The organism is Micromonospora sp. LH3U1 (assembly GCF_028475105.1).
Classification (GTDB): domain Bacteria; phylum Actinomycetota; class Actinomycetes; order Mycobacteriales; family Micromonosporaceae; genus Micromonospora.
Genome location: NZ_CP116936.1, coordinates 57,672 through 112,907 on the forward strand (window position 1 = coordinate 57,672; position 55,236 = coordinate 112,907).

56 protein-coding genes, 2 tRNA genes, 1 pseudogene and 1 riboswitch (2 of these 60 running past the window's edge) are annotated in these 55,236 nt (G+C 70.4%); of the genes and pseudogenes, 36 read left to right on the forward strand and 23 right to left on the reverse strand.

The window, feature by feature from the left end:
- Positions 1–64, forward strand: the 3' portion of a protein-coding gene (locus PCA76_RS00265) for an ATP-binding protein (RefSeq protein WP_272614443.1). Its footprint begins 2,630 nt before the window's first position; 64 of the gene's 2,694 nt are visible here — the last part of the coding sequence; its start codon lies off the left edge, out of view; its stop codon occupies positions 62–64.
- 246 nt (positions 65–310) lie between these two features.
- Here PCA76_RS00265 and PCA76_RS00270 read toward each other — a convergent pair whose 3' ends face one another.
- Positions 311–829, reverse strand: coding sequence for a MarR family winged helix-turn-helix transcriptional regulator (locus tag PCA76_RS00270; RefSeq protein ID WP_272614444.1), 519 nt, complete (start codon positions 827–829; stop codon positions 311–313).
- Between the two features lie 100 nt (positions 830–929).
- Here PCA76_RS00270 and PCA76_RS00275 point away from each other — a divergent pair, with 100 nt between their 5' ends.
- Positions 930–1,511 (forward strand): YceI family protein, encoded by a 582-nt coding sequence (locus tag PCA76_RS00275; protein WP_272614446.1) that lies wholly within the window; start codon positions 930–932, stop codon positions 1,509–1,511.
- A gap of 294 nt (positions 1,512–1,805) precedes the next feature.
- Complete coding sequence (locus PCA76_RS00280) at positions 1,806–3,284, forward strand: glutamate--cysteine ligase (RefSeq protein WP_272614448.1); 1,479 nt, start codon at positions 1,806–1,808, stop codon at positions 3,282–3,284.
- Between the two features lie 126 nt (positions 3,285–3,410).
- Here the strand turns inward: PCA76_RS00280 and PCA76_RS00285 are convergent, their stop codons facing one another.
- Positions 3,411–4,844 (reverse strand): hypothetical protein, encoded by a 1,434-nt coding sequence (locus PCA76_RS00285; protein ID WP_272614450.1) that lies wholly within the window; start codon positions 4,842–4,844, stop codon positions 3,411–3,413.
- A 122-nt stretch (positions 4,845–4,966) separates the two neighbouring features.
- On the opposite strand from PCA76_RS00285, the gene PCA76_RS00290 reads away from it, so the two are divergent.
- Both PCA76_RS00290 and PCA76_RS00295 read left to right on the forward strand, forming a co-directional pair.
- The gene (locus PCA76_RS00290; RefSeq protein WP_272614452.1) at positions 4,967–5,665 is read left to right on the forward strand and encodes a PASTA domain-containing protein; all 699 of its coding nucleotides are present in this window, start codon (positions 4,967–4,969) and stop codon (positions 5,663–5,665) included.
- A gap of 79 nt (positions 5,666–5,744) precedes the next feature.
- Positions 5,745–6,620 carry a PASTA domain-containing protein gene (locus PCA76_RS00295; RefSeq protein ID WP_272614453.1) on the forward strand — a complete coding sequence of 292 codons (876 nt, stop codon included), beginning with the start codon at positions 5,745–5,747 and terminating at the stop codon, positions 6,618–6,620.
- A gap of 7 nt (positions 6,621–6,627) precedes the next feature.
- On the opposite strand, the gene PCA76_RS00300 is transcribed toward PCA76_RS00295, so the two are convergent.
- A complete protein-coding gene (locus PCA76_RS00300) occupies positions 6,628–7,092 on the reverse strand; it encodes a hypothetical protein (protein WP_336298037.1) in 465 nt (154 codons plus the stop codon).
- A gap of 98 nt (positions 7,093–7,190) precedes the next feature.
- Positions 7,191–7,475, reverse strand: coding sequence for a hypothetical protein (locus tag PCA76_RS00305; protein ID WP_272614456.1), 285 nt, complete (start codon positions 7,473–7,475; stop codon positions 7,191–7,193).
- A 625-nt stretch (positions 7,476–8,100) separates the two neighbouring features.
- Between PCA76_RS00305 and PCA76_RS00310 the strand changes: the two genes are divergently transcribed.
- From PCA76_RS00310 to PCA76_RS00320, 3 genes are all read left to right on the forward strand, one after another.
- Positions 8,101–8,982: a helix-turn-helix domain-containing protein gene (locus PCA76_RS00310; RefSeq protein ID WP_030487606.1), complete on the forward strand. Its 882-nt coding sequence runs from the start codon at positions 8,101–8,103 to the stop codon at positions 8,980–8,982.
- Entirely contained in the window at positions 8,952–9,173 is a 222-nt protein-coding gene (locus tag PCA76_RS00315; protein WP_272614458.1) for a DUF397 domain-containing protein, read from the forward strand. Before PCA76_RS00310 ends, PCA76_RS00315 begins: the two co-directional genes overlap by 31 nt.
- 214 nt (positions 9,174–9,387) lie before the next feature.
- Positions 9,388–9,786 (forward strand): hypothetical protein, encoded by a 399-nt coding sequence (locus PCA76_RS00320; protein WP_272614459.1) that lies wholly within the window; start codon positions 9,388–9,390, stop codon positions 9,784–9,786.
- Here the strand turns inward: PCA76_RS00320 and PCA76_RS00325 are convergent.
- Entirely contained in the window at positions 9,754–10,353 is a 600-nt protein-coding gene (locus PCA76_RS00325) for a hypothetical protein (RefSeq protein ID WP_272614461.1), read from the reverse strand. The two genes, PCA76_RS00320 and PCA76_RS00325, sit on opposite strands and share 33 nt — an antisense overlap.
- Before the next feature lie 216 nt (positions 10,354–10,569).
- On the opposite strand from PCA76_RS00325, the gene PCA76_RS00330 reads away from it, so the two are divergent.
- Positions 10,570–12,126 (forward strand): S8 family peptidase, encoded by a 1,557-nt coding sequence (locus PCA76_RS00330; protein ID WP_272614462.1) that lies wholly within the window; start codon positions 10,570–10,572, stop codon positions 12,124–12,126.
- A 67-nt stretch (positions 12,127–12,193) separates the two neighbouring features.
- Here the strand turns inward: PCA76_RS00330 and PCA76_RS00335 are convergent, their stop codons facing one another.
- From PCA76_RS00335 to PCA76_RS00345, 3 genes are all read right to left on the reverse strand, one after another.
- Positions 12,194–13,000, reverse strand: coding sequence for a WecB/TagA/CpsF family glycosyltransferase (locus tag PCA76_RS00335; protein WP_272614463.1), 807 nt, complete (start codon positions 12,998–13,000; stop codon positions 12,194–12,196).
- A complete protein-coding gene (locus PCA76_RS00340; protein WP_272614465.1) occupies positions 12,997–14,112 on the reverse strand; it encodes an NAD-dependent epimerase/dehydratase family protein in 1,116 nt (371 codons plus the stop codon). Before PCA76_RS00340 ends, PCA76_RS00335 begins: the two co-directional genes overlap by 4 nt.
- Before the next feature lie 64 nt (positions 14,113–14,176).
- A tRNA-Leu gene (locus tag PCA76_RS00345) sits at positions 14,177–14,262 on the reverse strand.
- A 206-nt stretch (positions 14,263–14,468) separates the two neighbouring features.
- On the opposite strand from PCA76_RS00345, the gene PCA76_RS00350 reads away from it, so the two are divergent.
- From PCA76_RS00350 to PCA76_RS00385, 8 genes are all read left to right on the forward strand, one after another.
- The gene (locus PCA76_RS00350; protein WP_007454122.1) at positions 14,469–15,257 is read left to right on the forward strand and encodes an FhaA domain-containing protein; all 789 of its coding nucleotides are present in this window, start codon (positions 14,469–14,471) and stop codon (positions 15,255–15,257) included.
- Between the two features lie 6 nt (positions 15,258–15,263).
- Positions 15,264–15,749, forward strand: coding sequence for an FHA domain-containing protein FhaB/FipA (locus PCA76_RS00355; RefSeq protein WP_272614466.1), 486 nt, complete (start codon positions 15,264–15,266; stop codon positions 15,747–15,749).
- On the forward strand, positions 15,746–17,221 hold the full coding sequence (locus PCA76_RS00360) for a PP2C family protein-serine/threonine phosphatase (RefSeq protein ID WP_272614467.1): 1,476 nt from the start codon (positions 15,746–15,748) through the stop codon (positions 17,219–17,221). Before PCA76_RS00355 ends, PCA76_RS00360 begins: the two co-directional genes overlap by 4 nt.
- Before the next feature lie 30 nt (positions 17,222–17,251).
- Positions 17,252–18,742: an FtsW/RodA/SpoVE family cell cycle protein gene (locus PCA76_RS00365; RefSeq protein WP_442930186.1), complete on the forward strand. Its 1,491-nt coding sequence runs from the start codon at positions 17,252–17,254 to the stop codon at positions 18,740–18,742.
- Positions 18,739–20,244, forward strand: a complete 1,506-nt coding sequence (locus PCA76_RS00370; RefSeq protein ID WP_272614468.1) for a peptidoglycan D,D-transpeptidase FtsI family protein — start codon at positions 18,739–18,741, stop codon at positions 20,242–20,244. Before PCA76_RS00365 ends, PCA76_RS00370 begins: the two co-directional genes overlap by 4 nt.
- A 1-nt stretch (position 20,245) precedes the next feature.
- On the forward strand, positions 20,246–21,652 hold the full coding sequence (locus PCA76_RS00375; protein ID WP_272614469.1) for a serine/threonine-protein kinase: 1,407 nt from the start codon (positions 20,246–20,248) through the stop codon (positions 21,650–21,652).
- Positions 21,649–23,469 carry a Stk1 family PASTA domain-containing Ser/Thr kinase gene (gene pknB / locus PCA76_RS00380; protein ID WP_272614471.1) on the forward strand — a complete coding sequence of 607 codons (1,821 nt, stop codon included), beginning with the start codon at positions 21,649–21,651 and terminating at the stop codon, positions 23,467–23,469. The genes PCA76_RS00375 and pknB overlap by 4 nt, the downstream gene beginning before the upstream one ends.
- Before the next feature lie 84 nt (positions 23,470–23,553).
- Positions 23,554–24,186, forward strand: coding sequence for a SanA/YdcF family protein (locus PCA76_RS00385; RefSeq protein ID WP_272614473.1), 633 nt, complete (start codon positions 23,554–23,556; stop codon positions 24,184–24,186).
- 46 nt (positions 24,187–24,232) lie between these two features.
- Here PCA76_RS00385 and PCA76_RS00390 read toward each other — a convergent pair whose 3' ends face one another.
- From PCA76_RS00390 to PCA76_RS00405, 4 genes and pseudogenes are all read right to left on the reverse strand, one after another.
- Positions 24,233–24,883: an aminodeoxychorismate/anthranilate synthase component II gene (locus tag PCA76_RS00390; protein WP_272614475.1), complete on the reverse strand. Its 651-nt coding sequence runs from the start codon at positions 24,881–24,883 to the stop codon at positions 24,233–24,235.
- Positions 24,884–24,885: 2 nt separating this feature from the next.
- Entirely contained in the window at positions 24,886–25,164 is a 279-nt protein-coding gene (locus tag PCA76_RS00395; protein WP_272614476.1) for a hypothetical protein, read from the reverse strand.
- Positions 25,165–25,168: 4 nt separating this feature from the next.
- A pseudogene (locus tag PCA76_RS00400) lies at positions 25,169–26,296 on the reverse strand (class E sortase); the annotation flags it as partial.
- A 783-nt stretch (positions 26,297–27,079) separates the two neighbouring features.
- The gene (locus PCA76_RS00405; protein ID WP_272614478.1) at positions 27,080–27,880 is read right to left on the reverse strand and encodes a DUF881 domain-containing protein; all 801 of its coding nucleotides are present in this window, start codon (positions 27,878–27,880) and stop codon (positions 27,080–27,082) included.
- Positions 27,881–28,101: 221 nt separating this feature from the next.
- Here PCA76_RS00405 and PCA76_RS00410 point away from each other — a divergent pair, with 221 nt between their 5' ends.
- The 5 genes from PCA76_RS00410 (at position 28,102) to PCA76_RS00430 (ending at position 34,374) form a co-directional block, all read left to right on the forward strand.
- On the forward strand, positions 28,102–28,365 hold the full coding sequence (locus PCA76_RS00410) for a cell division protein CrgA (RefSeq protein WP_272614479.1): 264 nt from the start codon (positions 28,102–28,104) through the stop codon (positions 28,363–28,365).
- Between the two features lie 206 nt (positions 28,366–28,571).
- Positions 28,572–30,770 carry a (Fe-S)-binding protein gene (locus PCA76_RS00415; protein WP_272619813.1) on the forward strand — a complete coding sequence of 733 codons (2,199 nt, stop codon included), beginning with the start codon at positions 28,572–28,574 and terminating at the stop codon, positions 30,768–30,770.
- A gap of 103 nt (positions 30,771–30,873) precedes the next feature.
- A complete protein-coding gene (locus PCA76_RS00420; protein WP_272614480.1) occupies positions 30,874–32,199 on the forward strand; it encodes a hemolysin family protein in 1,326 nt (441 codons plus the stop codon).
- Entirely contained in the window at positions 32,192–33,193 is a 1,002-nt protein-coding gene (locus PCA76_RS00425; protein WP_272614481.1) for a hemolysin family protein, read from the forward strand. The genes PCA76_RS00420 and PCA76_RS00425 overlap by 8 nt, the downstream gene beginning before the upstream one ends.
- 167 nt (positions 33,194–33,360) lie before the next feature.
- Complete coding sequence (locus tag PCA76_RS00430) at positions 33,361–34,374, forward strand: C40 family peptidase (protein WP_442930187.1); 1,014 nt, start codon at positions 33,361–33,363, stop codon at positions 34,372–34,374.
- Positions 34,375–34,430: 56 nt separating this feature from the next.
- Here the strand turns inward: PCA76_RS00430 and PCA76_RS00435 are convergent, their stop codons facing one another.
- On the reverse strand, positions 34,431–36,413 hold the full coding sequence (locus tag PCA76_RS00435; RefSeq protein ID WP_272614484.1) for an N-acetylmuramoyl-L-alanine amidase: 1,983 nt from the start codon (positions 36,411–36,413) through the stop codon (positions 34,431–34,433).
- 234 nt (positions 36,414–36,647) lie between these two features.
- Positions 36,648–36,783: riboswitch (cyclic di-AMP (ydaO/yuaA leader) on the forward strand.
- 12 nt (positions 36,784–36,795) lie between these two features.
- Here PCA76_RS00435 and PCA76_RS00440 point away from each other — a divergent pair.
- Positions 36,796–37,836, forward strand: coding sequence for a C40 family peptidase (locus PCA76_RS00440; RefSeq protein ID WP_272614486.1), 1,041 nt, complete (start codon positions 36,796–36,798; stop codon positions 37,834–37,836).
- 68 nt (positions 37,837–37,904) lie between these two features.
- On the opposite strand, the gene dcd is transcribed toward PCA76_RS00440, so the two are convergent.
- Entirely contained in the window at positions 37,905–38,483 is a 579-nt protein-coding gene (gene dcd / locus PCA76_RS00445) for a dCTP deaminase (protein WP_089018323.1), read from the reverse strand.
- Between the two features lie 100 nt (positions 38,484–38,583).
- Here dcd and PCA76_RS00450 point away from each other — a divergent pair, with 100 nt between their 5' ends.
- Both PCA76_RS00450 and PCA76_RS00455 read left to right on the forward strand, forming a co-directional pair.
- Positions 38,584–39,141: a pyridoxamine 5'-phosphate oxidase family protein gene (locus PCA76_RS00450; RefSeq protein WP_272614488.1), complete on the forward strand. Its 558-nt coding sequence runs from the start codon at positions 38,584–38,586 to the stop codon at positions 39,139–39,141.
- 200 nt (positions 39,142–39,341) lie between these two features.
- Positions 39,342–39,415 (forward strand) — tRNA-Gly (locus PCA76_RS00455).
- Positions 39,416–39,473: 58 nt separating this feature from the next.
- On the opposite strand, the gene PCA76_RS00460 is transcribed toward PCA76_RS00455, so the two are convergent.
- Positions 39,474–39,989: a DUF6886 family protein gene (locus PCA76_RS00460; protein WP_272614490.1), complete on the reverse strand. Its 516-nt coding sequence runs from the start codon at positions 39,987–39,989 to the stop codon at positions 39,474–39,476.
- A 113-nt stretch (positions 39,990–40,102) separates the two neighbouring features.
- Here PCA76_RS00460 and PCA76_RS00465 point away from each other — a divergent pair, with 113 nt between their 5' ends.
- Positions 40,103–40,471 carry a VOC family protein gene (locus PCA76_RS00465; protein ID WP_272614491.1) on the forward strand — a complete coding sequence of 123 codons (369 nt, stop codon included), beginning with the start codon at positions 40,103–40,105 and terminating at the stop codon, positions 40,469–40,471.
- 643 nt (positions 40,472–41,114) lie between these two features.
- On the opposite strand, the gene PCA76_RS00470 is transcribed toward PCA76_RS00465, so the two are convergent.
- From PCA76_RS00470 to PCA76_RS00480, 3 genes are all read right to left on the reverse strand, one after another.
- Entirely contained in the window at positions 41,115–41,819 is a 705-nt protein-coding gene (locus PCA76_RS00470; protein ID WP_272614493.1) for a dihydrofolate reductase family protein, read from the reverse strand.
- Positions 41,820–41,896: 77 nt separating this feature from the next.
- Entirely contained in the window at positions 41,897–42,316 is a 420-nt protein-coding gene (locus PCA76_RS00475) for a hypothetical protein (RefSeq protein WP_272614495.1), read from the reverse strand.
- 34 nt (positions 42,317–42,350) lie between these two features.
- On the reverse strand, positions 42,351–42,545 hold the full coding sequence (locus tag PCA76_RS00480) for a hypothetical protein (RefSeq protein ID WP_272614496.1): 195 nt from the start codon (positions 42,543–42,545) through the stop codon (positions 42,351–42,353).
- Positions 42,546–42,978: 433 nt separating this feature from the next.
- Here PCA76_RS00480 and PCA76_RS00485 point away from each other — a divergent pair, with 433 nt between their 5' ends.
- Together PCA76_RS00485 and PCA76_RS00490 are read left to right on the forward strand one after the other, a co-directional pair.
- The gene (locus PCA76_RS00485; protein WP_272614498.1) at positions 42,979–43,419 is read left to right on the forward strand and encodes a peptidoglycan-binding domain-containing protein; all 441 of its coding nucleotides are present in this window, start codon (positions 42,979–42,981) and stop codon (positions 43,417–43,419) included.
- Positions 43,420–43,552: 133 nt separating this feature from the next.
- The gene (locus PCA76_RS00490) at positions 43,553–44,434 is read left to right on the forward strand and encodes an LLM class flavin-dependent oxidoreductase (RefSeq protein WP_272614500.1); all 882 of its coding nucleotides are present in this window, start codon (positions 43,553–43,555) and stop codon (positions 44,432–44,434) included.
- Between the two features lie 28 nt (positions 44,435–44,462).
- Here PCA76_RS00490 and PCA76_RS00495 read toward each other — a convergent pair whose 3' ends face one another.
- The 3 genes from PCA76_RS00495 to PCA76_RS00505 are packed head-to-tail and all read right to left on the reverse strand — an operon-like array spanning position 44,463 to position 46,595.
- On the reverse strand, positions 44,463–44,894 hold the full coding sequence (locus PCA76_RS00495; RefSeq protein ID WP_272614502.1) for an ASCH domain-containing protein: 432 nt from the start codon (positions 44,892–44,894) through the stop codon (positions 44,463–44,465).
- Positions 44,895–44,951: 57 nt separating this feature from the next.
- Complete coding sequence (locus tag PCA76_RS00500) at positions 44,952–46,010, reverse strand: questin oxidase family protein (protein ID WP_272614504.1); 1,059 nt, start codon at positions 46,008–46,010, stop codon at positions 44,952–44,954.
- 33 nt (positions 46,011–46,043) lie between these two features.
- Positions 46,044–46,595 carry a phosphoribosyltransferase family protein gene (locus PCA76_RS00505; protein WP_272614506.1) on the reverse strand — a complete coding sequence of 184 codons (552 nt, stop codon included), beginning with the start codon at positions 46,593–46,595 and terminating at the stop codon, positions 46,044–46,046.
- 187 nt (positions 46,596–46,782) lie between these two features.
- Between PCA76_RS00505 and PCA76_RS00510 the strand changes: the two genes are divergently transcribed.
- The 4 genes from PCA76_RS00510 (at position 46,783) to PCA76_RS00525 (ending at position 51,146) form a co-directional block, all read left to right on the forward strand.
- Positions 46,783–47,415: a septal ring lytic transglycosylase RlpA family protein gene (locus PCA76_RS00510; RefSeq protein ID WP_272614508.1), complete on the forward strand. Its 633-nt coding sequence runs from the start codon at positions 46,783–46,785 to the stop codon at positions 47,413–47,415.
- 104 nt (positions 47,416–47,519) lie between these two features.
- Complete coding sequence (locus PCA76_RS00515; protein ID WP_272619095.1) at positions 47,520–48,644, forward strand: PP2C family protein-serine/threonine phosphatase; 1,125 nt, start codon at positions 47,520–47,522, stop codon at positions 48,642–48,644.
- Between the two features lie 128 nt (positions 48,645–48,772).
- A complete protein-coding gene (locus PCA76_RS00520) occupies positions 48,773–50,629 on the forward strand; it encodes an acyl-CoA dehydrogenase (protein ID WP_272614509.1) in 1,857 nt (618 codons plus the stop codon).
- Positions 50,630–50,876: 247 nt separating this feature from the next.
- The gene (locus PCA76_RS00525; RefSeq protein ID WP_030487564.1) at positions 50,877–51,146 is read left to right on the forward strand and encodes a DUF6458 family protein; all 270 of its coding nucleotides are present in this window, start codon (positions 50,877–50,879) and stop codon (positions 51,144–51,146) included.
- A 54-nt stretch (positions 51,147–51,200) separates the two neighbouring features.
- On the opposite strand, the gene PCA76_RS00530 is transcribed toward PCA76_RS00525, so the two are convergent.
- Complete coding sequence (locus PCA76_RS00530; protein WP_272614511.1) at positions 51,201–51,740, reverse strand: SixA phosphatase family protein; 540 nt, start codon at positions 51,738–51,740, stop codon at positions 51,201–51,203.
- 112 nt (positions 51,741–51,852) lie between these two features.
- Between PCA76_RS00530 and PCA76_RS00535 the strand changes: the two genes are divergently transcribed.
- Positions 51,853–52,140 (forward strand): DUF6458 family protein, encoded by a 288-nt coding sequence (locus PCA76_RS00535; RefSeq protein ID WP_272614512.1) that lies wholly within the window; start codon positions 51,853–51,855, stop codon positions 52,138–52,140.
- Positions 52,141–52,290: 150 nt separating this feature from the next.
- On the opposite strand, the gene trhA is transcribed toward PCA76_RS00535, so the two are convergent.
- Entirely contained in the window at positions 52,291–52,968 is a 678-nt protein-coding gene (trhA, locus tag PCA76_RS00540; protein ID WP_272614513.1) for a PAQR family membrane homeostasis protein TrhA, read from the reverse strand.
- A 127-nt stretch (positions 52,969–53,095) separates the two neighbouring features.
- Here trhA and PCA76_RS00545 point away from each other — a divergent pair, with 127 nt between their 5' ends.
- The 3 genes in view from PCA76_RS00545 to PCA76_RS00555 are tightly spaced (each overlapping or abutting the next) and all read left to right on the forward strand, a layout consistent with a single transcriptional unit that may run on beyond the window.
- Positions 53,096–53,791 (forward strand): 5-oxoprolinase subunit B family protein, encoded by a 696-nt coding sequence (locus PCA76_RS00545; protein ID WP_272614515.1) that lies wholly within the window; start codon positions 53,096–53,098, stop codon positions 53,789–53,791.
- Positions 53,788–54,651, forward strand: a complete 864-nt coding sequence (locus tag PCA76_RS00550) for a biotin-dependent carboxyltransferase family protein (RefSeq protein ID WP_272614516.1) — start codon at positions 53,788–53,790, stop codon at positions 54,649–54,651. Before PCA76_RS00545 ends, PCA76_RS00550 begins: the two co-directional genes overlap by 4 nt.
- Positions 54,635–55,236, forward strand: the 5' portion of a protein-coding gene (locus PCA76_RS00555; RefSeq protein WP_272614517.1) for a LamB/YcsF family protein. It continues 148 nt past the right edge of the window; only the first 602 of its 750 coding nucleotides appear in the window; it begins with the start codon at positions 54,635–54,637; its stop codon lies beyond the right edge, outside the window. Before PCA76_RS00550 ends, PCA76_RS00555 begins: the two co-directional genes overlap by 17 nt.

Below are 55,236 nucleotides of genomic sequence, written 5' to 3' on the forward strand. Positions count from 1 at the left end.
GCCGCAGGAGTCGGGACTGCTCTACGCACTGACCGCCGCTCGGGGCGGGCCGGCAGCTCAGTAGTCGCGACGGACCAGAGGCCCTGGGCGGGGCTGGGGCGGCCCGGGCGGGAGAGTGGCGCGGACGGAAAGCCCCCTTGGTGCTGCCCCTCGCTGTCCGCCCGCGCCGTCACCCCCCGGTGATCCCCGGTGCACGAAGCCTGCCACCGCTACGGGGGTAGAAAGTCGGTTTAGACCGAGTCATCCGGCTTGGCTGGGTCAGTTCTGCCGGTCTTTCTGCCGGTGCTGCCAGCCCGTCAGCGCGCGGTGCTCAGGGCTGGGTGACGCTGTTGTTGCCGGCGATCTGCTGCTCCGTGCTGACGCCGTCGCTGCCGGCGGTGGCGCAGGGATGTGCGGCGTCGCGGACCCGGCGCAGCCCGTCGAGAAGAGCCGCCAGTGCCTCGGAGTCGAGTTGGCCGGTGAACCATTGCTCGATCATCTGCAGGTGCCCGGGTAGCGTCTCGTTCAGTCGGTCCATCCCGGCGGCGGTGACCACCGCGTACGAGCTGCGCCGGTCGCTCGGACATGCCCGCCGGGTGAGTAACCCGTCACGTTCCATCCGGTCCACCACGCGCGTCACGCCGCTGGTCGACAGGGAGGTCTGCGCAGCGAGGTCGGTCATGCGCAGTTGATTGCCCGGTGAGCGGGCCAGGCGGGTGATGACCTCGAACTCGACCGCGGAGAGGCCGTGCTCCTCGAGTTGGGCGTTGAACCGGGTTGACAGCCCGGCGTGTGCCTCGAAGAGCAGGCCGACGGCGGTGATCCGGGGATCGTCGAAGACGTTGGTCACGCGTTCATACTAGCAGTACTTGACACGGGGAATGTTGTTGCGGTTATATTTGCTCAAGCAGTCGTTGGGCTACTAAACAATTCTCCTGGAGGACAGCAGCATGACCAGCAGCATCGATGCGGTTACCCGCGACTGGGACGGCCTCACCATCCCGACGGCCGGCACCTACGCGCTCGACGTGGCGCACAAGCGGGTGGGCTTCGTGGCCCGGCACATGATGGTGAGCAAGGTCCGCGGCGAGTTCAACGAGGCGACCGCCACCATCACCGTCGCCGAGGACCCGCTGCAGTCGTCGGTCGCCGCGACCATCCAGGCGGCCAGCATCGACACCACCCAGGCCGACCGGGACGCGCACCTGCGCAGCCCCGAGTTCCTGGACTCGGAGAAGTTCCCGACGCTCGAGTTCCGCAGCACCGGGGTCAAGTCCCGTCGTGGCAACGAGTTCGTGCTCACCGGTGAGCTGAGCATCAAGGACGTCACCCGGCCGGTCGAGCTGGAGGTGGAGTTCGAGGGTGTCGGTCGTAGCCCGTTCGGCCAGGACATCTTCGGCTTCTCCGCGAGCACCGAGATCGACCGCGAGGAGTTCGGCCTGACCTGGAACGTCGCCCTGGAGACCGGGGGCGTGCTGGTCAGCCGCAAGATCAAGATCGAGATCGAGGGCGAGGCCGTCCGCCAGGCCTGATCCGCCCGGATCATCGGTACGCAGGGCCCGCGCCGCACGTCGGCGCGGGCCCTGCGCCGTCTCCCCGCCCGACGCGGACGTCGTGGAAATTGTCACGAGATGTTCGCACCGCCACCGGGTCCGGTCGGACGCCGACGGGGTACAGATGCCGCCACGAGCGCACCCGCCCGGGTCGACGTCGGATCACCGCCGTTGGCCTCTGGCCCCGGTCAGGTGGGCGCTCCTAACGTGGATGGTTCACAATGCGCTTCCGGGACGGCAGGATCCCGATCGCGCCGGCCGTCGGGAGGACACATGGGCAGGGACGTCTCGGAAGGCGCCTTCACCCGGGATGATCGCGTCCGTTATCGGCAGAAGGTGCGGCGGTGCCTGGACGTCTTCGCCCTGATGCTGGACGACTTCGGGTTCGACGCCGACCGGCCGATGACCGGGCTGGAGATCGAGCTCAACCTGGTCGACTCGGCGGCCGAGCCGGCGATGCGCAACGAGGAGATCCTCGCCGACATCGCCGACCCGCTCTTCCAGACCGAACTGGGGCAGTTCAACCTGGAACTCAACGCCGAGCCCCGACTGATCGAGGGCACCGGCTTCGCCGACTACGAAAATGACCTGCGCGGCAGCCTCGCCCGGGCCGACGAGCGCGCGGCCAAGTCCGACGCGAAGATCGTCTTGGTCGGCATCCTGCCCACCCTCACCGAGGGGCACCTGGTCGAGGACAATCTCTCCACCAACGAGCGCTACCGGGTGCTCAACGACCAGATCGTCGGCGCCCGGGGTGAGGACATCGAGCTGGACATCCGCGGCGTCGAGCAGTTGCGGACGCATACCGACTCGATCGCCCCCGAGGCCGCTTGCACCAGCCTCCAGTTCCACCTCCAGGTGGCACCGGACAGCTTCGCCGACTACTGGAACGCGTCCCAGGCCATCGCCGGTGTGCAGGTCGCAATCGGGGCCAACAGCCCCTTCCTGTACGGCCGCCAACTGTGGGCCGAGACGCGGATCGCCCTCTTCCAGCAGGCCACCGACACCCGTCCGGACGAGCTCAAGGCACAGGGCGTACGGCCCCGGGTGTGGTTCGGCGAGCGGTGGATCACGTCGATCTTCGACTTGTTCGAGGAGAACGTCCGGTACTTCCCACCGCTGCTGCCGATCTGCGAGGACGAGGACCCGGTGGAGGTGCTGCACGCCGGCGGTGTGCCGCAGCTCGGGGAACTGCGACTGCACAACGGCACGGTCTACCGGTGGAACCGCCCGGTCTACGACATCATGAACGGCCGCCCGCACCTGCGGGTGGAGAACCGGGTGCTGCCGGCCGGCCCCACGGTGGTGGACATGCTGGCCAACGCGGCCTTCTACTTCGGGCTGGCCCGCGGGCTGGCCGAGGCGGATCGTCCGATCTGGAGTCGGCTCACCTTCAGCTCCGCTGAGGAGAACTTCCACGCCGCCGCCCGACGTGGCCTCAACGCCGTGCTGCACTGGCCCGGGCTCGGCGACGTGCCGGTCACCAGGCTGGTGCTGGAGCAGTTGCTGCCCACCGCCGCGGCCGGCCTGGACGGGTTCGGTGTCGCCCCGGCGGAGCGGGATCGACTGCTCGGCATCATCGAGCAGCGCTGCCGAACCGGCCGCAACGGTGCCGTCTGGCAGACCGAGGCGGTCTGGGCTGCCGAACGACGTCACGGCATGGACCGTGCGGCCGCGCTGCACCACATGGTCCAGCGCTACGCGGAACTCCAGCGCACCAACGAGCCCGTCCACACCTGGCCAGTCGACTGACCCCGCCCCAGGCCGCGCCCCCCCGGACGGCCGCGTCGATCATGAAGTTGTTGCCACGACACGCCGCGCGGGCTGGCAACAACTTCATGATCAACGGAGTGGGTGGGTCAGGCCCGGAGGGCCGGGTTAGTCGGTGGTGGGGCGGTTGGAGCGGCGAGTGGGGCGGGCGCTTCGGCTGGTTGGCGTTGGAGCCTCCGCCGTTTCCGCGTCGGCAGGATGGGCCGGACCGGAGAGGTCCGGGCCGGTACGTGGCGCGGGCACCCGGGGCGCGGCTGTGGCCTCGCCTGGCAGGGAGCCCGTCCTGGGCGCCTGCGGTCGGGCGTCGGACCTGCTGCGCCGAGCGGGGATTCTGGCCGTCGACGGCACCGAATCGGCCTTGGCGCCCGACGGTGGGTTGGCCAGAGCGTTCGGGATCGATCCGCTGACGGTGGCCGGCGTCGGGTCGGCTTTCGTGTCCGGGTCAGCCGCACTCTGCTCGTCCGCCCGACGCCGGTGTCCGGCCCGACTCCGTTCGACTGCCCGACTCCGGTCGGCCCGCTCGGCGAGGACGGCGGCCAGCACCGAGCCGCCGACACCGGCGATCACCGCGTACGGGGCGATCAGTTGGGTGGACAACTGCGCGGGGCCCAGCGTCGACCAGTGCGGCAGGGTGGTGAGGTAGGCGAGCGCGACGAGCATCGGGCCGGCCGCGCCGGAAGCCGCCGCGCCGACGCGGTGCCCGATCGACCTGGCGGCCCGTCGGGCGGCCAGCACGCCGATCAGCAGTGCGGGCACGAGTGCCAGCAGCGCACCGGGCCAGTAGAGCTGGTCCCCGATCCAGTACCGCGAGTGGTCCGGGTCGAGCTGCCAGGTGCCGAGCTGAGCGCCGGTCAGCCCTCGTCCGACGCGTACCCCGTCGATCACCGAGACCACCGCGAGCAGCCAGAGCCAGGCGGCAGTCACGGTCACGTTGACCGCGGCGGCCCGGGAGCGAAGCGCCCAGATCGCGACGAGCACGCCGATCAGGATGCCCAGCACCGCCTGTACGGCGGCCGTCCGTTGTGGTGCGCCGGTGTCGGCGCCGGTCGCGACCCGCGCCGGTACGGCGATCAGCAGCACCGTGACCAGCCCGCCGAGGCCGGCGCCGAGCGCAACGGTCACCCGCCGCAGCAGGCCGTCACGGTCGTTGGGCGGGGTCTCGGAGACCTGCCCGCCTGTCGCCTCCGGGGCGACGGCTTCGGCGGCAGGTGGACGCTCGGTGCCAAGGGTCGCCTCCTCCGGCGTGGTCGTGGCGTCCGAAGCGTCCGTCGCCTTCGAGCCGGTCACCTGCGGCTCGGCCGTCGTCGGTGCGTTGCGGTGGTGTAGCCGCTGCGCGCAGACCGCACCGAGGACCGTCGAGCTGGCGGCGAGCCAGGTGGCCCAGGCGAGGCCATCCGCCCAGGCTGTGTCGGTGGCCCCGGCATCGCTGGGCGTCCAGGTGATGACGCCCAGCCCGTATCCGAAGCCCAGTTGCGCGGCACCCGCTCCGGCAGCGACCCCGATCGCCGTGGCGATCGACATTCCCCAGCCCTGTCTGGCCATGCCGGGCAGCGTAACGTCCCGTCGTCAACGCGGCGAGTCGCAACGACCCGCCGGCATGGACCGCCGATGCGGCGGATTGGGCGGCGGACGGTACGGTCGCCGGTAATGAGGCGGTGGGCGGTATGACGGACACGAACACAGGTCGGCAGGATGCCGCCGGTGGCCGGGACGGCGGCGGGGCGGGGCGGGCCAGCGTAATGCTGGGTGGTGGGTTGGCTGCTGTGCTGCTCGCCGTGGTCGGCGCGACCGGCGGCTGGCTGCTGGCCGGCGAGGACGACACACCTTCGGGGGATCCGCTGGCCGTCGCGACCACGACCGGTCCGCCGACCGGCCGGGCCACCGCGCCCCGCCCGAGCGTCGATCGCACCACGCCGTCGGCCGTCCGGACCTCCGCCACCCCGACCAAGGGGGCGGGCCTGACCGTGCCACCGGTGATCGGCACCGACTTCGTGGAGGCCCGGGACATGCTGCGCAAGCAGCGGCTGGGCTGGCGGCTGGTCTTCGGCGGTGGCACCGGTCGTACGGTCGAGAGCACCTCACCGGACGTGGGCACCGAGGTTGCCCGGGGTACGACGGTGCAACTGCAGGTGGCTGGGCCAGCGCCAGCCGCTGAGGTGCCGGACGTGGTCGGAAAGGACTGCGCCAAGGCCGTCGACGAGTTGGTCGACGAGGGCCTCTACCCGCGTTACGTCAGCGGCCGCAGCGGAAAGGTCGTCCGGCAGGAGCCGGCCGAGGACGGCCCGGCGCGTTGGAACGACGAGGTCAGCATCTGGTGTGGGGCGGGCCCCCTCCAACCGCCGACCACGAAACCCGCTCCCTGATCCCCACCGACGACGGTGTCGGCGACTAGGTTGACGGTCGAGGGCCATGACGCCCGTCCGGTTCGGGAAAGGACGTGCGATGAGCGACGACCGCCAGGAGCCGCCCGCCGGCGAGCACGACGACGACCGGACCCGCCCTCTGCCAGCCGCCGGCGACCGGCCGGAGCAACCGCAACCGGCACGACCCGCCGCCGAGCCGGATCAGACGGCTCCGATCAAGCGGCCCGCATCGCCAGACGAGACGGCTCCGATCGACCGGGCTGTCCCGGCTGGTCCCGCCGCGTCCCCCGACCAGACCATGCCGATCGATCGTTCCGCTGGCACGCAGCCGGGCCCGCCGGCCGACCGGACGGCGCGGATACCCGCGGAGCGCCCGACCTCGCCGTCGTGGTCCGGGCGGGCGGAGGTTCGGTCGCCCCAGCCGGCTGACCCCTCCGGGGAGTGGTACGTCGAGGAACAGGGTGGCCGGCGATGGTGGCTGCCGATCCTCTGGGGTGTGCTCGCGCTGCTGCTCGCCGGCCTGCTGGGTGGAGGGCTCTGGCTGGTGCTCTCCCAGCAGGATGACGACCGGGATGATCCGGGGTCCACCCCGTCACTCCCGCCCGCCAGTGCCACCAGCGCCGCACCGACCAGCGCATCTCCCACCTCGGCGGCGCCGACCAGCGAGACGCCGAGCAGCCCGGCGACCACCACCGAGTCGGCCCAGGTGCCGGTGCCACCGCTCACCGGCCTGCCGCAGGCCACCGCCGAGGGGTTGCTGGACCGGCTCGGCCTGTCCTACCGGGTGGTGTTCCGCCCGTCGGAGCTGCCGCCCGGCACTGTGGTGGGCACCGAGCCGGGGGCGGGCACGCGGGTGTCGACAGACGACCAGGTGTTGTTGGTCATCTCCCAGACCCAGCCCTCCACCACACCGAGCCCGACCACACCGAGCCCCACGGTGACGAGCACGCCCTGACCGGCGGTCACCACATCCGACGGCGAGCGCCGACCAGGCCCAGGCCGGCCAGCGAGATGGTGAGGCCGAAGATCCCGGACCAGAACAGCGAGCGGCGGATGTCCGTCGCGGTGTGCCCGGCCGGAGCTGCTTCGGTGAGGTCGTCCTGACGGCCGTCGGACTGGCCGCCGGCGCCAAGGCCGGACACCGGCCCGGTCGGGTCGGCAGCTCCGGCGTGGTTGCCCGGGGCGCCGGCGCCGATCCAGCCGGGTTCCTCGCGCACCGACGGACCGTCGTCCGTCGGCGGGTCGGCGTCGACCACGGTGATCTCCGGTGCGGGCACCGGTGCGGTCAGCCGGGTGGACGACATCGCCGGGTCGCGGACGAGGACCAGGAGTGTGGCCATCGCCCCCAGGAGGGCGAGCAGTCCAAATGCATAGGCGATACGGGAGCGGTGGTGCCGCCGCAGGGCGGGCTGATTGACCATGACCATCCCAGGGTCAGGGTCCTGGACGCGCGGGTGGAACGGTGCCGGGGTGGGCGTACCAATTCTATGGCGACGGCACGCCCACCGGCGGCGGATCGGGTCGGTCAGCCCACCCGAAGCGGGGTACGGGCGACCGGCCGCCGGGCCCGTACGGTGTGCGGGCGGGGCTCGGGGGCGGCCTGCAGCTGCTGCAGCCCTTCCCGCTGGACGAAGATCGAACGTCGGTTCACCGCGTCGCCCGCGGCGTTCAACTCGTAGCCGTCGAGCCAGAGCCAGCCGTCATAGGTAGGCCAGTCGAGCACCCGGATCACCCGGAACTTGATGGGCCTGAGGAACTGGACACTCGCCGCGCGAGTCACGTGCAGTACGTCACCGGTGCGGGGAAGCACATGGGCTCCTGGGGAGGATCGGCCGGCGGTCGTGCCGGCGGTGCCTGAACTGGGGACGTCTCGGCCGGCGACGGGGTCGTGCCTCGTGAACCGGTGGTGCGGATGGTGGTGGTCGGGCCGTACCCCGCTGGTGGCGTGCCGCCACCCGACCATCACCCGGCTGCTTCCGGGAACCGCGCCCGCCGCCGCAGCTTGCCGGCTTGCAGCGGCGGGGTCTTCACCCCGGAGCAGGTCTCGGTGTCGTCGGCCGGGCCCGCGTCGTGCCCAGCTTCCCCGGATCGGTGGGGTCACCACTCCGAGGGAGCAGACGGAGACGCTGAGTGATCCGAGCCATACGGACAGAGTGCATCAGGGACGTGCTTCATGCAAGTTGCACGTCGACTTTTGCCGATACGTGAGCGAGTCGCGCGAAAGGCCTATTGAAGCCGTCCGCGTCCGGACGGCACACTGAGAGCGGTTTCGCCCGTCGCGGCCGGCCGAGGACCGGCACCACCCCCTTCGTCGCGAACGCTCGCCGGTCGACGGTCGCGCCCCCGGCGGGTGTCACCCAGTGGCGCGTCGACGGAGGTAGCCCGAGTGGGGTCGAGCAGCCAGCGGCGGGGACCAGTGACTCACGGGTTGCGCGATGAGTGAGCGGCGCAGTCCCACCATCAGACGGCGGCGGCTCGGTGCCGAGCTGCGCCGCCAGCGGGAGTCCGCCGGAATCACGATCGAGGTGGTCGCCGAGCAGTTGGAGTGCTCGGCGTCGAAGGTCTCCCGCATCGAAACCGGGCACACCACGGCCACCCCTCGCGACGTGCGGGACATGCTGCGGATCTACGGCGTGGTCGGTGCCGAGAGCGACGAGCTCGTGCAGATCGCGCGGGAGGCCCGACAGAAGGGCTGGTGGCACCCGTACAGCACGGTGCTCGTCGGCGCATACGTCGGGCTGGAGGCGGCCGCGAGTTCGATCCGGGCGTACGAACAGCAGGTCGTGCCGGGCCTTCTGGAGACCGAGGAGTACGCCGGGGCGATGATCCGTGCCGCCCGGCCGGACTTCACCGCGGATCAGGTTCACCAAAGGGTGCGTGTCCGTCTGGGCCGTCAGTCGTTATTGACCCAGGACGATCCGGTCGATCTGTGGGTGGTGCTCGATGAGGCGGTGGTAAGTCGGCCGGTGGGCGGGGACGAGGTGATGCGCGGCCAACTCAAGCGGTTGGTCGAGGTGGCCGAGTTGCCGAACGTGACGCTGCAGATCCTGCCCTTCGAGGTGGGTGCGCACGCCGGCATGGACGGCACTTTCACGATCCTCAGCTTCCCTGAGCCCGGTGATCCGGATGTTGTGTACGCGGAGAACGCCACGGGTGGGCTCTTCCTCGAGAAGAGCGACGAACTACAGAAGTACAGCTTCATCTTCGATCACATCCGCGCTGCGGCCATACGTCCGGAGGAGTCCGTCGCACACATCGCAAAACTGGCAGAGGAGCCGTTGTGGAAATGGCGACCAAGGGGTTCCCCGTGGACCTGACGCAGGCAGCATGGTTCAAGAGCTCGAAGAGCGGGCCGAACTGTGACAACTGCGTGGAGGTGGCGTACGTGACGGGGGCGGTCGGAGTGCGGGACTCGAAGGACAAGGCCGGCCCGGCCTTGGTCTTCGCTCAACATGACTGGCACGCCTTCGTCGCCGGCACCAGAGGCGGCGCGTTCGTTTCGGCCTGAAAGTGGTCACGTGAGGTTCCGTCCGGTTTCGACCGGACGGGACCTTCCCGTATCCGGGGACCGGCGGCGCAGGTCGCCGCGTTGCCGTCAGGCTCGGCGAGGTTCCGCCGGGAATCCCGTCGCCACAGCGGGTCCGTCTCGTTGAACCGGTCGGTACGGCGCTGGTCGACGACCCGCCGCACCGACCCGCAACCGAGCGAGGTAGGCGAGACGGATGACAACGATCGGTTCAGACAACCTCACCAACGGTCCGGCCAAGCCGGAACGATTCGGTGGCAAGTACCGCGGGGCCCGTCGGGACACCGTTCTGACCGAGGTGGTCTCGACCGACCAGGAGTTGAGCGGGCGGGAGGGGTCCTCCGAGGCGACGGATCCTCCGTTCTCGCTGCCCTCGCTGGACCCGAACCCGCTGGTCGAGCCGTCGTTCCCGCCGGCCGGATGGCCGATGGAGCCCAGCGAGTCCCTGGCTGAGCACCCGTTGCTGCGTGGCCTGCTCATGGAGTTGCCACCCAAGGGCAGCGTGCCGTCGCAGGACTGGCTCGACCGCTGGTTCGAGGCGACACGCTCGATCCTGGAGTTGCTATATGTGCAGGGGGTCGGTCGCTCGCGCTGACCGAGGTGTGTGCGGTTGGACCTGCTCGGCGAACCGGCTGTGCCGTAGCGCGTGCCGGACCCCGATGGCCACCACCGCGAGCGCGCCCACGGTGATCGCCGGCCCGGTGACACTGGGGTCGGCTCCGAGGTCGGTGCCGACCGCCGCTATCACCGCCGGCACCGTGGCCAGAGCGGTCGCCTGTAGTGGCAGCCCGACGAGCGGGTGGGCCGCGGCGGCGCGCAGCCCGTGTGGCGCAGGCGTGGCAGGGGCACTGGCGAATGCGCCGGCCCCGGCCCGCAGCCGGCGGATCCGCCGTACGGAGCAGACCGTCGCCACGAGCGCCGGGCCGGCGACCAGGGTGAGCCCGGCGGCGGCCTGGTCGACCGGTGCGGTGCCGGCACTGAGCAGGCCGGCGCCGAGCACGGCCGTGGTGAGCGCCACGCCGGTGAGGGCCAGCACCAGCAACCATCCGGTACGCCGGTGCAGCATGTGGGTGTTGCGCAGCCGGGGAAGCCCGTCGGCAACGACGCCGGCGGCCAGCCAGACGGCGGCGACCGGGAGCAGGATGGTGAGCTGACTCTCCATGCACGAGAGTCTTTCCCGGATCGAGGCGGGCCGAATCCGGGCCGGTCCCCCGTTCATCCCGGACGCCAGGCCCGTAGGGGGCATCCTCCGGAAGTTATGGACGTTTCGACATGTCCAACTGTCCGGTCACTGACCTACCCTCAGCTAGATCGGCGATTGTCGATTGATGTTGGGACCGGTGGTCGCGTTCCGCCACCGGTCGGAGGGAGGTAGGAAATGGGTCTTCCACGCAGGTCCGTACTGGTCGGGGTGGCCACGGCGACCGTGCTGGCCGTCGGCACCCCAGCCCTGGCCGCCGAACCCGTTGGCGTGGTTCAGGCCGCCGGCGGAGCCACCGCCGTGCCGGACAGCTACATCGTCGTTCTCAAGGACAGCGCGGTGGCCCGGGACCGGGTCGGCGACACCGCGAAGCGGCTCTCCGGCCGTCACGGCGGCACGGTGGCCCGCACCTACGGCGCGGCGCTGCGCGGCTTCGAGGTCACGGTGAGCGCCAACGCCGCGGCGCGGATCGCGGCCGACCCGGCGGTGGCGTACGTCGAGCAGAACCACACCGTGTCGATCTCCGGGACGCAGGCCAACCCGCCCTCCTGGGGCCTGGACCGGATCGACCAGCGCAACCTGCCGCTGGACAGCTCCTACACCTACCCGAACACGGCGAGCAACGTGCACGCCTACATCATCGACACCGGCATCCGGTTCTCCCACAACGACTTCGGTGGCCGGGCCACCTCCGGCTACGACGCGGTGGACGGCGGGTCGGCCGACGACTGCAACGGGCACGGTACACACGTGGCCGGCACCGTCGGCGGGTCCGCGTACGGGGTGGCCAAGGGCGTCCAGCTGGTCGGCGTACGGGTGCTGAACTGCTCCGGCAGTGGCACCAACGCCGGCGTGATCGGCGGCGTCGACTGGGTGACCCAGAACGCGATCAAGCCGGCTGTGGCGAACATGAGCCTCGGCGGCGGCGCGAACAGCTCCCTGGACACCGCGGTCCGCAACTCGGTCGCGTCCGGTGTGACGTACGGCCTCGCGGCCGGAAACGACAGTGGCGCGAACGCCTGCAACACCTCGCCGGCGCGCACCACGGAGGCCATCACGGTCGGCTCGACGACCAACACCGACGCCCGTTCGTCGTTCTCCAACATCGGCACCTGCCTGGACATCTTCGCCCCCGGGTCGTCGATCACGTCGGCCTGGTACAGCAGCAACACCGCGACCAACACGATCAGCGGCACCTCGATGGCCACGCCCCACGTGGTCGGAGCGGCTGCCCTGGTGGCCAGCGCCAACCCGAGCTGGACCCCGCAGCAGGTTCGCAACCAGCTGGTGGCCAACGCGACCCCCAACGTGGTGACCAACCCCGGCTCGGGCTCGCCGAACCTGTTGCTCTACGTGGGCACCGGCACCACCCCGCCGCCGCCCACCGGCTGCACCGGCACCAACGGCACGGACGTGTCGATCCCGGACGCCGGCGCGGCGGTGACCAGCCCGATCACCATCTCCGGCTGCGGTCGCAACGCCTCGTCGGCCTCCACGGTGGCGGTGAACATCGTGCACACCTACCGCGGTGACCTGGTCATCGACCTGCTCGCCCCGGACGGCAGCGCATACCGTCTGAAGAACAGCAGCACCTCGGACAGCGCCGACAACGTGAACACCACCTACACGGCCAACGTGTCCGGTGAGGCCGCCGACGGCACCTGGCGGCTCCAGGTGCGGGACACCTACTCGGCCGACACCGGCTACATCAACACCTGGACCCTGACCGTCTGACCGTCTCCCACGACCGAGGCCCCACCCTGGGCACGCCGGGTGGGGCCTCGTGTCGTACGGATCGGGATCAGACCGAGAAGGTTGCCGGCCGCTCGGTGGCCGGTGCCGGCGGGCGGGCCTTCCACAGGCCGGTCTTCTGTGCGGCGAGCCGGGTCAGGTAGGCCGGGTTGAGGATCACGTAGCGGCGCCACAGCCTCTTCGGCTCCAGGCCGAGACGCCAGAACCACTCCAGGCCGGCGCGCTGCATCCACGGCGGGGGCTGGCGCAGCAGCCCGGCGTGGTAGTCGAAGGCCGCGCCGACCGCCATCAGCGGCATGTCGAGCAGCGGTCGCATGGCGTACGTGAAGACCTCCTGGCGCGGGCAGCCGAGCCCGACCAGAACCAGCCGGGCACCACTGGACCGGATCCGGTCCGCGATCTCGGCATCCTCGCCCGGCTGGACGGCACGGAACTTGGACGGCTCCACCCCGGCGATCTTCAGCGCGGGGAACATCCGCTCCAGCGCCGGGATCAACCTGGCGAGGGTCTCCTCGGTCGACCCGTACAGGTAGACCGGCAGCCCTTCGTCGGCGAAGCGCGACAGCACGTGCAGAGTCAGCGTGGGCCCGTAGACCCGGTCGGTGAGCCCGGCGTGGTGCAGCAGGTTGAGTGCCCAGCGCACCGGCTGCCCGTCCGGCGTGACCAGGTCGAAGGAGTTGAGCCGCGCGTTGTGCGCCGGGTCCAGCACCCCGGTCATCACACCGTGCACGGCCAACGCGGTGAGCGCGAGCGGGCGCCGCTCGTGCGCCGCGGTCACCACCGCGTCGGTCGCCGTGGCGTAGTCGGTGGCGTCGACCAGGACGCCGAGCACGTTGCGCTTGGTCCGCGTGGTCATGCTTCGGGCACCCACTTGTCCACGTTGGCCTCGTAGATTTCCCGCAGGATCATCGGGACGTCATAAGTGATCTTCCAGTCCGGGTACTGCGCCTCGAACCGGGCCATGCTGCTGACGTACCACTGGTGGTCGCCGGTGCGGTTCTGCTCGACGTAGTTGATCTGCGCCTCACGGCCGGTGATCTCTTCCGCGATCCGGAACGCCTCGATGTGGGAGGTGTTGGAGTGCCGGCCGCCGCCGAGGTTGTAGACCTCCCCGGATCGCGGGGCCCGGAAGAACGCCTCGAACGCGGTCAGCACGTCGCGCGAGTGGATCGCGTCCCGCACCATCTTGCCCTTGTAGCCGAACAGGTTGTATGTCCGACCTTCCATGACGCAGCGCATCAGGTAGGCCAGGAACCCGTGCAGCTCGGCGGCGGAGTGCGCCGGCCCGGTCAGCGTGCCGCCCCGGAAGCAGGCGGTCTTCATGTCGAAGTAGCGCCCGTACTCCTGAACCATCACGTCCGCCGCGACCTTGGAGGCCCCGAAGACCGAGTGCAGTGAGTGGTCGATCGACATCTCTTCGGTGATGCCCTGGTACCAGCGGTGGTCCTCGGGCAGCTCGTACCGTGTCTCCAACTCGATCAGCGGCAGGCTGTTGGGCCGGTCGCCATAGACCTTGTTGGTCGAGCAGTGGATGAACGGGGCGTCGATCGCGTGCCGGCGGGTGTTTTCCAGGATGTTGAGCGTGCCGCCGGCGTTCACGTCGAAGTCCGTGTACGGCTCCTTGGCTGCCCAGTCGTGGCTCGGCTGCGCAGCGCTGTGGATCACCACGGCGATGTCCGAGCCGTACTTCTTGAACACCTGCTCCAGGCCGTCCCGGTCCCGGATGTCCACCGCGAAATGGGTGTACGCGTTACCCAGGTCACGGCCGAGCCGCTCAAGGCTCCACGAGGTGGAGCCGTCCTCGCCGAAGAAGTACCGGCGCATGTCGTTGTCGATGCCGACGACGTCCAGACCGAGGCCGGCGAAGTGCCGGACCGCCTCGGAGCCGATCAGGCCACCCGACCCTGTCACCAACGCGACACTCACACGCCACTCCTGGTCCATCGGAGGCAGAATCCATCGGAGCATAGCGTGACGCCCGGCACGCCCTGATATGACGGAAGGGCCCCGCATCAAGCGGAGCCCTCGTCGGTGGTGGGGATGGGGGGAGTTGAACCCCCACGCCCTTTCGGGCACACGGACCTGAACCGTGCGCGTCTGCCATTCCGCCACATCCCCGTGGCACAACCCGGAACACTCTAGCCGCCCCGTCCCGCTGTCTCCAGTGGGCCTCGGGAATACTACGCTGTCCCAGTCGCTCGCCTCGAACGATTACCGTTCGTGGCGGTCGAAAGATTAGCACGGCAATCCCGACCCTTCCGAACGGGTCGAGACCAGGCGGCCGAGCGGCGTGTGAGCTGCGCGCGCGCCGGCCGGATACCATCATGTCCTCGGGACCCGAGGAGGAGCCGGTGAGCGTGCTGCAACGCTTCGAGAAGCGTCTGGAAGGCCTGGTCGAAGGGGCCTTCGCCAAGGTCTTCAAAGGGGTGGTCCACCCCGTGGAGATCCTCAACGCCATGCAGCGGGAGGCCGAGGCGCACAAGGCGATCCTGGCCGGTGGGCGCACGTTGGTGCCCAACCGCTACGTGATCGATCTCTCGCCGTTCGACCACAGTCGGCTGGCGCCGTACGCCGCTGCGCTGGCCCAGGAGTTGGCCCAGTCGCAGGCGGAGTTCATCGGCGAGCAGGCCTGGACGGTCTACGGCGACGTGATCGTCGAGATCGAGCGAGGCGAGGGCCTGGACACGGGCATGTTCCGCGTCACGGCCGAGGTCTACACCGGTGGCGAGGTCGCCCCGGTGTCGGCACCCGGCTACGACGCCGGTCCGCCCGCCTACCCCGCGTACGACCAGGGCGGTGGCTACGGCCCGCCGCCCGGGCACGGCGGCGGTCGCAACGTGCGGCTGGTCTCCGGCGACGGTCGCACCTACCCCCTTCAGATGGGGTCGACGGTGATCGGTCGCGGCGACCAGGCCAACCTGCGTCTGCCCGACGTCGGCATCTCCCGGCGACACGCCCGGTTGGATTTCGATGGCGGCCAGGTCGTGCTGACTGATCTGGGGTCGACCAACGGCACCATGGTCAACGGGCAGCGGGTCTCCGCCGTCGCACTCAATCCAGGTGACATGGTCCAGCTCGGGACGACGACGCTGACCTTCCGCGTGGACGGCTGACCCGCCTTGCCGGAACTGGTCATCACCGTTGCCCGGTTCGGATTCCTGATCCTGCTGTGGATCTTCGTGTTCACGGTGGTCGGTGTCATTCGCCGAGACCTCTTCGCGGGCGCCCGGTCCGGTCGCCTGGTGGCCGCGCCACGCGCGGTGGGCGCCTCGACGGGGCAGGCGGCGAAGCCGGCGAAGGTGAAGCGGGGCAGGGCAGCGCACCAGCTGGTGGTGACAGCCGGTCAGCTGGCCGGCACGAGAATCACTCTCGGTGAAGCGCAGATCACCATCGGTCGAGCCGAGGACTCCACCCTGGTCATCACCGACGACTATGCCTCCGCGCGACACGCCCGGCTCATGCCGCGCGACGGGCAGTGGTTCGTCGAGGACCTCGGCTCGACTAACGGCACGTACCTAGATCGCGCTAAGGTCACCGGACCAACCCCCGTCCCCCTCGGCGTGCCGATCCGGATCGGCCGCACTTCCCTCGAATTACGGCCATGACTCTGACCCTGCGCTATGCGGCCCACAGCGACCGCGGTCTGATCCGAGACGGCAATCAAGACTCCGTCTACGCCGGGCCGCGGCTACTCGCCGTTGCCGACGGCATGGGCGGCATGGCCGCCGGTGACGTCGCCAGCAACATCGTCATCGGTGCCATGGCGCCGCTCGATGAGGACGTCCCAGGGGACGCCCTCGTCGACGCGTTGCGTTCGGCCGTGGGCACCGCCAACCAACAACTCCGCGACACGGTGGACGCCAACCCACAGCTGGAGGGGATGGGCACCACGCTGACGGCGACCCTCTTCACCGGCAGCAAGCTGGGAATGGTCCACATCGGCGACTCGCGGGCCTATCTACTGCGCAACGGCGACTTCGCGCAGATCACCAAGGACGACACGTACGTCCAGATGCTCGTCGACGAAGGCCGGATCAGCGCCGAGGAGGCGAGCAGCCACCCGCAGCGGTCGCTGCTCACCCGGGCACTGGACGGCCGGGACATCGACCCGGAGTACTCGGTGCGCCAGGTTCTGCCCGGCGACCGGTACCTGATCTGCAGCGACGGCCTCTCGGGTGTGGTCAGCGCCGAAACCATCGGCGAGACCCTGCGGGAGTACGCCGACCCGCAGCAGTGCGTCGAGCGGCTGGTGCAGCTCGCGCTGCGCGGCGGTGGGCCGGACAACATCACGGTGATCATCGCCGATGCCACTGATCAGGACATCGTCGAGGCGACCCCGATCGTGGGCGGCGCTGCCGCCCGGGACCGGGGAATGGCGACCTCGGCCGACGACTCGACCCCGGCCGCCCGTGCCTCGGCGCTCTCCGCGCCGCGCCCGGCCGTGCCGGAGGAGCCGGCGGCCTCCGACGACGAGTCGGACCGGCCGAAACGCCGCCCGATGCGTACCGTCGCCATGGCGCTGGCCCTGCTGATCATCATCGGCGGAGGGGCCTTCGCCGGCTGGACGTACACCCAGCGGCAGTACTACGTGGGAGCCACCGACGAGGGGCAGGTCGCCGTCTTCCGCGGCGTCCAAGGTCAGATCGCCGGGATGGACCTCTCCGCCGTGCACCGCCGCAGCGGCACCCGACTGGACGACCTCACGGTCGCCGCTCAGGACACCGTGAAGGTCGGCATCCGGGCCAAGAGTGAGCCGGACGCCGAGCGCCAGCTCGCCGAGCTGACCAGCGACACCCCGAGCAACCCCAACCTGAAGCCGCTCTGCCCGCTCGACCCGAACGCCACGGTGGGCGGCACGCCGTCGCCCACGCCGACCGCGGTCGGTACGACGCCGACCCCGAACGGCAGCCCGAGCGCCAACGTGTCGACGACCCCCAACGGGGTTGTCAGCGCGAGCCCGACCATCGGTGCCACCACCGCTGTCGGTACGAGCAGCCCGACCAACACACCCGACGTCACGCCCTCCGACTCGGCCACGCCGGCGCTCGACCCGGCCGGCTGCCGGTCTCCTGAGTGAGCGTCGGCTGAGATCCCGAGGATTCCACCCGTGACCGTAGCGGCCACACCGGCACCCTCGCCCGCCATCGCGGGCGAGCAGTCCGGCGTACGCCTGGCGCGGTCGCGCCGCAACGCCGAGCTGTCCCTGCTGCTGCTCGCGATGGTGCTGGTGGCCGCGTACGGGGCGACCGTCGAGGCGAACCTGCTGGACACGGTCACCCCGGACTTCTGGATGCCCGCCGCCGCGCTCGGTGCGGTGTTCCTCGGGCTGCACCTGGTCATCAGGTTCCTCGCCCCGTTCGCCGACCCGGCCCTGCTGCCGGCGGTGGCCCTGCTCAACGGGCTCGGGGTGGGCTTCCTGCGCCGGTTCGACCTGGGCGAGGCACCCGTGGACGACCGGGAGAGTCTGGCCATCTTCGCCGGTGTCGGCGGCAGGCAGTTGGCCTGGACGCTCGGCGCGGTGATCCTCGCCGCCGCCCTGCTCGCCATCATGCGTGACCACCGCTCGGTCTCCCGGTACGCGTACACCCTGGGGTTGGGTGGCATCGTGCTGGTGATGCTCCCGGCGGTGCTGCCGGCGAGCATCTCCGAGCGCAACGGCGCCAAGCTGTGGATCCAGGTCGGCAGCATCTCCATCCAGCCGGGTGAGTTCGCCAAGCTGGCGCTGCTGGTCTTCTTCGCCTACTACCTGGTGCGCAAGCGTGAGGTGCTTTCGCTGGCGAGCCGACGCTTCCTCGGCGTCGACTTCCCGCGCGGGCGTGACCTCGGCCCGGTGGTCGTGGTCTGGCTGATCAGCCTCCTGGTGCTCGTGTTCGAGAAGGACCTGGGCACCTCGCTGCTCTACTTCGGCATGTTCGTGGTGACGCTCTACATCGCCACCGAACGGGTCAGCTGGCTGCTGATCGGCCTGGTTCTCTTCTTCGGCGGTGCGTACCTCGCCTACTTCCTCGGCTCGACCATCGGTGGGCCGTTCGCCAACTTCTACGTGCGGGCGGAGATCTGGCTGGATCCGTTCGCCGATCCGACCGACAAGGGCTACCAACTCGTGCAGGGGCTGCTCGCCCTGGGCACGGGCGGGCTCTTCGGGGCCGGGCCGGGCGGCGGTCAGCCGGAGATCCTCCCCGAGGTCGAGAACGACTTCATCTTCGCCGGCATCGGTGAGGAGATCGGTCTCTTCGGGCTCTCTGCACTGCTCGTCGTCTACCTGCTCATCGTGGAGCGAGGGCTGCGCGCCGCCCTCGCGGTACGCGACTCGTTCGGCAAGTTGCTCGCCGGTGGTCTCGCGTTCACCCTCGGCCTCCAGGTCTTCGTGATCGTCGGCGGGATCAGCGGGCTCATCCCGCTGACCGGTCAGACCACCCCGTTCCTGTCCGCCGGTGGCTCGTCGCTGATGGCCAACTGGTTGCTCATCGCGGTGCTGCTGCGGGTCTCCGACGGAGCACGCCGGCCGGTGACCGGGAGCGGCGGCAAGGCCGCCCGGCCCAGCGGTGGCCCGCCCGAGCAGTTGCACGGTGCTCCCACGGAGGTGATCAAGCCGTGAACGCACCACTGCGCCGCGTTGGCGTCGTCGTCATGGTCCTGTTCGGTCTGCTCTTCGCCAACCTCAACTGGATCCAGGCCTACAAGGCCGACGAATACCGCACCAGCGACTACAACGGCCGGGTCCAGGTTGCCGAGTACGACCACAAGCGCGGCAACATCGAGGCTGGCGGCACGGCACTGGCCACCAGCAAGGCGACCAACGGCACGCTGAAGTTCCTGCGCACCTACCCGGGCGGCGCCAAGTACGCCCATGTGCTCGGCTACAAGCCGGTCAACCTCGCGGACCAGGGCATCGAGCGGGTGGAGAACGACTTCCTGGCCGGCACCAGCGACACGTTGATCGGCGACCGGTTGAAGGACATGTTCACCGGCGACGACACCGGCGGTGGCAACGTGCTGCTGACGCTCTCCAAGCGGGCGCAGGACGTGGCGTACGACCAGCTGCGCAACAACCAGGTGGGGGCGAAGCGGGGCGCCGCGATCGCCATCGACCCGAGTACCGGTGCGGTACAGGCGCTGGTCTCCATGCCCAGCTTCGACCCGAGCCCGCTGGCCAGCCACAACGGCAACGAGGCGGCTGCGGCGTTCAACAAGCTCGAACAGGACCCGGACGGTCCGCTGAAGAACCGCGCGCTCTCCGAGACGCTGCCGCCGGGCTCCACCTTCAAGATCGTGGTTGCCGCGGCGGCGCTGGAGAACGGCATCGGCAAGACCACCCAGATCCCGGCCGGTCCCAGCTGGACCCCGCCCACCTCGGGCAGCCCGATCCGCAACGCCGACCCGTCGATCTGCCCGAATCCGCAGGTCAGCCTGCTGGACGCGGTGACCTACTCGTGTAACACCGGCTTCGCTCAGCTCGGCGTGCAGCTTGGCGCCGACACCCTCAAGGAGAAGGCCCGGCAGTTCGGTTTCGAGCAGGACGACCTCACCGTCGGTCAGCTCGGCGAGGACGGTCTGCCGACGGCGGCCAGCCGGACCGGGGACATGCAGAACCCGGACGGCAGCACCGACCCGGCCGCACTGGCCCAGTCCTCGATCGGCCAGAACAACGTCCGGATGACCCCGCTCCAAGGCGCTCTGATCGCCGCCGCAGTCGCCAACGACGGCAAGCAGCAGCGGCCGTACCTGGTGCGGCAGCTGCTCGCTCCGGACCGCACCACCAGCTACTACACCGCCAAGTCGCGGGAGCTGCGCCAACCGGTCAGCCCGCAGGTCGCGGCCGACCTGCGCGAGATGATGGTCGGCGTGGTCCAGAAGGGCACCGGGCGGAAGGCCGCGATCAGCGGTTACACGGTCGGCGGCAAGACCGGCACCGCCCAGTCCGCCCCGGACCGGCCCGACCACGGCTGGTTCGTCGGCTTCGCGCTGGACAAGAACGGCAAGCCGGTCTCCGCGGTCTGCGTGATGCTCGAGCAGGCCGGCTCCGGTGGCAGCGCCGAGGCGGCCCGGATCGGCGGCCAGATCATGCGGGCCGCCATCGCCGACCCCGGGGGTCGCTGACATGCTCAGCCCCGGCGTCCAGCTCGGCAACCGCTACCGCCTCGACGAGCGGATCGCCAGCGGCGGCATGGGCGACGTCTGGCGCGGCACCGACCAGGTGCTCGGCCGGACGGTCGCGGTGAAGAGCCTGCTCCCCGCGCTGCTGGACGACCCGGACTTCGGCGAGCGGTTCCGCGGCGAGGCCCGCACCATGGCCACCATCAACCACCCTGGCGTGGTGGACGTCTACGACTTCGGCAACGACCAGCAGATCGCGTTCCTGGTCATGGAGTACGTCGAGGGCGACGCCCTGTCGTCCACGCTGAGCCGGGTCGGCCGGCTGACCCCCGCCCGGACGATGGCACTTGTCGCGCAGGCTGCGGACGCGTTGCACGCCGCGCACGAGAAGGGCATCGTGCACCGCGACGTGAAGCCGGGCAACCTGCTGGTCCGGCCGAACGGCACGCTGGTGCTGACCGACTTCGGCATCGCCCGCTCCGACATGGTCGGCCAGCTCACCGCCGCAGGTTCGGTGCTCGGCACCGCCTCGTACATCTCGCCGGAGCAGGCCACCGGCGGCGTGGCCACCCCGGCGTCGGACGTCTATGCGCTCGGTGTGGTCGCCTACCAGTGCCTGGCCGGTCGGCGGCCGTTCGAGGGCGACAATCCCCTCGACATCGCGATGCGACACGTCCGGGAGACACCCCGGCCACTGCCCGCCGACATTCCCCCGCAGGTGCGCGCGCTGGTGGAGCGTGCGTTGGCCAAGGACCCGGCCGCCCGCTGGCCCAGCGCGGCCGCCCTCGCCGGGGTCGCCCGTCAGCTCAAGGCCGTGCTCTCCCAGCAGGCCAGGGCCGGTGGCAACTCCAGCCCTATCTCCGCGGCGCCAGCTTCGCCCGCCGCGCCCGGCCGGGCACAGGTGCCGCAGGCCCACCAACTGCGCCAGCAGCCCGCCCGCCCGCCGGTCGCCAGGCCGACCGCGATCGCACCGGCCCAGCAGCCACGCCCCACCGCTGTCGCGCCGGCCGTCCAGCCCGGCCGGCAGCCGGTCGCACCGACCGGCTACCCGCGCGGTGCCGCAGCGGTGCCGTCGGCGCCGCAGCCCAGGCAGGAACACCCGCCGGCGTACGCCCGGCAGGCCGGCCCGGCGTCGCCGTCACCCGAGCCTCGCCGGTCCCGACCCGGAATGGTGCTTCTCGCCATCCTGCTGGCCATGCTGGTCCTGCTCTGCTCCGGCGTGATTTCCTACAACCTGCGGAAGCAGTCGCAGGCCGGTGAACCCACCGGGCTTGCTGCGCGCACCGTGACGTCCGGCGCGCTACGGCTCGACGAGCGCGACGATCCGACCCGGACGTCGTACCGTCGAGAGGTACGACTCCAGCCGGGCGACGGCGGGACGACGACGAGCGAAGGACGACAGACGCGATGACAGCGCAGGCCCGCCTGCTCGGTGGCAGGTACCAGGTCGGCGAGCTGCTCGGCTACGGCGGCATGGCCGAGGTGCACCGCGGTCGCGATCTCCGGCTCGGTCGGGACGTCGCGATCAAGATGCTCCGCACCGACCTGGCCCGAGACGCGACGTTCCAGATGCGATTCCGTCGGGAGGCGCAGAACGCCGCCTCGCTCAACCACCCGGCGATCGTTGCGGTCTACGACACCGGCGAGGAAACCGCGCCGACCGGCGAGACGCTGCCGTTCATCGTGATGGAGTTCGTCAACGGGCGGACCTTGAAGGAGGTCCTCGGCGCGGAGGGTCGGCTGCAGCCGCGCCGGGCACTGGAGATCTGCGCCGACATGTGCGCGGCACTGGAGTTCAGCCACCGGCACGGCATCATCCACCGGGACATCAAGCCCGGCAACGTGATGCTCACCCAGACCGGCCAGGTCAAGGTGATGGACTTCGGCATCGCCCGCGCGCTGGCCAGCGGCGCGACCACCATGACGCAGACCAGCGCGGTGATCGGCACGGCACAGTACCTGTCCCCGGAGCAGGCGCGCGGCGAGGCCGTCGACGCGCGCTCCGATGTGTACGCCGGCGGCTGCGTGCTCTTCGAACTGGTCTGCGGGCACCCGCCGTTCGTCGGAGACAGCCCCGTCAGCGTCGCCTACCAGCACGTACGGGAGACGCCGCCGACGCCGAGCGACATCAACCCGGATGTCACCCCGGCTATCGACGCGATCGTGTTGAAGGCACTGTCGAAGAACCCGCTCAACCGCTACCAGAGCGCCGGCGAAATGCGTGCCGACCTGCTCCGCGCCGCCGCCGGCCGACCCGTGTTGGCCACTCCGGTGCTGCGCGAGGCGGAGACGGTGGCGATGGCCCCGGCCGGTGGCGGGGGCGGCTACCCAGCTTCTGCCGGTGGACAGCAGACCCGGCAGATCCCGGCCCGGGTGGGCGACCCGCGCCAACGCAAGGCGTCCTCCTTGCTGATCGCGATGTTCAGCGCGGTCGGTGTGCTGGCGGTGATCGCCCTGGTCGCCGCCCTGCTCTGGAGCCAGCAGCAGGGCAAGGCCCAGAAGACGGTGCCCAACCTCACCGGCAAGAGCAGGGACGTTGCGGTCGCCGAGATCCGCAACGCCGGTCTCGCGCCGCAGGTGGGTGATCCGGTGCTGGCAAGCGACTGCACGCCGGGCAACGTCGTCAACCAGAGTCCGGCGCCGACCACCCAGCTGAAGCAGAACAGCACGGTCACCATTCAGGTCTGTGGCGGGAAGCCCGAGATTGCTGTCCCCGCCGGGCTCAAGGGCAGCAAGCGGGAGAGCGCCATCGCCCGGCTCACCGAGGCGAAGCTCACCTACGACATCAAGACGGTGGATGGCGAGGCGAGCCAGGACGAGGTCCTCAGCGTCAACCCGCCGGAGGGGCAGCGCGTCCCCGAGGGCACGAAGGTGACGCTCACGGTCTCAAACGGCAAGGTCCGCGAGGTGCCGGACGTCGTCGGGCTGAGCCAGGAAGAGGCCACCCGCGTCCTCCGGAACGCCGACTTCACGGTTGCCGTGCAGAACGGGCCGGAGGTGCCTGCCGCCGAGGCGGGGAAGGTCACCGATCAGAGCCCGAACGGCAAGGAGAAGAAGCCGAGCGGCACGAAGGTGATCATCAAGGTGAGTCAGCCCGAGCCGGAGACCGACCCGACGCCCACGGTGACGCCGACGGTCACGCCGACGACCACGCCAACCACCCCCGGCAGCGGGGGCGGCGTCGGTCTGCCGTTCCCGCCCCCGCCGACCCGGCTGCCCCAGGATTAGGCCCGCACCGCAGGCAACGGTATGACCGACATGCAGGTGCCTCCTGCCGGGCCGGGGCGGCGATGGTCTCGACGCCTCCGACGCGTGGCCGCCCTGGGCATCGTCGTGCTGCTGCTCGTCAGTCTTCCGTGGCTGTGGACGACGCTCACCGCACGCGGCCACGTGTACTCCGAGGCCGATGCGCCGACCGCCGACGTGGTGATCGTCCTCGGCACCGCCGTGCAGGCCGATCGGCAGCGGCCAGGAAACCGGCTGGCCGGCCGCTTGGAGACCGCCGCCGAGTTGGTGACCAGCGGGCGGGCCAGGGTCGTCCTCGTGTCGGGCGACGGTGGTGGCACGTCGGGTGACGAGCCGGCGGTGATGACGTCGTACCTTTCCGAGCTCGGTGTCGATCCGCGTCGCGTGGTGGCCGACCCGTTCGGCCTGGACACCTACGACAGCTGCGCGCGAGCACGCGAGGTGTACGGCGTCGAGCGAGCCCTGATCGTGACCCAGTCCTATCACCTGTCCCGGGCGGTGACGCTCTGCCGGCATCTCGGCCTCGACGTCGACGGGGTGACCGCCCGCTGCGACGGTTGCGGACCCGTCCTGCTCGCCGAGAAGTCGGTCCGGGACTACTTCGCCAGTGGCAAGGCGGCGTGGGACGCGGTCCGGAACCGCGCGTCAGCGGTCCGCTCGCCCGCGGATCCGGCGATCCAGAACGCACTGCGGGGCTGACCCAGTCGGCACGGATTCCCGGACCCGGTGACCGAGTTGCGGGGCCTCAGGTGGTGGCGAAGGCGGCCCGGCGGCGGGCGTCGACCTCGGCGGCAAGCGCGGGTGCGCGTTCCAGCGCCTCCTGGTGACCGCAACTGGCCAGCCAGTTGGCCAACATCAGGTGGCCGCCCTCGGTGAGCACCGACTCCGGGTGGAACTGAACACCCTCGATGGGCAGCGTCCGGTGCCGCATCGCCATCACCACGCCGGAGCCGGTCCAGCCGGTGACCTCCAGCTCGTCGGGGAGCGTCTCGGGCAGCACGGCGAGTGAGTGGTAGCGGGTGGCGGTGAACGGGTCGGGCAGGCCGGCGAGTACGCCGACCGAGTGGTGCCGTACCTCGGAGGTCTTGCCGTGCAGCAGCTCGGGGGCGCGCGTCACGGTCGCCCCGAACGCCTCGCCGATCGCCTGGTGGCCGAGGCAGACACCGAAGATTGGCAGCTCGCCCGCGTACTTTCGGATGACGTCCAGGCAGATGCCGGCACGGTCGGGACTGCCCGGCCCGGGTGAGAGCAGGATGCCGGCGGCGCCCACCTTGCCCACCTCGGCGACGTCGATCTCGTCGTTGCGGCGGACTTCGCAGTCGACGCCGAGCTGGCCGAGATATTGCACGAGGTTGAAGACGAACGAGTCGTAGTTGTCGATCACCAGGACGCGCATGGTCACCTGCTCGGGGAGGGCGGCGCGGGGTTGTTCTGGTCGGTGTCGTACGGCAGTTCGTGCTCTTCGCCGGCCGGGGTTTCCTCGGTCACCGGGCCGCCGTTGCCCGATTCTGCGGGGACGCCGGACTCGACCTGCACGTCGTCGAAGGGCAGAAGAGGTTCCGCCCACGGAAAGGCGACATACCAGAGCAGGGCCACCGTGGCGACCACGAGCAGCATCGAGCCGGCCAGCTTTCCGGCCAGGCCGAACGGCAGCTTGCGCCAGATGAACGCGTACATCAGGTCAGCCTCCCAGCTCCGCTGGACGGCCTGCCGACTTGGGTTGGGTGCGGTCCAGTTCGGCGTGAATGATCAGGCGCTGGTAGTTGTCGAACTTCGGGTTGCACGTGGTCAGGGTGAGCATCCGCTTGGACGGCTTCTTGTCCGGCTCGCCGGGCACCGGCGCCACCACTTCGACCTGGGTCGGCTTGACGATCCGTGACTGCGACACCAGGTAGACGTACCAGTCGGTCTTGCTTTCGACCACGATCGCGTCGCCCTCGCTGAGCTCGTCCAGCCGCCAGAAGGTGGCCCGGTTGCGGTGGCCGGCGACGGAGAAGTTGCCCACCTGGCCGGGCAGCGCGCTGGTCGGGTAGTGGCCCGGGGCGTAGCGGATGTCGGCCTGGGTGACGCCCTCGACCACGACCCAGTTCTTGTCGAGCTTGGGGATGTAGAGGCCCGCGAGCGGCTTGCCGTGTACCGGTGGGGACGGCTTGACGCTCGGCCCGGCCGATGGGGCGACCGTCGGGTCGTCGGCCGGACCCCACTCCCGAGCCAACTCGTTGGTGAGGTCGTTCTGGTGGGCGTCGACGATGGCCGACTTGCCCCAGACCTCGTAGCCGGCGAAGAGCAAGACCACCAGGCCGAAAGTGATCAGAACCTCGCCGGTGATGCGAACGCCGGTGCGCAGTCGCGAGCCGAGCGACGGGCGGGTGAGCTCGGAGTAGACGCTCTTGTAGCCCTCGCCGGTCTGGTGCGGCCGGAGTTGGACCACCCGCTCGCCCCGGCGAGGTTGGGGAGGTTCGGTGGGGTTGTCGCCGCCACCGGTCGGCTCGTCGGGGACCGCCGTGCGGGGGACGGCACCCATCAGCGCTGTCATGTCCGCAGTTGGCGGCCTGCTGGCGGGTGTCGCGGGCACGGCGGGAATCAACGCGGTCGCCGCAGGGTCGGCGGAGCGATCCGCTCCAGCGGGAGAGACACGGCCCGGCCCGGCCAGAGAGGAACGGTCCTGCCCGGCCGGCGCGGCGCGGTCGGGGGCGGCCGGTGAGACCGGGGCGGCTGGGGATCCGGCCGGGCGCGGAGGCCTGGCGGCGAGCTGGGGTATGAACGCGGTCGGCGAGTCGACCACCGGCGGAGTCGAGGGCCCGGACGGGACCGGCCGACTGGGCGTCCCGGAGGTCGTGGGCCGGGTCGGCATCTCACCTGGCATGCCCGGCCGGGTCGGCATCTCACCTGGCGCGGCGGGGCGGCTCGGCATCCCGCCGGGCGTGCCCAGGCCGGTCGGTGCCCCACCGGGCGTGCCCGGGCGGGTTGGGGTGGCACCCGGCGCGCCGGGTGCCGGCGGTGGGGTGGGCGCGGCCCCAGGCGCGGCCGGTCGGGTGGACGACGCACTGGGCGCGGGGGCCGGGTCGGGGCGTTGCCGGGGGCAGCGGGCCGAACCGGACCCTGGTTGTTCGCGGTCGGCCGGCCGTGGGCGGCCGCAGGGGAGGGCCGGACCTTCCGGCCGGGCCCTGGCCGGGAGCGGCAGTGCCGGGCCAGGGCGGCGGGGCTTCGACACTCGGAGGGCCCGAGGTGTGGGTCGGGTCGGGTCGGCCGGCGCTCGGCCGCGCCGGGTGTTCGGGCCGCGCAGGGTGCTCGGTGCGGCCCGGCGGCGGCACGGTCGCCCGGTCGTTCTGAAGCGGCTCAGGGGTGCGGAGAGGACCAGGGCCGCGGAGAGGACCAGCGGTGTGCGGAGGCTCGGCCGCGCGGGGAGGGCCCGGGGTCGCCGCCGGCGGGCGCGACACACCAGGCCGGGCGGGCAGCACCGGCTCGGGCCAGTTGCCGGCTTGGGTCGGTCGCGCGGGTGTCGGCTCGGGGCGGTCGACCTTGGGCAGGAAGGCGGTGGGCTCGTCGGTCTGATCCCGGTGTCGCCCGTCGCGATGCTCGTCCGGCCCGCTCATTCAGGCACCGTAGCCGAGCGCAGGGCGGTCGAGTCCTCGAATGCTGGGACTCGCACCGTAGAGGTCGTCTCCTTGTAGCCGAGCTGGTAGTCGTCGACCGCGTCCTTGAACCACTGGACTCCCTCAGAGCTGGCGAGGGCCTGCTGGAGGGCAGCGGGATCGCCGATCGCTACGATCTTGAACGGTGGGGAGTACACCCGGCCATGGAGCAGCAGGGTGTTACCGACGCAGCGTACCGCGCTGGTCGCGAGCACACGGACGTTCATGATTGACATGGCCTCCGCTCCGCCGGCCCAGAGGGCATTGACCACGGCCTGCACGTCACCCTGATGCACCACCAGGTCGTCGTTGCTGGCGTCCGACTGGGTCTGGTCGAGTTGTGGCGCGTCGTTCAGCTCGACCGTGACCCCGGGGCCGGTGAGCGCAGTGAACCCGGCGGTCTGGAGGCTGCCCTGGGCGCGATTCTGCTGATCCTTGATCGGGGCGTCCGAGTCGGCCAGCGTGTTGGTCCGGTCCTCGACCTCACCGCGCAGTGTGGCGGCACGTCGTTCGCTCGCCGCCACCTGCTCGCGACGGTCCTCGATGAGCTGGTTGAGCTGGGGCCGCCGGTCCTCGCGCAGAGCGGTGCCGTCGGCGGTGGTCGCGGTGGTGGTGAAGAGCAGTCCCGCCGCGGCGGCGATCAGGGGCACCCCGATCGACCAGCCCGGTCGGCGTTGACGCGGTCGCCGGGGCAGCAGCCCGGCGGCGGCCCGTCGGAGGACCTTCTGCCAGGAGGTTGCGCCGGATGTGTACTCCACCGAGCGTTCCTTCCGCGTATCGGGGATCGTTCCGCCCCGGCCGGGCCGGTGATGCGAACAGTCCCACCTATTTCGGTCACTCCGTGCACCGGCCTGACCCCATTCGTGGTCCGGGCGGGCAATCGGGACTACGCTAGCTGTCGAGCATTATTGGCCATGGACCGTCGTCTCCGCGCCCGGTTGTCAGGCCGGACGAGGTCGTCACCCCTCTGGAGAGCGTCGTGCCCAAGTCTCAGGTTCGTAAGAAGAAGGTGTACACCCCGCCGACGGATGTCCGTCCGACGACGGCGTCGTCGACGCGCAAGCCTAGCCCGGTGTGGTTGCCGATCACCGCGGTCGCCTTGATCGTCGCTGGGATCGGCTGGCTGGTGCTCTACTACCTGTCCGAGCAGCAGTACCCGGTCATGGCGTGGGGTTACTGGAACCTCGCGGTCGGCTTCGGAGCGATGGTCGCTTCGCTGGCGTTGCTCTCCCGCTGGCGCTGAGCCTGCTCGGCCGTCGCATCGGCGGTTCCGCGTCACCTCACCGAGCCCCTGCCCGGCAGGATCGGGCGGGGCACCCTATGGTGTCCGCAGGCAGCGTGGCCTACTGCGAGATGACTCACGTTACTGCTGGGTAACCTTCGCGTAGGCTGCACTGCATGACCGAGCAGGGCGAGGTCATCAGGCAGCAGACCGGGGAGGCCAACTCGATGGGCAGCGTCCAGATCGTCACCACGATCCTCGCGGCCGCCATCACCGCTGTGGCGGTGTGGCTTGCGGTGCGTGCGGTCCTGAAGATGGTGGCAGTCATCCGGCTCGGGCAGCCCGCGCCGGAGCGGTTCGCCGACAAGGTCACTCGCGCCAGGACCATGCTGGTGGAGACTGCCGGCCACACCCGGATGCTCAAGTGGGGCGTGGTGGGTGCCGCGCACTGGTTCGTGATGGTCGGCTTCGTCGTGCTGTCGCTGCTGGTGCTCGAGGCGTACTTCGAGGTGGTCACCACGGGCGGTGGCCTGCCGATCATCGGGCACTGGACGATCTTCGGCCTGGTTACCGAGATCATCGGGGTGCTGGGTCTGGTGGGAATCCTGGTGCTGATGGCGATCCGGCTCCGCAACCGGCCGTCCCGGCCGGGTGGGCGGTCCCGGTTCACCGGCTCGACCATGTGGCAGGGCTACTTCGTCGAGTGGATCGTGCTGCTGGTCCTGATCTTCGGGTTCGTGATCCGGGGCTTCAAGGTCGCCACCGACCACTTCGAGTTCCCGTTCTGGGCCACTCCGGTCAGTCACGCCGTCGGTGCGGTGCTGCCGGCCTGGGAGGACGGGGTCAGCGTCGCCGCGGCCATCAAGATCGTCATCTCGATGACCTGGCTGATCGTCATCTCCCTGAACGTCACCATGGGCGTCGCCTGGCACCGCTTCCTGGCGTTCCCCAACATCTTCTTCAAGCGCGAGCCGGCCCGGCCCGCCGGCTCCGGCCTCGGCGCGCTGCGCCCGATGACGAGTCAGGGCAAGCCGCTCGACTTCGAGGAGGCCGACCCGGAGAAGGACCAGTTCGGCGTCGCCCACGTCGAGCAGTTCAGCTGGAAGGGCCTCCTGGATTTCAGCACCTGCACCGAGTGCGGTCGCTGCCAGTCGCAGTGCCCCGCCTGGAACACCGGCAAGCCGTTGTCGCCCAAGCTGCTCGTGCTGAGCCTGCGGGACCACGCGTACGCCAAGGCGCCCTACCTGCTGGCCGGCGGCGGCAAGGACCTGACCGGCGAGGAGAAGGCCACCCAGGCTCAGCTCGCCCACCTGGACGTCCTGGCCCTGGCCGAGGCCGACAAGCCGTTGATCGGCACCGCCGAGGAGGGCGGTGTCATCGACCCCGACGTGCTCTGGTCCTGCACCACCTGCGGCGCCTGTGTCGAGCAGTGCCCGGTGGACATCGAGCACGTGGACCACATCGTCGACATGCGCCGCTACCAGGTGCTGATCGAGTCGAGCTTCCCCTCCGAGGCCGGCGTGATGCTGCGCAACCTGGAGAACAAGGGCAACCCGTGGGGTGCCCCGCCGAACACCCGCGAAGACTGGACCAAGGGCCTGGACTTCGAGGTGCCCCGGGTCGGCGAGGTGGACGACTTCGAGTACCTGTTCTGGGTCGGCTGCGCCGGTGCGTTCGAGGACCGGGCCAAGAAGACCACCCGCGCGGTGGCCACGCTGCTCAACGAGGCGGGCGTGAAGTTCGCGATCCTGGGCGAGGGCGAGACCTGCTCCGGCGACCCGGCGCGGCGGATCGGCAACGAGTTCGTCTTCCAGATGCTCGCCCAGCAGAACGTGGAGACGCTGAACGAGGCGTTCGAGGGCCGGGACAAGGCCAAGCGCAAGATCGTCGCGACCTGCCCGCACTGCTTCAACACCCTGGGCAACGAGTACGGCGAACTCGGCGGCGATTTCGAGGTCGTCCACCACACCCAGCTGCTGGCCCACCTGGTCGCCACCGGCAAGCTCACCCCGGTGCAGCCGGTCGACGGTGGCGTCACCTACCACGACCCCTGCTACCTGGGTCGGCACAACCGGGTCTTCGCGGCTCCCCGTGAGGTCCTTGGTGACGCCATCGAGGGCGAGCTCACCGAGATGCCACGTAACAGCGAGCGCTCCTTCTGCTGTGGCGCCGGCGGTGCCCGGATGTGGATGGAAGAGAAGATCGGCAAGCGGATCAACGTGGACCGGGTCGAGGAGGCCATGGCCACCGGGGCGAAGACGGTCGCCGTCGGTTGCCCGTTCTGCTCGACGATGCTCAGCGACGGGGTCAACGGCAAGGGGGCCGGGGAGCAGGTCGAGGTCATCGACGTGGCCACGGTGCTGCTCCGCTCGGTCAAGCCGGAGCAGCCGCAGGCCGGCAAGGAGACCGCGCCGATCGGCGGCTGAGCCGCGTACACCTGGGATCTGAACATCGACGGCGGCGGCCCCCAAGGGCCGCCGCCGTCGTGCAAGAATCTCGCCGAGGTGAGGCGACATCGACGGCCTACTCTTGACGACGTTGTTGCCCCTGGTCGGCTTCGTTGCGCTGACCGCGGGCAACGCGTTCTTCGTCGCGGCCGAGTTCGCCCTGGTCACGGTCGACCGCGCGGAGATCGACCGGCGGGCCGCCGCGGGCGACCAGGCCGCCCTGACGGTACGCACAGCGCTGCGCGAACTCTCCTTCCAGCTCTCCGGGGCGCAGCTCGGCATCACCATCACCGCGCTGCTCACCGGCTACCTGGCCGAGCCGGCCCTGGCCCGGATCTTCGCCCCGCTGCTGCGCCCGATGGTCGGGGACAGCACCGAGCGGTTCACCCCGTTCCTCGCGTTGGCCCTGGCCACACTGATCTCCATGCTCTTCGGTGAGTTGGTGCCGAAGAACGCGGCGTTGGCCCGGCCCATGCCGGCGGCGCTCGCCACGGCCGGCCCGATGCACACCTTCTCCCGGACGTTCGGCTGGGTGATCCGGGGCTTGAACGGCTCGGCGAACCGGCTGGTCCGGGCGCTCGGCGTGGAGCCGCAGGAGGAACTGGCCAGTGCCCGCTCCCCGGAGGAGCTGGGCCTACTGGCGGCCATCTCGGCCCGGGCCGGCGCGTTGCCGACGGACACCGCGATGCTGCTGCGCCGCACCATCCGGTTCGGCGACAAGCGAGCCGCTGAGGCGATGACCCCCCGGGTGGACGTGGTCGCGCTGCGCGTCACGGCCACCGTGGCCGAGCTGCTCGAGGCGTCCCGGCAGACCGGGCGGACCCGCTTTCCGGTGTACGAGGAGACCCTGGACCTGGTGACCGGCGTGGCCGGTGTGCCCGACGCGCTGGGCGTGCCGCTGGCCGACCGGGCGTCCACAATGGTCGGCTCGGTGGCCCGCGAACCGGTGTACGTGCCGGAGAGCTTGAACCTGGACGGCGTGCTGGCCGCGTTGAAGGCGGCTGGCGCGGACCTGGCCATCGTGGTCGACGAGTACGGCGGCACGGACGGGGTCGTGACGATCGAGGACCTCGTCGAGGAGTTGGTCGGGGAGATCGCCGACGAGTTCGACCCGGCGAGCGTGGACGACGCCGGTCCGGCCGAGCTGACCGTGCCCGGCGGCGAGCGCACCGTGCTGGTCGACGGGGTGCTGCGCTCCGACGAGTTGGCCGAGCAGACCGGTTTCCGGCTGCCTGAGGGGCCGTACGAGACGTTGGCCGGGTTCCTGATGGCCCGGCTCGGGCACATCCCGCTGGCCGGCGAGACAGTCGAGGCGGGCGGCTGGGAGTTCACCGTGGTGGAGGTGGAGCGGCACCGGATCGAGCAGGTCCGGGTGTTGCGCCCGGCGGAGCCGGACCACGATGACTGAGCTGCTGGTGACCGTGCTGCTGCTGCTCGGCAACGGGTTCTTCGTGGGCAGCGAGTTCGCGCTCATCGCGTCGCGCCGGACGGTGATCGAGCCGCTGGCCGCCGGATCGAAGCGTGCCCGGTGGGCGTTGTCGGCGATGAACCAGATCCCGTTGATGATCGCTGGCGCGCAGCTCGGCATCACGGTCTGTTCGCTGGGTCTAGGCGCGATTGCCGAGCCGGCGCTGGCCCATCTGCTGGAGCCGCCGTTCCACGCGGCCGGCCTGCCCGAGCGGGCGGTGCACCCGGTGGCGTTCGTGCTGGCACTGGGCGTGGTGGTCTTTCTGCACACGGTCGTCGGCGAGATGGTGCCGAAGAACATCACGCTGGCCGGTCCGGAGGTCTCCGCACTCTGGCTCGGCCCGGCGATGCTGGCGTTCTGTGTGGCCACCAAGCCACTGCTCATCGCGATGAAGTGGGCAGCCCGCCGGGTGCTCGCGTTGTGGCGGATCGAGGCGTCCGAGTCGGTGAAGACGGTGTTCACCGCCGAGGAGTTGGCCGGGCTTGTCTCCCAGGCGCGTACCGAGGGTCTGCTCGACGAGGAGCAGCACGTTCGGATCACCGGTGCCCTGGCCCTGCACACCCGCACGGCGGCGGACGCGCTGCAACCGTGGTCGACGGTGGTGACGGTGGCCGAGGACGTCTCGCCGGCGTCGCTGGAGGTGTTGGCGACCCGCACCGGCCGGTCCCGGTTTCCGGTGGTGCAGCGGTCGACTCGTCGGGTGCTCGGGTTCGTGCACGTCAAGGACGTTCTCGGGTACGCCGGACAGGGTCGCCGCGCGCCGGTGCCGGCCCGGGTCTACCGGCCGCTGGCGGTGGTGCCGCCGGAGCGTACGCTCGCCGATCTGCTGCTGGCCATGCGCCGCGAACGGCGGCACATGGTGCTGGTCAGCGACGGCCGGCGCCCTCTCGGTGTGGTCACACTCGATGACGTATTGACCGCAATCGTTGGGTGATGGACCAATACCCTTGGTGTGCAAGCAGTTGCACGACAGTGATGGTTGTTCTGCTCACCTTGATTACCGCCCCGACCTTCCCTAATGTGAGGCACCGACCGCTGTGGGTCGTCTGCCTCGGCCCTTCCCTCACGCGAGGCGCCCGGCGGTCGGTTGCAAAGGAGTCGGTGCCGGTGGCAATCATGCCCCCTCATCGTCACGACCTGAACTCGTCTGCTCGGTCGGGTGGGCTGCGCCGCGTCGCCCATCGTCTACTCGTCCTGGTCGCCGCCGCGACGGTCGGTGCCGGTCTGCTGGCCGCGCCGGCACACGCCGAACCCACGGTCGACGAGATCGAGGCGCAGATCGACAAGAAGTGGGAGCAGTTGGAGCCCACCATCGAGCAGTACAACAAGGTCCGGGCGCAGTTGAAGGTCAACCGGAAGAAGTCGACGGACCTGCAGAAGAAGATCGAGCCGCTGGCGCTGCAGAGCGAGCTGGCGCTCAACCGGGTCGGCGACCTCGCCTCCCGCTACTACATCTCGGGTCCGTCGCACGACATCGGCGCACTGCTCGTCAGCGCCAAGCCGGACACGCTCACCGAGCAGCTCACCCTCCTCGACCGCCTGGCCGCGCAGGAGCGCAAGGAGGTCGCGGGCGTCCTGGCCGTACGGGACAAGTACGACGGCGAGAAGCAGAAGCTGGACGCGCTGATCGTCACCCAGACCAAGCAGCAGAACGAGCTGGCGGCCAAGAAGAAGCAGATCGACGTCGAGATCAAGCAGCTCGAGGCGTCGATGCCCAAGACCACGGTCGTGACCGCGGCCTGCCCGACCATCAACGGGGTGGTGAGCGCGGCCGCCCGTACCGCGATCAGGACCGCCTGCGGGAAGGTCGGAAAGCCGTACGTCTGGGGTGCCACCGGCCCGAACTCGTTCGACTGCTCGGGGTTGACCCAGTACGCCTACAAGGCGGCCGGCATCAGCCTCACCCACCACACCGGTGACCAGTGGAACGAGGGCAAGGCCGTCTCACGAGCCGACGCCCGCCCCGGTGACCTGGTCTTCTTCTTCTCCGGCCTGAGTCATGTCGGGCTGTATCTGGGCAACAACCAGATGGTGCACGCCCCCCGGGCTGGCAAACCGGTGCAGGTGTCCAGCATCAACACCATGCCGATCGCCGGTTTCCGCAGACCTGGCTGATCCCCACAGGCACGACGAAGGCCCCCGGTCATCCGACCGGGGGCCTTCGTGGTCTCTCAGCGGGGCGCGCCCACCGGGGACGGCAGTAACTGCACGTCGGCCAGGTCGACGTACATGATGCGGTGGCCGAACTGGATCTGCGCGTACCGGTTCTTGCCGCGGATCACCGTCCAGTCGCCGGGTGAGGAGCCGTCGAACGTGCTGGCCCGGTAGTACTCACCGGCCAGCACCGCGCCGACGCTGTACCGCTGCCCGGCGGCCAGGGTGTACTGCAGGGGCGAGATCGCCTGGTAGGGCACCCCGGCCGGGTAGGCCGCCTGCTCCGGGTACGCCCGCCCGTACACCGGGATCGTGGCCCGTCCGGGCTTCGGGGTGGCCACCACGCCGACGGTCCAACTGGCGGTCGGCGCGGACGCCGGGTTGTGGAACCACGCCTGTTGCCCCAGGTACCAGATGGACGTCCAGTCACCCTGCCGGCCGGCCAGCGCGTACGTCTGGCCGGCGGAGGCCCGGGCGCCGTGATCCGACACCTCCATGGTGTTCGGGGTGCCGTCGGGGCGGAGCGCGATGTCGTTCACCAGTGGCGCGTCCGCGGACGGTGCGGAGTGCAGCACCACCGACGAGGATCCGCGCGGCGTGCACGGCACGGCAGGGGTGACGCATCCGATGAACGCCGGCTGGTTGGTGGCGTAGTCCGGGTCGATCCGGACCAGCCCGGTGGCCGGGGTGCCGGTGTCCAGTCGCGGCGCGTGCAGCAGGTCGAAGTAGTGCGTCCAGTCCCAGTACGGTCCCGGGTCCCAGTGCATTCCCCGTACGGTCGATGCGACGGTGCCGGGCACGTTGTCGTGGCCGATGATGTGTTGGCGGTCCAGCGGGATGCCCAGCCGCAGCGCGAGGTGCCGGACCAGCTTCGCCGAGGTCCGGTACATCGCCTCGGTGTACCAGGTGCCCTGCGCGGCGAAGCCCTCGTGTTCCAGCCCGATCGACTTGGCGTTGACGTACCAGTTTCCGGCGTGCCAGCCGACGTCCTTGGTCTTCACGTGCTGGGCGATGTGCCCGTCCACCGAGCGCAGCGAGTAGTGCCAGCTCACGTAGGTCGGGTCCTGGACGAGTTTCAGGGTGGTCGCCCAACTCGCCTCGGTGTCGTGGATGACGATGTACTCGATCTTCTGCCGCGCGGGCCGGTCGGAGAGGTCGTGGTTGCCGTAGTCCCCGTCGCCGAACGCCTCGTAGGGGGCGGGGATCCACTCACAGGAGATGGTGCGAGGGCACTCCAGTCCGTCCGGGCGGGCCAGACGGCGCAGGCCCAGCCGGTCCAGCCAGGAACGCTCCGGCTGTACCGCGCGGGCCGGCAGCGTGATCCGCTGGCCGTCGTCGGTCACCCGGGACTCGCCGGCGCTGATCGTGGTGAAGACCTCGTCGGCGAAGGCCGCTGCGGCATCGGCGCTGTCCGCGCCGGCGTAGTGGGCCACCGCGCCATACCAGGCGGCCGGGTCGGTGCCGGCGCCAACCGGAGCGCCCAACTCCCGCTGGTACGCGGCGAGCAGCGCCGCCCCGCCCCGGATGTTGACGTACGCGTCGGTGCGCAGCGCCTCGGGTGCCGCGCCGGTCAGCGCGGCGGCGGCGTCCACGGTTTGCAACGCGGCGGTGGGCGGCGCGGGGTCTTCGGCCTGCCGAGGCGCGGGCGCCAGGGCGGGTCGGGAGTCGTCGCCACGCGGGTCCTCGGCGGCGGTGTCGTGGTGGCCGCGCTCAGGCAGGGCGACCACGTGGCGGGCGTCGGTCAGGTGCATCGGGCCGTAGCCGCCGCTGGTGCTCGGTGTGCCGGCGTTGCTGTCCCAGCGGGACTCCAGGTAGGAGACGCCGAGCAGCACACCGGTCGGCACGCCGTACTCCGCTGCCGCCGCGGCGTACTGCTGCTGGCGGTCGGCGGTGGGTGCGGCGGCGGCAGCGCCGGCGGGTAGCGGTACCGCGGTCGCTGCGGCGACCACGGCGGCGGTGAGCAGTGCACGCCGCCGGAGGGACAGGGTTGGACGGTGCATCGAACCCCCTAAATTTCACGGATGAAGGTGAGGTCACCTTCGCGCCGCCCGGGAGTCTGCGTCAATAGCTTTCCATGTCTCGACGCGTTACGAAAGAAATCTTCGCGTACAGCCTGTGACGCTCCCTGATCGGTACGGAGTGTCACGGCCGCACGGGTTGCGGATCGGTAACAGGCGTCTCTACTCTGGTCATTCGTCGGCCCGATATCAGTTCCGCCCAGCCCGGGCGGTAACGGACCGACACCGCCGAGTCGTTTCCGAGCGAACCGGGGACCCAGGTCCCTCGGGGTGAATCCGCAGCCACTGCGGTAGGGCGCCGACTTCCCGCCCGAACCCGTCAGCTAACCCGGTAGGCGGTCAGGAAGAAGGAGTACGGAACCCGGTGGCACTCCATGCCCCGCGGCCGTCGTACGAGCGGCCGGCAGCAGCCGGCCCGACGTCGATCACGCCGCGCTCACGCTGGTCCCGCTTCACCACCGCTGTCGCCGCGCTGGCCGGCGTCGCCGTCGTCCTGACGGGCAGCGCCACGGCGGCCCACGCCGACCCGTCCGTCGCCGAGATCGAGCGCCAGATCGACGCCGACTGGAACAAGCTCGAACCAGTCATCGAACGGCACAACGCCACCCGCGCCGACCTCGCCGCCAAGCGCAAGCAGGCGGACGCGCTGGCCGCACGCATCGGCCCGCTGGAGCGTCAGGTCGACGCCGCGATGAACAAGGTCAGCGCGCTGGCCGTGCGCGCGTACAAGGGCGAGAACGTTTTGACCGTCAACGCGGTGCTGGGCAGCCGGTCACCCAGCGAGGCGGTTAGCCAGCTCGAGATGCTCGACCGGTTCGCGCACAACCAGCAGCAGGACGTACGGCAGGTGGCCGACCTCCGCGATGAGCTGGCCAAGCAGAAGGCGCCGCTGGACGAGATGGTGGCCCAGCTGACCCTCACCGAGGCCCAGTTGGCGGCAAAGAAGAAGCAGATCAACGAGGAAATCGACCGGCTGCAGAAGCTGCGCATCAAGGTGTACGGCAACGGTGGCGGCGGTTCGCTGCGCCCGGCTCCCTGCCCCGGCAGCTATCCCGGTGGCGCTGCGGGCACGGCGGTCAAGTTCGCCTGCGCGCAGATCGGCAAGCCCTACGTCTGGGGTGCCGAGGGCCCGAACTCGTACGACTGCTCCGGGCTGATGCTGGCCGCCTGGGCGAAGGCCGGTGTGTCTCTGCCGCACAACGCCGCCGCGCAGAGCCGCGTCACCAAGAACGTCAGCAAGGCCGACCTGCGCCCCGGCGACCTGGTCTTCTACTACAGCGACATCCACCACGTCGGCATGTACGTCGGCAATGGCTGGGTGGTGCACGCCTCGCAGGCCGGTCAACCGGTCAAGATGAAGAAGGTCGACGACGGCCCGATCCACAGCTACGGCCGCCCAGGCTGATCAAGGGTGACCGAAGGGCCCGTCGCGATTCCTCGCGGCGGGCCCTCGTCGTCTGTCTGTCGTACCGCTCAGCGGGTGGGCCAGGTGCGCCAGTGCTGCCAGGCGCGGCTCGGCGTCGGCCCTCGCTGGCCCTGGTAGCGCGATCCGTAGACCACCGAGCCGTACGGGTGCTCGGCCGGCGAGGAGAGCCGGAAGATGCAGAGCTGCCCGATCTTCATGCCGGGCCAGAGGGTGATCGGCAGGTTCGCCACGTTCGAGAGCTCCAGCGTGACGTGACCGGAGAAGCCCGGGTCGATGAAGCCGGCGGTGGAGTGCGTGAGCAGACCGAGCCGGCCCAGTGAGCTCTTCCCTTCGAGCCGGCCGGCGAGCTGGTCGCCCAGCGAGATGACCTCCAGCGTCGAGGCGAGCACGAACTCCCCCGGGTGCAGCACGAACGGCTCACCGTCGGGCACCTCGACCACCGAGGTCAGGTCGTCCTGCTGCATGGCCGGGTCGATGTGTGTGTAGAGGTGGTTGTTGAACACCCGGAACAGCCGGTCGAGTCGCACGTCGATGCTGGACGGTTGGACCAGGGTGGGCTCGAACGGCTCCAGGCCCAGCGTGCCGGCCTTGATCTCGGAGACCAGGTCGCGGTCGGAGAGCAGCATCGGACCACCATAGCGGCGGCACCCAAAGCCGTAGGATTCGGTGGCCGGTGACCAGCGCGTCGAGGTCGCCGCTCGTACATTTGTTCGATAGAATGCCCGCATGGCTTCCTGGTCCGAATTCGCCGCCGACGAGCCCCGACTCGCCGACGGGATCCGCGTTCTCCTCCAGCAGTACGGGCCGGGCTTCGGCTACCTGGCCACGGTCCGCGCCGATGGCGGGCCCCGGGTCCATCCGGTCTCCCCGGTCATCACCGACGAGGGTCTGTTCTGCTTCATCATCGACTCCCCGAAGCGCCGTGACCTCGAACGGGACGGCCGTTACGCGCTGCACTCGTTCCCTCCCGAGGAGAGCGACGACGAGGCGTACGTGGCGGGACGCGCCCGTCCGGTGACCGATCCGGCGCGGGTCGCCCGGTTGGCCGAGGGCGCCCGTGCGGAGCCGCAGGCCGACTGGCGGCTGTTCGAGTTCACCGTCGACGTGGCGATGCTGACCCGCCGCGAGCAGCCCATCGCAGGCATTCCGGGTCTCACGCCGGGCCGGCCGGCCGTGCGGGTCTGGCTCGACCCGCACGCCCCGTCGGCGGCGGCCGCGCCGCTCGCCGTACCGCAGGCGCGCCCGACCATTCTCAGCCGTGACATCCAGTACACGGCCGCCTGACCGCGGCCCAACGACGCCGCTGCCTAGATGATCAACTCGGTTTCGGTGATATCGCGGGGTCCCGGCAGCTCGGATGCCCCGACTTCCAGGAACCCGAGTGGATCAACCCGTGTCCACCCGGGCGGAGCGGCACGCGGACAAGCTACGGGCGGGGTGCCTGGGTGCACGGGCTCGGCGACTCGGGTACAGTGGTGCCGCTTGCGGGTGTAGTTCAATGGCAGAACATCAGCTTCCCAAGCTGACAGTGCGGGTTCGATTCCCGTCACCCGCTCCACGCGAAAGGCCCTGGCCAGGACGACAGTCCAGCCAGGGCCTTCGTTTTCCTGGGCAGATTACGGGCGAGGCCTCGCATTGCCCAGCCGGATGCCGCTGAAGCCGACCGAGCTGTTGATCACGACGTCCCAGAAGGGCCAGAGGTTGTCCAGCACGCGAAGCTGGATACCCGCCTCGGCGTGGCACCGCAGCAGATCACCCACTGGCTCGGCAGGGCCGAGGGGTTTGACGGGCTCGACCGCCACGAACGCGTGTGCTTCGGGCGCGCCGAAGGGTTGAAAACGATCGGCTGGTAGCCGGTACGCGAACAATCGGGCCCTCTGCATCGCTTCCAGCCAGCCGTACTCGATCGCATGGACTCGCTCGCCGCAGCCCGCTCCGACGACTCGATCACGATCGAGCTGAGAGGTGGTCGGTAGCACCCAGGCCATCGCCCGCGGGCACTGGCGCGGGAACCAGTAATCGGGAGCCCGGTCGTAGTCGACGGCCCACACGTAGGCGTCCGGTTGTTGAGCGGTTGCGGCGACATGTGGGACGAACCGGGTGATCGTTGGATCCTCCGAGAAGTGCAGCACCTGCCCAGGCTCCGGTCGCATTTCATTGTCTCTACCTGGAGGGGGTGCCAAGCTCAACGGAATTCCCGCGGCCAGCGGTCACTCCCGTTGGTGTCCGGTCTAAAGGTGGTGCCATGTTCACCGAGGCGTTCCCCATCGTGACGACACCCGACCTGCCGCGGCTGATCGCGTTCTATCGGGATGTCGTCGGCTTCGAGTTGATCTACCGGTTTCCGGACGACGGCGAGCCGGAGTTCGTCGCGCTCCGCTTGGGCAACAGCGAGCTGGGCTTGGCCGCCGACCCGGAGGCCGGCACGCCGGCGCATGCGCATCGCTGGGAGCTGTGTGTCTACGCCGATGACTGCGACACCGCCGTGAACGCCCTGCGTTCGGGTGGTGCGACGGTCACCGAGGAGCCAATCGACCAGCCATGGGGCGAGCGGTCTGCCCGGGTCACGGACCCTGATGGCAACCACCTGCTGGTGCTGTCACGCCTGCCCTAGGCGTTCCCGTAGTGCGACATTCACGGCCGATCGAGATGCTCGCCCCGGCCGGCCTCGGAACCATCGAACTCCCAGCGCGATGCTCCTGAGCTGGGTCGATACTCTGCGTGTCTGTGGACAACCGGCAGGTCTTCCACAGGGCTGTGCGAGCCCGAGAACAGAGCGGCATGCTGCGTTTCCCACTGATGCAGGGCGATGGGAGACGGCAGTGTCGGAACGGCAGGACAACGCTGATGGTGCGGGCCGGCGGCGGTCACCGCGAGAGTGGATCGGCGACATCACTGGACTCGTTGCCGCTCTCGCTGGACTGGTGGCAGCCGTAACGACGCTGCTCGTGACTTTGGCGGGCTGATGACATGCCTGCGGATGAGTCGAAGGCTCGGCCTGACCGTGAGGGCGGGCAACACGGACTTCGGACCGGCGGATGCCGTCAAAAGTCAGAGATCTTGGACAGTTTTCGTTCAGGCGTAACGGAAACTGTCCAAGATCTCCGGATGCGTCGGCCGTCGGCGGACGTCATCGTCTCCAGAAGAGGAGATGGGTGACTCCGCTGGCGCTGGGCACCGACTCGAGGTGGAAGCGGTCGAGGAGATCGGTGTGGCTGTCCCACAAGCGCTCGCATGGCCGTTTCCCGTCGGGTGATTCAGTTCCTGGTCACCGTCGGGCCTCCGCCGCTGCCCCGGTCGTCGAGCACGAGCGGGGCGTGACCACGCACCGCGTACCGGATGTGGGTTACCTGTGGGGTGTGGATGACGCGGGTCGGCGTCAGCTCGATCGCCTCCTTGTCGGCGAGGTCGAGGTCCGCGTCGAACAGACGCAGACCGGTGCCGACGACCACCGGTACGACGTGCAGCTCCAGCTCGTCGAGCAGGCCCGCCTTGAGGACTTGCCGTACCAGGCTGCCGCCTCCCGCCACGGCGACGTTCTTGCCGCCGGCCACGGCCCGTGCCTGCTCGACGGCGCTGGCCACGCCATCGGTGACGTAGGTGAAGCTGGTGCCACCTTCGCGCGGCAGGGTCTGGCGGGGCCGGTGCGTGACGACGAAGACCGGCGCGCGGAACGGTGGCTCCGCACCCCAGGGCACCTCACCCCCGTCGGCCATCCGGCGCCCCATCACGTAAGCGCCGGCTGCCTCGAACGTCTCGGCGATCACGTCCGAGTTGGTGTCCGGCTCGCCGCCGGCGAAACCCTGCCGCTCGCGCCAGGCCATCGCCTCGGTCGCCCAGCGGGTGACCCGGAAGAAAGCCGCGCTCTCGGCCGAGTCCATCCAGTTGCCGTCGCCAGCAAATTGGGGGCCGGCGTAGAAGCCGTCCACCGACACCGACAGCTGCGCGGTCACCTTCGTCATCTCGTCTGGTTCCTCTCACCGGGCGACGCCCCGTATGGGTGCCGCTCACCGAGGGGTCGGAGCCAGCGGGGATCTCCCTACCCGAGGGGTGTGTGACGTGTATCACCGGTTGTCTCGGTCAGGCCCCACGTTCCGGCGTGCTCGGGATCGCGTGACCAGCGCATGCGGGGCACCTCATCCGGGCGGGGCCTCCAGTCGCGGTAGGGCGCGATGGCCATCCGCCAGGCGATCACCGCCAGGATGTAGATGCCCGGGCCGATCAGCCAGAACAGGGCATCGCGTCGCCGGTAGGAGGCGTACGGCGCGAGCCAGGCGGTTGCCGCCATGGGCACCGCGACCGCGCTGACGTCGGCCATCGGCCCGGGACCGAACCGGGACTCGATCAACTCGCGAAGGACGAAGGACGGGACGACCACCGCGAGCACCATCGCCGCCGTGAGGACCGCGCGCATCCGACGATCCAGGGGTATGCGGGCAGGGGTTGGTTCGGCGGACATTCCCGGAGGGTACGGGCCGGCAGGCGGGGTGGATCTACGACTTACGGTCGACGATTGCCGCCTCGATCCGCAGACCGATGCCGGTCAGGATGAGGAAGGCGGCAAGGATGTGCGGCTTGAGCCCGCTGTAACCGGACGCCATGGTGAGCAGTGTGGTCATGAAGCCAGCCACCAGCGACACGGTGCCGAACGCTCGCACCGTGTCGACCCGCCGTGCCCGTATGTCCACAGCGGAACGGTAGCAAGGTCAGGTGGCGAAGCTGTCCGGACGCTGACCTCATCGGCGGGACGCCTGGCCCACGAGGTGCCGGACGGTGCGTAGCCGTGGCGGCGGTGAGGTGCACCGCGTTGGCGTTGCAGTGGTGGATGCCTCGCCGCGCACCACCGTGTGGATCTGCGCCGAGGGCTTGGGGCGAAGGACCGTGATCCTGACGGCCCAGCGGTGGGTGGAGTCGCGGGCATGATTGGCGATTTGAGGGATTTAGCCTGCCGTCTCGGCGATCGACCCTTCGCTCCGCAAGGGCGCGATTTATGGGCGGGCCGGGCAGTTTTCCTAAACCAAAGACATTGATCTGTCTGGCTGGGTGCAGTATCGTCGGTGCAAGCCGAGGGCATTCAGGCGTTGCACGGGGCTAGCCGAATGCCGCGGCACAGGAGGAAATATGTTGCTGCGTCGCATCCTGACAATTTTTGCGCTGGCGACCATCGCTGCCGCAGCCACCACGACGCCTGTAATGGCTGCTCCGGTGGGTGAAGTAGGAACCATGGCAACCTCGACCTGCAACAAGTGGATTTCCTACAACGGGGCCGACGTCCCTGCGTACGGAAGCAACGTCAATTGCTCGCTGCGCCGGGGAAATGTGAACTCTGCCGTCTTTCAGCTGCAGGTCACAATGAACGTCTGCTACGAATGGACTCTCCGTAGCAAGGGCGTCTATCCGCTCACCGCCGACAGCAACTTTGGTCCAACTACCGAAAAGGCACTACGAGCCGTTCAGGCCGCGGAATCCATTCCCGCCGACGGAGTGTATGGCCCGTATACCCGTTCGGCGATCTATCACCAGCGTTCAAATGGTGGCGTGCCCTGCCTGCAGGTGCCGTAAGCCGTAGTCGCTCGGGTCGGGGGGTGGCCGGCGGGCAAGCCGCAGGTCGCCCTCCGGCAGGCCGCCATGAGGTCCACAGCGGAACGGTAGCGAGAACCCGGCCCCGCCGTCGTCCCCGGCTAGGCTGGCGATCATGCGGATTGGCATCGTGATCCTGCCGGACCAGCGTTGGGCCGAGGCGCAGCATCGCTGGCGGCAGGTCGACGAGTGGGGCTTCGACCACGCCTGGACGTACGACCACCTGGGATGGCGGGACCTGGTCGACGGCCCGTGGTTCGACTCGATGGCCACGTTGACCGCCGCCGCCACGGTGACCTCCCGGGTCCGGCTGGGCACCCTCGTCGCGTCGCCGAACTTCCGGCACCCGGCCGCGTTCGCCCGGCAGATCACCACGGTGGATGACGTCTCCGACGGCCGGTTGCTGCTCGGCCTGGGTGCGGGCGGCATCGGCTTCGACTCGGCCGTGCTGGGCGGTGAGACGCTGCCGCCGCGTCAGCGGGTCGACCGGTTCGCCGAGTTCACCGAGCTGCTGGATCTGATCCTGCGGGAGGACGGCACCACCTGGCGTGGTGACTGGTTCGCCGCGGTGGACGCCCGCAACAACCCTGGCTGCGTGCAGCAGCCCCGGGTGCCGTTCGTGGTGGCCGCCAACGGGCCACGGTCGATGCGACTGGTGGCCCGCTTCGGGCAGGGGTGGGTGACCACCGGCACTGGCGACGACAACGACCTGCAGAGTTGGTGGGACAGCGTGTCCGCGCTGTCCGTGCGGATGGACCGGACGCTCGACGAGGCCGGCCGCGATCCGGCCACCCTGGACCGTTATCTCCTACTGGACTCGGCGCCGGTCTTCTCGCTCAGCAGCGCGCAGTTCTTCGCCGATCAGGTCGGTCGGGCCGCCGACCTCGGCTTCACCGACGTGGTGACGCACTGGCCGCGCGCCAACAGTTGGTACGCCGGTGACGAGGCCATCCTGGTGGACGTGGCGACCCGACTGCTGCCGGAGCTTCGCGGCTGATCCGATCGTCCCGCGGATGGCAACCGGATCAGGTGCCGAGGTCGCCGCTGGCCACACCGCCCTCGCCGCCGGAGACCAGCCGCAGGCGGAGGCAGACGATCGGGGTGTCGCCGTCGACCGGGGTGCCGAGCCGCGCCCAGTAGGCCGAGTGCCCGGCCCGCCACTCCTCGATCGAGCGGTCACCCTCACCTTCGGCGCGGGCGAAGTCCCATGGCACGTCGGCGAAGCGGACCACCTCGACTCCGGTGATCTCCACGACGCCGGCCAGCGCATCGTCGTCGTCGACCAGGGCGAGCCGTTCGCCGACGTGCTCCAACTCCTCGCCCTCCTCCGCGTACTCGGCGAGCCGGCCGGCCGTCGCGGTCTTCACGCCGGCCAGCACCAGGGTGTTGAGGGTTGCCCGTAGCTCGCCGGGGGTCCCGAGGGCGAGGGCGCGCAGGTCACCGATCCGAGGCCACATCCTGCCGAGGCTAGGCCAGCGCGGCCCGCACCGCTGCCGCAATTCGCCGGGCTCTGCTCAGATCAACTGGCCGGCATAGCCGGCGGCGGCGAGCAGTCGGTCGTCGCCACTGGCGGCGTGCGCGTCGAGCACCGCGTCGGCGAGTTTGACCACGTGCTCGTCGCCGTGCCGGGCCGCGCGGGCGAAGGCCTCCGCCGGGGTCGCGGCGGTCACGGTCGGCGGCGCGATGCCGTCGGCTGGGGCGTACACCGTGGTCATGGCCGCCGTCGCGGACCAGGCCGCGGCGAGGCTCGGTGCCCACAGACCCCGGTCCAGTGCCGGCAGGGTACGCAGCACCGCGGTCGGCGCGGTCACCGCGTGCACCAGCATGACCGGCGCCGCGTGCCCGAAGCGCAGGTAGTCCAGCCCGGCCCGGTGCACCAACGTGGTGAGCCCGCGCTTCGCCTCGGCCGGGCTGCGCGCGGGGCGCAGCGCCGCGAGCGCCGGCTCCCATCGGGGTACGCCCGGCAGTTGGCCCAGCCGATCCCGAACGCCCCCGGTCTGGTCGTCGATCCGGGGCAGCCCGGCCAGCGCGGCGTCCACGTCGATCCCGTCGTTGTTCGGCCCGTCCGACTCGCCGACGGTGACGCCGTCGAGCAGCCGGGCGGCGCCGGGGACCGGCTGCCAGCGGGCCGCCCAGTAGCCGAGGGCCTGGCCCAACTCGGTGAGCCGCTGTGGGTTCACCTCGTCCGAGCCGAGCGCGCGTACGGCGTGCCCGACCCGGATCACACCGTGGGTGGCGCCGGCGGCGATGCCGGGCAGCAGTCGGGGCCACCAGGTGCCGAGCACGTCGCGCCACGGGCGTTCGCGCAGTTGCCGGTCGAAGTACGCCAGCCAGTCACCGGCCCGCTTCGGATCGCCGAGCGCTCCCCGCCAGTCGTCGATCGGGTGCAGCCCTCGGGGCAGCTCGTCGAGCCGGCCGACGTAGTCGTCGAGCCAGCGGTGCACCCGCTGCTGGTGCCCGTGTCGGGCCAGCGCCTCGACGGCCATCGGCCCGTGGTTGGAGAGCCAGCCCTCGTATTCGGGGCCGGTGCGGTGCAGTCGTTCGTACGCCTCGTCGAGGATTTCGTCACTCATGCGTCGATCGTCGGAGGTGAACCTCGGTTCAGGTCAAGCCGGCAGATCCGCGGCGTTGATCAGGCCGGTGATCCGTAGATCGGCCGCGATCTCGGGCGGGCAGTCGACGGCCACGACGGCGGTGCCCAGCACCTCGGCACCGCGCGCGGCGCAGATGTCGTAGAGGGCGCGAAGTTGCGCGCCGGTACGCACCCAGTCGTCCACCACCAGCACCCGGTCGTCGGGGCCGAGGTGCCGGTCCCGTACGGCCAGGTCGACCTGCCGACCTCGGTAGTCCGGTGGGCTCTGTGCCCAGGTGAGCGACCCAGCCGGCAGCCGACCGTCGCCGGGCTTGTGAGCGGCCACGAAGCCGACCCCGAGGGCGGTGGCGGCCAGCGGCCCGAGCAGCAGCCCGGTGACCGCCGGGGCGAGCACCACGGTCGGCCGGGCGGCCCGGTACGGCGCCACCAGGGCCGGTCCCAGCCCGGCCAGCACGTCCGGGTCCCGCCACCAACCGGAGATGTCGCTGACCAGGTGACTGGTGCCGGGGCCGGGGTCGATCCACTGGAACAGGGCGGCCAGTCGGTCGGTCAGCTCAGCGGACATTCGCCCATCCTGCGGCACGAGCGGTCGGCGTGTCGGCACCCGGGCCACCCGGCCCACCTGGGGTCGGATGATCGGCTACACGTACCAGTGTAAATGCGGGCATACCACCATGATCACGTTGACTTCGGAAGTGCTTCTCTCGTTACGGTCCGACCCGGTTTGTTCAGTCGACGAAAGGACCGGGCTGGTGGTAGGTAAGCACTCCCGTACCCGCATCTTCTCCTCCCCGGCGGGCATCGTGGCCACCGCGGCGGTCGGCGTCGCCCTCGCCGTCGGGGGCACGTTCGGTGCCGTGCAGCTGACCTCCGGCTCCGGTCAGTCAGAGCAGGCGGCTTTCGACTTCACCCCGACCACCGCCGCCAGCAGCCCCACCCCCAGCTCCCCGGCAGCCTCCCCGAGTCCCAGTGCCTCGCCGAGCGTTTCCGCCAGCCCGTCGGCCACCCGGTCGCAGCAGGCCGCCTCGCGAGCCAAGGCCCGCACCGCGCCGCCGAAGCCGAGCCCGACCGCCAAGAAGACCACGAAGGCACCGAGTGTGCTGGAGAGTGGCTCGTGCGGCGCCTCGTTCTACTCCGACGGGCAGCTCACCGCCAACGGTGAGTCGTTCAACCCGAACGAGCTGACCGCCGCGCACAAGACGCTGCCGTTCAACACCAAGGTCCGGGTGACCAACCCGGCCAACGGCAAGTCGGTCGTGGTGCGCATCAACGACCGTGGCCCGTTCATCGACGGCCGCTGCCTGGACCTCTCCCGGGCCGCGTTCGCCACCATCGCGTCGGTCGACGTGGGCGCGCTCACTGTCCGCTACGAGGTCCTCGGCTGACCGGGGCGGGTGACGGAGATTCGGCCGACCAACCGGGCCGGCTGGACAGAACCTCCTCAGACGACGGGTCAGGTTCATTCACCGTTTCACGAGGATCAGGCAAACTGTCCCTCGTATCCACGCGACTCCTCCAGTCGGGCCGTCGCCCGCTGAGCCCCGGATCCCGCGCCGGCCTCGGCGCGGCCCTCGTTCTGCTCGCGATCGTGTCGGCGGTGGAGGCGGCAGACGGCCGGTCGGCGCACTACGTAGCGCTGTTGGCGGCCGTACCGTTCCTGGCCGCCGCCCTGGCATCTTGGCCGGTGGTGCTGGCGGTGGGCGCCGCGGCGACCCTGACCGGGGCCGGCTTCGCCCTGGTCGAGCCGAAGATGTCGCTGGTCACCTCGGTCAACGTGGTCGCGGTCGCGGTCGCCACCGGGTTGGCGGTGGTGGTGGCGTCGCTTCGACAGCGGCAGGCGGAGAAGCTCGTCGAGCTGACCAAGCTCGCCTCGGTGGCCCAACAGGCGGTGCTGCGTCCGCTCGGCCCGCAGGTCGGCACGCTTTCGGTCGCGGGTCGCTACATCTCCTCCACCGCGACGGCCGAGATCGGCGGTGACCTGTACGAGGCGATCGACACGCCCTACGGCGTACGGATGATCATCGGTGATGTGCGCGGCAAGGGCCTGGACGCGGTCCGGCTGGCGAGCATCGTCCTCGGCTCCTACCGGCACGTGGCGTACGAGCGGGCCGACCTGCGCGCCGTCGTCGCCGACCTGGACCGCGCGGTGGCCCGCAACGTCGGCGACGAGGACTTCGTGACTGCGGCCCTGGTCGAGGAGCGCGGCGGCACGCTCACGATCGTCAACTGCGGGCATCCGCCACCGCTGCTGCTGCGCCGGGGCGCGGTGATTTCGCTGGATCCGCCGGCGCCGGCGCCTCCGCTCGGGTTCATGCCGGTGGTCCGACCCCGGGTCGAACGCCTGGAGCCCGGGGATCGGCTGCTGCTGTTCACTGACGGCCTGGGCGAGGCCCGGCGCGACGGCGAGTTCTTCCCCACGGCCGACCGGGCCTGGCGACTGCTCGGCCACGGCACGGTCGCCGACGGGCTGGCCTCGCTGGAGATCGCCCTGGTCGAGTGGGTCCATGGTCGGCTCGACGATGACATCGCCCTGGTCCTCATGGAGTACGTCGGCGCCCGTAACGGCGCGGCGGCAGCCGTCCCGAGCTGGGAGGTCGGCGCCGCCGAGAGCTGATCCGGCCGGTGCGGCACGGAGTGTGTAATCGCTGTCACTTGGGCGATCCACTTGTCGCTGCCTACCCGCGAGTAATACAGTCGGGGTTACTGATCGGTAACACCTGTCCGGAAGCGGGGCCAGCGAGCATGACCCACTACAAGAGCAACCTGCGGGACCTTGAGTTCAACCTGTTCGAGGTCTTCGGGGCGGACCAGGCGTTCGGCCAGGAACCGTACTCGGAACTCGACGTCGACACCGCCCGCAGCTTCCTCGCCGAACTCGACCGTCTCGCTCGCGAGGACCTGGCCTCCAGCTACACGGACAGTGACCGTAACCCGCCGGTGTTCGACCCGGTCACGCACACCGCTCCGCTGCCGGCGTCGTTCAAGAAGTCCTACAAGGCATTCATGGACTCCGAGTTCTGGCGCCTGGACCTGCCGCCGCACCTGGGCGGCACCACCGCGCCGCGCGCCCTCTGGTGGGCCCTCGCCGAGCTGGTGCTCGGCTCGAACGCCCCCATCTGGATGTACGCCTCCGGCCCGTCCTTCGCGCACGTGCTGGAGGTCGAGGGCACCGAGCGGCAGAAGCGGTGGGCCAAGCTCTTCATCGACAAGCAGTGGGGCTCCACCATGGTGCTCACCGAGCCGGACGCCGGCTCGGACGTCGGCGCCGGCCGCGCCCGCGCCATCCAGCAGCCGGACGGCTCGTGGCACATCGAGGGCGTCAAGCGCTTCATCACCTCGGGTGAGCACGACCTGAGCGACAACATCGTGCACTACGTGCTGGCCCGCCCGGTGGGCGTGGAGGGCGTCGGTGGCCCCGGCACCAAGGGCCTGTCGCTCTTCGTGGTGCCGAAGTTCCACTTCGACGAGACCACCGGCGAGCTGGGTGAGCGCAACGGCGTCTACACCACCAACGTCGAGCACAAGATGGGCCTGAAGGTCTCCAACACCTGCGAGCTGACCTTCGGCGAGCACGGCGTACCGGCCACGGGTTGGCTGCTGGGCGAGAAGCACGACGGCATCCGGCAGATGTTCATGATCATCGAGTACGCCCGGATGCTGGTCGGCACCAAGGCCATCGCCACCCTCTCCACCGGCTACCTCAACGCCCTGGAATACGCGAAGAACCGGGTGCAGGGCGCCGACCTGGTCCAGCAGACGGACAAGACCGCGCCGCGGGTCACCATCACCCACCACCCGGACGTGCGCCGTTCGCTGCTGCTGCAGAAGTCGTACGCCGAGGGTCTGCGTGCCCTGGTTCTCTACACCGCCACCTGGCAGGACAAGGTCGCCATCGCCGAGGCGGCCGGCGACGAGAAGGCCACCAAGCTGGCCAAGCGGGTCAACGACCTGCTGCTGCCGCTGGTCAAGGGCGTCGGCTCGGAGCGGGCGTACGAGATGCTCGGGCACGAGGCTCTGCAGACCTTCGGCGGCTCCGGGTTCCTCCAGGACTACCCGCTGGAGCAGTACGTCCGCGACGCCAAGATCGACACCCTGTACGAGGGCACCACCGCCATCCAGAGCCTGGACCTGATCTTCCGCAAGATCGTCCGGGACAACGGCAAGGCGCTCATGGCGGTCGCCAGCGAGATCCAGGAGTTCATCTCCTCCGAGGCGGGCAACGGCCAGCTCAAGGAGGAGCGGCAGGCGCTCGGCAAGGCGCTCGTCGAGGTCCAGAACATCCTCGGCGTCATGACCGGCTGGCTGGGCGAGGCGCAGGGTGGCGACACCCGCGCTCTCTACAAGGTCGGGCTGAGCAGCCGCCGGTTCCTGCTGGCGATCGGCGACCTGGTGGTCGGCTGGCTGCTGCAGAAGCAGGCCGACGTCGCGCTCAAGGCGCTGGCCGGTGAGGTCTCCGCCGCCGACAAGGCGTTCTACACCGGCAAGGTGGCTGCTGCCCGTTTCTTCGCCCGCGAGGTGCTGCCCCGCATCGGCGCCGACCGGCGGATCATCGAGGGTGCCGACCTCGACATCATGGACCTCCCGGAGGAGGCCTTCTGACCGTGCCACGGCACGCCTGACGGTTCCGGGTCGCACCACCCGGCACCAACACCGACGGCCGGCGGGGCTACGTGCCCCGCCGGCCGTCGCCGTCTCTGGGTGCCACCGAGGCCCCCGGCAGCTCGCCCGGGGAGGGCGCGCACGTATTGGGTGAGCCCGGCCGGGTATGCCGGTGGCGTGGCGGGTAACCGTCGCGTGACCTGGAAAGGGAACGCCCAGAGCCACCGCACGGGGGAGTGCAGCGCACATGGGTGTAGGAAGCGGCATTTTTCTCATCGCGATCGGCGCGATCCTGACCTTCGCGCTGAGAGCCAACGTCTGGTGGATCGACGTGCGGGCGGTCGGCTGGGTGTTCATCCTGGCCGGGCTGGCCGTACTGCTGACCACGGTCTGGTTCTGGCAGGACCGGCGCAAGCGGGCCCGGACCCTCATCGTGGAGGAGAACCGGCTGTCTCATCCGACGGCGATGATGCCGCCGCCGCCAGACCCGCCGCCACCAACCGCGCCGCCGTCCTGAGCCTGCGCACCAGGACGCGACCTCTGAGCCACCCGTCGATGATCGGCGGGTGGCTCAGTCGCGGGCGGTGTGCCGTGCCGTGATCGGTGCTCCCGCCCGACTCAGCTCCGCCCAGCCCAGCGGAACACGGTGCACCGCCAGTTCGGCGGTGCGTAAACCCTCCTCGTCCGCCCCCTCCGGATCGAGGAGCGCGGAGAGCAGCGAGATGCCTGGGTTGTGAGCAATGAGCAGCGCGGTGCGGGCCGCCGAGTCGACCGTGCGCACCAGCGCCAACAACTCCTCGGGATGGGCGTCGTACGCGCCGGGCTCATAACGGACAGTCGGGCGAGGACCGGTCGGGCCACCCTCCGGCGGCGAACCGGTCATCCCCATCGCCACCCCGTGCCAGGTCTGCCGGGTACGCCTGGCCGTCGAGCAGATCACCACGTCGGGCAGCAGCCCGTGGTGCGCCAGCCAGGCCCCAGCCGCTGCCGCGTCGGCGTCTCCGCGTGCGCTGAGCGGCCGCTCGGCATCGTCCGCCGCGTCGCTGCCCTGATCGGCCTTCGCGTGCCGCAGCAACACCAGTGTCCGCGTCTCGGGGTCGACGTCCGTCATGCCCTCAGCTTGCCCGATTGGCGATCTCCGTGCCGGGGTAAGTCGATGGATGCCGCACCCCTACCGACGGCCGCGGCGCGTCGTACGCCAGGTTTGAGCCGAGGAGCGAGACATGGGCATTGGTGGCAGCATCTTCTTGATCGCGCTGGGCGCGATCCTCGCATTCGCCGTGGAGGCCGACCTGGGCTGGCTGAACCTGGCCGTGGTCGGCTGGGTGCTGATGCTGGCCGGTGTCGCCGGCCTCGTCGCCACCCTCTACTTCTGGAGCAGCCGCCGCCGCACGGTGGTCGCCGCACCGGTACGCGAGGAGCACGTCGTGGCTGACCGGGTGGTGCCGGTCCAGGACGACCAGGTCGTGCGGGAGTACCGCGAGGTGCGTCGGCCGGGCCGACCGGTCTGATCCTCGCTCACACACTCCGGGGTCACCGCAGCGTCGCGGGGCCCCGGCTCGCATGTACGGACGAAACCCGCCAACCCCGGGCCAGGCCCCGCCGCGCGTGGTGCGGCGTCGGAGGCCCGGGTGGGTTGCGCTTGCGCTTTGCCCGCTTACTCAGGCGAACAGCGCGAAGTAGATCGCGATGTGATGGCAGAGCGCCGCCAGCAGCGTGCAGGCGTGGAAGAACTCGTGGTGACCGAAGACGGTTGGCCACGGATTGGGTCGGCGCAACGCGTAGAAGACCGCGCCGACGCTGTAGATCGCGCCACCGATGATCAGCAGCACCAGTGCCGCGACACCGCCGCCGTGCAGGATCTCCGGCAGCATGGCCACCGCCACCCAGCCCAGCGCCAGGTAGAGCGGCGCGGACACCCAGCGCGGCACGTGTGGCCAGACCACCTTGAGCGCCACGCCGGCCAGTGCGCCACCCCACACCAGGGACAGCATCACGGTGGCCGGCCGGGGTGCGAGCAGCAGTACGCAGAGCGGTGTGTACGTGCCGGCGATGAACACGAAGATCATCGCGTGGTCCAGCCGGCGCATCACCTGGTAGCCGCGCTCTGACCACACCCGACGGTGGTACAGCGCGCTCGTACCGAAGAGCCCACAAACCGTCAGGCTGTAGAGGAGGCAACTGACCAGGGGCGCCCACCCCGGCCGGGTGGCGGCGATCGAGCAGAGCACGATCCCGCAGACCACGGCGACGAAGAAGGCGTACGTGTGCAGCCAGCCGCGCATCCGGGGCTTACCGATGTCGACCGGCTTCAGGCGAAGCGGGGCGGAGGTGGTCACACAATAAGGTTACGGCACCGTAGGTTACTTGCAAGTAGTGGCGATGGTGACACCGGGCACCGCCATCGTGAACACCACACCCTCATCGTGAACACCACATCGGCACGACATCGGCGAGGATGAGCGGATGCGGATCCGGCCCGTCGGCGCGCACGCCCTGCTGCTCGACTGCACCACTCCGCCCGATGTCCCCGAAGCCGCGCTCGTCGAAGCGTGGCGAGCCGAGCTGTGGCGGCGTCGAGAGCAGGGCGACCTGATCGCCGTCGAGATCGTGCCGGCGGCCAGCACCGTCCTGCTCGACGGCCTGCCCGACCCGGCCGCCACGGCAGCGCAGCTGACCCGATGGGCGTCCGCGGTCGCCACCATCTCCCACGGCGCAACCAACAACCGCGACGACGGCAGCGCACGCAGTGACAGCGCGGGCGGCACCATCGCCGGCGATGGCGCCGAGGTGGTCGTCCCGGTCGACTTCGACGGGCCGGACCTGCCGGCGGTGGCCGAGCACTGGGGTGTGGACGTGCCAGCCGTGCTGCACCGGCTGACCAGCACCCGGTTCCGGGTCGCGTTCTGCGGCTTCGCCCCCGGGTTTCCCTACCTGACCGGGCTGCCCGCCGAGCTGGCGCTGCCCCGGCTGGCCACGCCCCGTCCCCGGGTGCCGGCCGGCTCGGTCGCCTTGGCCGGCCCGTACGCCGGCATCTACCCGGGCACGTCCCCCGGCGGCTGGCTGCTGGTCGGTCGGACCGACCTGGTCCTCTTCGACGTGCACGCCGACCCGCCGGCCCGACTCAGCCCGGGAACCCCGGTCCGGATGGTGGCGGCGTGACCCACCCGGCCGCTGTCGAGGTGCTCCGCGCCGGCGCGCTCACCACCGTGCAGGACCTGGGCCGGGCCGGCTGGGCGCACCTGGGCGTACCCCGGTCCGGTGCCCTCGACCCGGCGGCCCTGCGGCTGGCCAACCGGCTGGTCGGCAATCCGGAGCACGCCGCCGGCCTGGAGATCACACTGACCGGCTGCACACTGCGGCTGACGCGTGCCACCACGGTCGCGGTGACCGGCGCCGAGGTGACGGTCCACGCCGGTGAGCGGCCTGGTGACACCGGGCGCCCGCTCACCATGCCGGCCGGGACGGTGCTGCGGGTCGGCCCCGCCCGACGGGGCGTACGGAGTTGGCTGGCGGTGGCTGGCGGCATCGACGTGCCGCCGGTGCTCGGCAGCCGGGCCACCGACACCCTCTCCGGGCTCGGCCCGCCTCCGCTGCGCGACGGCGACCTGCTGCCGCTCGGCGAGCCGTTGGGCGTACCAGCGCCGGTGGACCTGACCGTCTGCTCCGCACCCCCGCCGGAGGTGCTCCTGACGCTGCGCCTCGGCCCCCGCGACGACTGGTTCACTCCCGCCGCGCTCGACCGGCTGTTCGGCACCGCGTACACCGTCAGCCCGGTGAGCAACCGGGTCGGCGCGCGGCTCGCCGGCGCGGCGCTGCCCCGCGCGGTCGCCGGCGAACTTCCCAGCGAGGGCATCGTGCTCGGCGCGGTACAGGTGCCGGCCGACGGACAACCCCTGATCTTCCTGGCGGACCACCCGACCACCGGCGGATACCCCGTCATCGGGGTGGTCACCGACGTGACCCCGCTCGCGCAGGCCCGGCCAGGGACTACCGTCAGATTCCATGGACCTCAACGCTGACCTCGGCGAGGGATTCGGCATCTGGCGACTCGGCGACGACGAGGCGCTGCTGGGCCTCGTCACCTCCGCCAACGTCGCCTGCGGCTTTCACGGCGGCGACCCGTCCACGATGCGACGGGTCTGCGAGGGCGCCGCACGGCGCGGGGTCGCGGTGGGCGCGCAGGTCGGCTACCGGGACCTGGCCGGCTTCGGCCGGCGGCGCATCGCGTACGACTTCGCCGAGCTACGCGACGAGGTGACCTACCAGTTGGGGGCGCTGAACGCGTTCTGCCGGCTGTTCGGCACCCGGGTCCGCTACCTCAAGCCGCACGGCGCGCTCTACCACGCGGCCAGCACCGACGAATCCCAAGCGGCGGCGGTGGTCGCCGCGGTCACCGGCTACGACCCTGACCTGCCCATACTCTGTCTGCCCGGCTCGACGCTCGCCCAACTGGCCGTCGGCGCGGGCCTGCCGGTCGTCGCCGAGGCCTTCGCCGACCGCGCCTACCTGCCCAACGGGGCGCTGGTGCCGCGCGGCACCCCCGGCGCGGTGATCACCGACCCGGAGCAGGTGGCCGAACGGGCGGTGCGGATGGCCACCGAACG

What these genes read in the sequence shown, in the direction of transcription:
- PCA76_RS00280 (WP_272614448.1), top strand. Translation starts at nt 1,806, where the DNA reads ATGGGCAGGGACGTCTCGGAAGGCGCCTTCACCCGGGATGATCGCGTC.
- PCA76_RS00395 (WP_272614476.1), bottom strand. Translation starts at nt 25,164, where the DNA reads ATGTACGCGTTCATCTGGCGCAAGCTGCCGTTCGGCCTGGCCGGAAAG.
- PCA76_RS00490 (WP_272614500.1), top strand. Translation starts at nt 43,553, where the DNA reads ATGCGGATTGGCATCGTGATCCTGCCGGACCAGCGTTGGGCCGAGGCG.
- PCA76_RS00520 (WP_272614509.1), top strand. Translation starts at nt 48,773, where the DNA reads ATGACCCACTACAAGAGCAACCTGCGGGACCTTGAGTTCAACCTGTTC.
- dcd (WP_089018323.1), bottom strand. Translation starts at nt 38,483, where the DNA reads ATGCTGCTCTCCGACCGCGACCTGGTCTCCGAGATCAAGGCCGGCACG.
- PCA76_RS00375 (WP_272614469.1), top strand. Translation starts at nt 20,246, where the DNA reads ATGCTCAGCCCCGGCGTCCAGCTCGGCAACCGCTACCGCCTCGACGAG.
- PCA76_RS00525 (WP_030487564.1), top strand. Translation starts at nt 50,877, where the DNA reads ATGGGTGTAGGAAGCGGCATTTTTCTCATCGCGATCGGCGCGATCCTG.
- PCA76_RS00350 (WP_007454122.1), top strand. Translation starts at nt 14,469, where the DNA reads ATGTCCTCGGGACCCGAGGAGGAGCCGGTGAGCGTGCTGCAACGCTTC.
- PCA76_RS00325 (WP_272614461.1), bottom strand. Translation starts at nt 10,353, where the DNA reads ATGGAGAGTCAGCTCACCATCCTGCTCCCGGTCGCCGCCGTCTGGCTG.
- PCA76_RS00450 (WP_272614488.1), top strand. Translation starts at nt 38,584, where the DNA reads ATGGCTTCCTGGTCCGAATTCGCCGCCGACGAGCCCCGACTCGCCGAC.
- PCA76_RS00330 (WP_272614462.1), top strand. Translation starts at nt 10,570, where the DNA reads ATGGGTCTTCCACGCAGGTCCGTACTGGTCGGGGTGGCCACGGCGACC.
- PCA76_RS00335 (WP_272614463.1), bottom strand. Translation starts at nt 13,000, where the DNA reads ATGACCACGCGGACCAAGCGCAACGTGCTCGGCGTCCTGGTCGACGCC.
- PCA76_RS00275 (WP_272614446.1), top strand. Translation starts at nt 930, where the DNA reads ATGACCAGCAGCATCGATGCGGTTACCCGCGACTGGGACGGCCTCACC.
- PCA76_RS00390 (WP_272614475.1), bottom strand. Translation starts at nt 24,883, where the DNA reads ATGCGCGTCCTGGTGATCGACAACTACGACTCGTTCGTCTTCAACCTC.
- pknB (WP_272614471.1), top strand. Translation starts at nt 21,649, where the DNA reads ATGACAGCGCAGGCCCGCCTGCTCGGTGGCAGGTACCAGGTCGGCGAG.
- PCA76_RS00320 (WP_272614459.1), top strand. Translation starts at nt 9,388, where the DNA reads ATGACAACGATCGGTTCAGACAACCTCACCAACGGTCCGGCCAAGCCG.
- PCA76_RS00435 (WP_272614484.1), bottom strand. Translation starts at nt 36,413, where the DNA reads ATGCACCGTCCAACCCTGTCCCTCCGGCGGCGTGCACTGCTCACCGCC.
- PCA76_RS00310 (WP_030487606.1), top strand. Translation starts at nt 8,101, where the DNA reads ATGAGTGAGCGGCGCAGTCCCACCATCAGACGGCGGCGGCTCGGTGCC.
- PCA76_RS00290 (WP_272614452.1), top strand. Translation starts at nt 4,967, where the DNA reads ATGACGGACACGAACACAGGTCGGCAGGATGCCGCCGGTGGCCGGGAC.
- PCA76_RS00475 (WP_272614495.1), bottom strand. Translation starts at nt 42,316, where the DNA reads ATGTCCGCCGAACCAACCCCTGCCCGCATACCCCTGGATCGTCGGATG.
- PCA76_RS00415 (WP_272619813.1), top strand. Translation starts at nt 28,572, where the DNA reads ATGGGCAGCGTCCAGATCGTCACCACGATCCTCGCGGCCGCCATCACC.
- PCA76_RS00300 (WP_336298037.1), bottom strand. Translation starts at nt 7,092, where the DNA reads ATGGTCATGGTCAATCAGCCCGCCCTGCGGCGGCACCACCGCTCCCGT.
- PCA76_RS00285 (WP_272614450.1), bottom strand. Translation starts at nt 4,844, where the DNA reads ATGGCCAGACAGGGCTGGGGAATGTCGATCGCCACGGCGATCGGGGTC.
- PCA76_RS00315 (WP_272614458.1), top strand. Translation starts at nt 8,952, where the DNA reads ATGGCGACCAAGGGGTTCCCCGTGGACCTGACGCAGGCAGCATGGTTC.
- PCA76_RS00530 (WP_272614511.1), bottom strand. Translation starts at nt 51,740, where the DNA reads ATGACGGACGTCGACCCCGAGACGCGGACACTGGTGTTGCTGCGGCAC.
- PCA76_RS00470 (WP_272614493.1), bottom strand. Translation starts at nt 41,819, where the DNA reads ATGACGAAGGTGACCGCGCAGCTGTCGGTGTCGGTGGACGGCTTCTAC.
- PCA76_RS00535 (WP_272614512.1), top strand. Translation starts at nt 51,853, where the DNA reads ATGGGCATTGGTGGCAGCATCTTCTTGATCGCGCTGGGCGCGATCCTC.
- PCA76_RS00545 (WP_272614515.1), top strand. Translation starts at nt 53,096, where the DNA reads ATGCGGATCCGGCCCGTCGGCGCGCACGCCCTGCTGCTCGACTGCACC.
- PCA76_RS00500 (WP_272614504.1), bottom strand. Translation starts at nt 46,010, where the DNA reads ATGAGTGACGAAATCCTCGACGAGGCGTACGAACGACTGCACCGCACC.
- PCA76_RS00425 (WP_272614481.1), top strand. Translation starts at nt 32,192, where the DNA reads ATGACTGAGCTGCTGGTGACCGTGCTGCTGCTGCTCGGCAACGGGTTC.
- PCA76_RS00340 (WP_272614465.1), bottom strand. Translation starts at nt 14,112, where the DNA reads ATGCTCCGATGGATTCTGCCTCCGATGGACCAGGAGTGGCGTGTGAGT.
- PCA76_RS00485 (WP_272614498.1), top strand. Translation starts at nt 42,979, where the DNA reads ATGTTGCTGCGTCGCATCCTGACAATTTTTGCGCTGGCGACCATCGCT.
- PCA76_RS00505 (WP_272614506.1), bottom strand. Translation starts at nt 46,595, where the DNA reads ATGTCCGCTGAGCTGACCGACCGACTGGCCGCCCTGTTCCAGTGGATC.
- PCA76_RS00495 (WP_272614502.1), bottom strand. Translation starts at nt 44,894, where the DNA reads ATGTGGCCTCGGATCGGTGACCTGCGCGCCCTCGCCCTCGGGACCCCC.
- PCA76_RS00295 (WP_272614453.1), top strand. Translation starts at nt 5,745, where the DNA reads ATGAGCGACGACCGCCAGGAGCCGCCCGCCGGCGAGCACGACGACGAC.
- PCA76_RS00360 (WP_272614467.1), top strand. Translation starts at nt 15,746, where the DNA reads ATGACTCTGACCCTGCGCTATGCGGCCCACAGCGACCGCGGTCTGATC.
- PCA76_RS00465 (WP_272614491.1), top strand. Translation starts at nt 40,103, where the DNA reads ATGTTCACCGAGGCGTTCCCCATCGTGACGACACCCGACCTGCCGCGG.